We start from the raw sequence: 55,787 nt of genomic DNA on the forward strand, positions 1-55,787 counted from the left end.
CGGCATGCACTGCCGACTGCTGGGCCGTCCCGGCCGGATTACAGCGCTGCAGCGCTTCCTCGACCACATCCAGAAGCACGACAACGTGTGGGTGTGCCGCCGTATTGATTTGGCTCGTCACTGGGCCGAGCGTTTCCCTTGCAATGAAGCAGTCTCGGCCTGACTGTACGATCCGAGAACCCCAGGCGATTGAGGAAGGCGAGCTGGGCACTCGATTTTCGAGGCATCATCGCAGCCAGTTCCAACTCGTGCGGCCCTGCATCCCTGCCCTGTGGGCAGGGCTAGCCTCTGCGGAGGCGTGCCAAGTGCGCCAAGTGCTGTCCCTGCTTTACCGTTGATCGGTCCATGCTGACCAAACGTGCTGGGTGTTATCACCATCCCTTGCGAGGAATCGAACGAACCCGATCAGCCTCGATACGCACCAAGCAATGCGAATGCATCTGCTTACAGCCCGCATCCAGAGCGCGTGCGCTCGGGAATTGATAGCTGCCTTTGATTCCCGAAGCCAGTCGCGGGATACTTCAGGCTTCGAAAACTCACCGAGAACAACAACTATGCAAGGCCATCCCGAAGTCGTCGACTACCTCAAGGACCTGCTTCGCGGCGAGCTCGCGGCGCGCGACCAGTATTTCGCCCACTCGCGCATCTATGAAGACCAGGGGTTCGCCAAGCTCTTCACGCGCCTGGACCACGAGATGCAGGAAGAAACCCAGCACGCCGACGCACTGCTGCGCCGCATTCTGATGCTGGGCGGCCGCCCCGACATGCGCCCCAAGGAATTCACGCCCGGTGAGACCGTTCCCGAGATGTTGCGCAAGGACCTGGATACCGAATACGAAGTCCGTGCCGGCCTGCAGCAAGGCGTGGCGCTGTGCGAGCAGCACCGCGACTATGTGAGCCGCGACATCCTGCTGGCCCAGTTGCACGATACCGAGGAAGACCACGCCTACTGGCTGGAAAAGCAGCTGGGACTGATCGACAAGGTCGGACTGCAGAACTATCTGCAAAGCCAGACCTGAGCCCCTGCAACGCAGCGCGGAGAAATACCGAGGCCGTCCTTGAAAGACGGCCTTTTTCATGGACTCGAGACGAGTTCAGAAACCATAGTCATCACCAGTGGCGGCAGAGCGGCCTTGTGCCGGATTGTCGATCTTGCAAGGCTCGCCCGACCCCATCTTCTGGAATGGGGCTCCACCAGAATTCACGCCCTTGTAGCATCCCATTGACTCGTTGAGAAACGACAAGTCAGCGCCCCCGGGCAACTCGGTCATCACCGGATGTCATCCGGGACTGCCGCTCTTCGTCTCCAACCAGGCACAAGCTGCAGCTGCCAGCAGGACATGGCAATGCCGATGCACATGTCGAACAGGCCCCTGAACCCGGGCCTGCCCTGCACGCCGCATCCTCAGCGCATCGCCGCTGCAGGCGCGACCTGCACCTTCATGCTGCGCACAATGGCCGCCAGCACCACGCCATAGGCGGGAACAAACAGCAGCAGACTCACACCCAGCTTGATGACATAGTCGACCATGGCGATTTCCACCCAGTTGGCCGCCATGAAGGCATCGGAGCTATGCCAGAAGGCGATCGAGAAAAAGGCTGCCGTGTCCAGCACCTGGCCGAACACTGACGCAGCCGCCGGAGCCAGCCACCAGGAATGGCTTTTCTGGCGGATGCGGTCGAAGACCTGAATATCCAGCAACTGGCCCAGCACATAGGCGGCAAAACTGGCCAGTGCAATGCGGAACACAAAGCCGTTGAAGCTTTGCAGTGCTTCCCAGCCATTGAAGCGGCCCTCGTGGAACAGCACGCCCACCACATAGGACACCACGAGCGCGGGCAGCATGGCACGCATGATGACGCGTCGCGCCGCGGTCTTGCCGATCAGGCGCACGGTCAGATCGGTGGCCAGAAAGATGAACGGAAAGCTGAAGGCGCCCCAGGTGCTGTGAAAGCCCAGCAGCGTGATGGGCAGTTGCACCAGGTAGTTGCTGGCGATGACCAGGGCGATATGGAACGCCACGAGAACGGAGAGGTAAAACGGCACGCGCGACGCTTGCGTCTGCACGGCATGAGCGGATGTCATGACAGTCCTTTTTGGTCGATGGGGGCGAGGGAACCCATGGTTGCGAAGAGTGCGCCAGCGCGGCGCAACCGTGAATTTTAAGCGGTACGGAATTATCTCTGCCTCCCCCGGCCCGCTTATCCGCCCCGGCGCATGGCGGATATAACAAAAAGCATAGCTTATAGCGCCTTCCAACCCATGTTGTCAGCAGTGAATCAGCCTGCTTTCAATGAATGACAGGCGCTAGCCGCTATCCCTTTTTTGCATCACTCAAAGCGCGAGCTGAGCCTCCTGCCTGGCCGCATGGCGCGTGGCACGCAGCCCTGCCCACTGCAGATCGGCCAGGACCAGCACCACGACGGCCTGTGCCGCCACCCAGGCCAGACCCCAGGCACTGAGCGCCAGCCCGGAGCCAAACACCAGGACCGCGCAGCCCAGCGCCCAGCCCAGATTGCCAACCGCCACGAGACCGATCAGCGTGCGCGGCAGGGGCTCGCGACGCGCCATCCAGGCTGCGGCCGATGCATAGGCCAGCAAGAAAAGACCTGTTGCCGTCAGCAGGAAAGGCGGCAGACCCGTCAGATCGGCCAGCGGCCGCTGCAGGGCCAGTTGCAGCGCGCCCGTGGCGGCGCAGGAGGCCGCATCGGCCCACATCACAAGACGCAGAAACCGGGGAGAAGCAAAAATGGACATGGAAAACTCCTGTTCTATGACGAAGGTCTTGCGGCCGGCCCTGTGCCGGCTGCTGAGGCCCATGATTGCCATCCGCTCGCACAGCGTCGATAACCTCGCAGGTCATGGCCTGCTGCCCGGCCTGCCACTACGATGCGGGCATGAACTCCAGCACCGCCCCCTCTTCTTTTCATGCCGCTCATATGCCGCCCGGCGCACGCGCGCCGTTCGGCGAGCACCTGCGCCACTGGCGCCAGCATCGCCGGCTGAGCCAGCAGGGGCTGGCGCTGGAGGCCGAGATCTCGACGCGTCACCTGAGCTATGTGGAAACAGGCCGCGCCCAGCCCAGCCGCGAGATGGTGTTGCGGCTGGCCGAGCGCCTGTCGGTGCCGCTGCGCGAGCGCAATGCATTGCTGGTGGCTGCGGGCTTTGCCCCCATGTACCAGGCCCGTCCCCTGGACCACCCCGATCTGGCCGCCGCGCGCCAAGCCGTGGAGCTGGTACTCAAGGGCCACGAGCCCAGCCCGGCCCTGGCCGTGGATAGACACTGGAACCTGGTGGCGGCCAATGCCATCGTGCCGCTGCTGCTGGACGGTGTGGCGCCCTGGCTGCTGGAGCCCCCCGTGAATGTGCTGCGCCTGAGCCTGCACCCCGAGGGACTGGGCCCACGCCTGGCCAACTCCGCGCAGTGGCGTGCCCATTTGCTGCACCGCCTGCAGCAGCAGATCGCCGCCACGGCAGACAACGAGCTGCAGGCGCTTCATGACGAAATCGCAGCCTACCCGTTCGCCGAAGACAAGGACTCCCCGCCGCCCAGCCCCATCGCCGTGCCCTTTGAATTGCACACCGATCTGGGCACACTGAGCTTCATCAGCACCATCACCATCTTCGGCACGCCCGTGGACGTGACGCTGCAGGAGCTGGCCGTCGAATCCTTCTTCCCGGCAGATGCCGAGACCCAGGCGGCGCTGCAGCGGCTGCGCCAAGCTTCAGCATCCTGAAGCTTACAGAGCCCTGCCAGCGTAGATGGCCCCCTTGACCACTTCCACGAACTCCTCAATCTGTTCGAAGTTCCGCAGAGATAGGCATCAGCTTCGCTATGGCATGCACACCCATTCTCACTGACCTGCCACACACGGCGAACGATGCCGGTCTCACAACTACCACCCCATAGCGGTATTGACCGCCTGCTCGGTACCAAGCAAGTGCTGCTCCATCAATGCGACTAGAGCGTCTGCATCGCGGCGCAATGCCGCATCGAGCAAGGCCTGGTGCTCGGCCTGGACATTGCGCGCAACCAACGGCCCATGTAGTCGTATCTTGCGATAGCGCTCCGAGTGATCGACCAGTTGGTTCCAGAACTGCAGCAGCCATTCGGAGCCGCAGGCGCCCACCAGCGCCTCATGAAAGCGCCGGTGCTGCGACTCCCACTCGGAAGACATCGCTGCGGAGCCGCCGAGATCAGGCAGCGGCACATGCGCCAGCATGTGGAGCGACGCTATCACCTCGGCCTCCCATCGGGCATCGCCACGTCGAATGGACTCGACCAGGCACAGGCGCTCGATGTCGCGGCGGGTCTTCATCAGGTCGGCGAACTCCTGCGATGAAATCCCCCGCACCCGGGCACCGCGGTTTGACTCCGCCAACACCAGCCCTTCAGTACCCAGACGCACGAGCGCCTCGCGGATAGGCGTCAGCCCCAGGCCAAACCGCTCATCTAGGTCTGCAGCCCTCAGGCGCTGCCCAGGTGCCAACTCCCCGCGAAGAATCTCCGTTCTCAGGCGCTGGTAGGCGCGCTCCGTCCTTGAGCCGGCGTCGCTTTTTTCATCTGCTACTGCATTTTCCTGCATAGATGTACGAGAGCTTGTCCTTATATTAGATTTCATTAAACACCTTAAATTTCATGAAATTAAAAATATTTCATGAAATATGAATCTCCATTATCCAGCCCCACCCAAGACACAGCAGAACAAGATGTTCCCACTGCTGTCGCATGTATTCGTGGCGTCGCTCACCGCCGGCCTGGCCTTGATTCCCAGCGCGCCCAGTATGGCTCAAAGCAGCTCCACGGTTTACGGAGTCGTCGATCTCGGCTTTGTCCGCGAGAGCGGCGGCCCGAATGGCACCAGCGCCAGCAGGCTGACCAGCGGCGTCGCCTCGGGCTCCCGGCTGGGTTTCAGAGGCAATGAAGACCTGGGAGGCGGGCTGTCGGCGTTCTACGCGCTTGAAATGGGCCTGCTCGCCGATACAGGCGGCTTGGCCCAGGGCGGCCTGGCATTCGGCCGCCAAGCCACAGTCGGCATCCATGGCAACTTCGGCTCCATCACGCTGGGTCGCCAGTACACGCCCGTGGCGTTGATCCAGACCGAGACCGACCCATTCGTCACGGGTCTGGCGGGCGACTCCGCCAACCTCATCAGCGCAGGCGGCGCGGGCGGCAACAACCGCATGGACAATACGCTGCGCTATACCTACAAGGCAGCCAACGGCCTGATGGCCGACGCGGTCTACGGGTTTGGCGAAGTCGCCGGCGACTCCGGCGCCAAGCGGCAGTACGGAGGCGCCCTAGGCTATGTGGCAGGCCCTGCCTATGCCAAGCTGGGCTACCACAGCGTCAACGATGCGACCGGCAAGGCCAGCCGGCTGACCTTTCTCGGCGCGACCTATGACTTCGGATTCGCCATGGCCCACTTCAACTATGTGGTGAACAAGGGCTCGGCCGTCTTCGGCATCGTGAACCAGGATTCACGCGACATGCTGCTCGGCATCAGCGTGCCCTATGGGCCGGGCAAATTCATGGCCTCGTACATCCGCAAGGACGACCGCACGACCGCCAATTTCGACGCCAGCCAATGGGCCGTCGGCTACATGTACTTTCTGTCGAAGCGCACCACGCTCTACACCTCGATCGCACGGATAGACAACAACGCCCCCGCAACGTCAAAAACAGGCTTCTACCGCGTGGGCAACGCCACGGAGCAGGGCCTGGGCTCCCGCGCCTTCAACTTCGGAATCCGGCACGCCTTCTAGGCCAGCTTCGTACCCCGGCATTGCAATCACCATAGGAATACCCACCATGAACCACCATCGCCGGCGCGCCTTCATCGCGGCCGCATGCACCACGGCCCTCGGCCTTCTGTCTGGCACCGCGCCATCACACGCGGCCGACCGCTACCCGCACAAGCCCATCACCCTGGTGGTGGCCTATCCCGCTGGCGGCGACACCGACGTGCTGGCCCGCCTGATCGGAGAAAAGCTGGGTGCCCGACTTGGCCAGCCGGTGATTGTAGAGAACCGCACCGGCGCGGCTGGCACCATCGGCACCGCCTATGTCTCGAAGGCAGTCCCCGACGGCTATACCCTGCTGCTGGCGCCGAACACCATCACGATCACGCCCCACGTGCTCAAGGGCGTGGCGGGCGCCCAGGTGGACCCGGTGCGCGACCTCACCGCCATCTCGCAGTTGGGCAGCCAGTCGCTGTTCGTCGTGGCCACGGCAGCTTCGGGCGTCTCCTCCGTGAAGGAGCTGCTTGCCAGCGTGAAGACCGGCAAGATCACCTCGTATGCCAGCCCCGGCAACGGCTCGCCCATGCACATCCTGGGCGAGCTGTTCGACAAGGCCACCGGCGTGAAGATCACCCAGGTTCCCTACCGCGGCAGCGTGCCCGCCGTGGCAGACCTCGTGGGCGGCCAACTGCCCATGATGTACACCACCCTGGGGCCAGTGGCCCAGTACATCAAGGCCGGCAAGCTGGTGCCGCTTGCGGTCGCGGACGCGAAGCGTTCACCCTTCCTGCCCCAGGTGCCCACGCTTGCCGAGCTGGGCTATGCGGGCGCCGAGGTCGGCGCCTGGCAGGCACTGATGGGCCCCAAGGGCATGCCACCGGATCTGGTCAGGCTGCTCAACCAGCACTGCGATGCGATCCTCAAGATGCCCGATGTGAGAGCGCGCATGGAGACGATTGCCCTGGCGCCCGTTGGCGGCGATGCAGCCGTGCTGGGCCAGGTGGTGCAGAACGACTACCGGCGCTACCGGCAGATCGTCAAGGAGTTCGGCATCCAGGCCAACTGAGGAACACCATGACAACACTTGTTACCGGCGCCGGCGTGATCGGCTGCCACACGGCCCGTCTGCTGGCGCAGCGCGGAGAATCCGTGCTCCTGGCCGACGTGGCTCCGGCCCTCGCGGCCATCGCCACCATCGTCGACGATCCCCGGGTCCGCATCGAAGTCGCCGACGTCACGGATTTCGCCCGGCTGACCCGGCTTGTCGAAAGCCACGGCGTACGCCGTATCGTCCACACTGCGGCCCTGCTGTCCACCGCCATCCGCCAGGACCCGGTCAAGGGCGTGGAAGTCAATGTCATGGGCACGGCCCACCTGCTCGAAATCGCCCGGCAGCACCGGCTGGAGAGGGTCGTCATCGCCAGCTCCACGACCGTCGGCTACCCCGTGTTCGGCGACTTCGAAGGCGACAGCCTGCCAGAGGACTTCAGCCTGAAATCGATCCGCCATCGCCCGGGCTCCATCTACGCGGCCACCAAGGTGGCGGCGGAACATCTGGCGCTGCTGTACCGCGACCTGTATGGCGTCGACACCATATCGCTGCGTTATGCCGCAGTGATCAGTGCCTGGAGCGGCCCCGGCACATCGGTGCCGGCGCGCGTGCTCTCATCGCTGGCCGGGCCCGCCGCCCGGGGCGAGGTCTCCGTCATCGACGACCCCTACCTCGTCTGGCAGGGAGGGGAGGAATTCATCGACGCGCGCGACTGCGCGCATGCCAACGTCGCGGCCCTGGATGCCGAAGATCCGGCGCAGGGCATCTACCACATCGGCCTGGGCCGGCTGCACGGCTTCGAGGACTTCGTGGCCGGCGTGCACCGCTGCCACCCCGCCCTGCGGGTGGACATGCGGGTCGCGCCGCAAGGCGGCTTTGCCGGCTTTACACACGTGCGCCGTGCCGCGTCGGATATATCCGCTGCGGCGCGCGAGCTGGCATGGCAACCCATCCATGCGCTCGCCGACTCCATCGAGCACTTCGCCCCCTTCTGTATCGCCAATGAAAATTGAATCCATGCAGGCTCAACACCTTGCGGGCAACGGCCGTCCGACCGATGCACAGTGGCTGCTGGCAGACCCCGATCACCAGATGCCATTGCCCTTTCCCCAGGCCGAGGCCTATGCGCGCCAGGTCATGGCCCTGGCCCGGGAACTGCCGACCGACGGACTCGACGTGCGCCTTGGCGTCCCCTACGGCCGGCATCCGCTGCACCGCTACGACGTTTTCGGTCCGAAAAATGCCCAGGACGCACCAGTTCTGGTCTTCTGGCATGGCGGTGGCTGGACCAACGGCTACCGCGGCTACGTCAGCTTCATGGCGCCGCTGGTGGCGGAGCTGGGCTGCATCCTGATCGCCCCCTCCTACCGGCTTGCGCCACGGGACAGGCTGCCTGCGGCCTACGAAGACGGGCTTGCCGCGCTGCGCCATGTGTTCGACAACGCACCGTCCTTCGGCGGCTGCGTCCATCGCCTCCACCTCGCTGGGCACTCCGCCGGCGGCCATCTTGCGGCCCTGGTCGCCCTGCGGCATGCCGACATCCGGCAGGCAGGCATCCCGGCTGGCGCCATCCGTGCCTGCCTGCCCATCAGCGGCATCATGGACCTGCACTATCCGGCCCCAGAGGAAGGCAGCCTGGAGCAGCGTGTCTACACCATGGTGCTGAGCGAGCCCGGCGACGATGTGGTCATGAGCCCGGTCCACTGGAGCATGGGCAGCACCGTTCCCATGCACCTGAGCTACGGCGAGCGGGACAGCGAGCGTGTGCAGCGCACCAACCAGGAGCTTGCGCACAGGCTGTCGCAGGTCGGCGCTCCGTGCTCGCTCTCCATCGAAGCGGGACAGGACCACTTTTCCACCCATACCGCCTTGAGCGCACCCCAGGCCTCCTGGTACCAGCGCCTGGCAAGCATCCTGGAGGCATCCGCACCATGAAGCACATAGTCGATATCGGCCTGCCTTCCATCGGCCAGCCCTTCTCCTGGGCAGTGAAAGCCGGTGGCCTGCTGTTCACCACGCACGGCCCGGTGCGCAGCGACGGCACGCTCGACACCGGCCCCATCGAGCAGCAGGCCCGCCTGACGCTGGAAAACGTCCGCCGGGCCGTCGCGGCGGCCGGGGGCAGGATGAGCGATGTGGCCCAGGTGCTGATCTACATGACGGATGAGCGAGACATGCCTGCCATCGACCGCGTCTACCGCGAGTTCTTCGAAGCACCCTACCCCAACCGCTCCAGCGTCGCCGTGCGAGGCCTGGTTGCGCCAGGCATGCGCGTGGAAATGGTGGTCTATGCGGCCATCGCCCCCTGAGCCCGCCAACGCCTGGCGCAAGCGCCGCGACAACACCCTCCACCAGGAAACACCGCCATGCCATTTGCAAGCAACGCCTCCTCAACCACTGCCAGAACAGACCAGCGACTGACATCCCTGGCCGCCGCGCTGGCGCCGCTATCCGATGCGTCGCTGCTGGCCATCGAAGATGCCATACCGGCATACGCCGGCACCGACTGGCGTGGCAAGCGCGGCGCCGCTCCGCTTGCCGTACTGCGCCCGCGCACGCCGGAACACCTTGCGGCAGCCATGCGGGCCACGCATGCGCTGGGGCTGCCGATCGCCGTGCAAGGCGGAATGACCGGCCTCGTGGATGGAGCATTGGCCCGGCCCGGAGAGATCATCCTGTCGCTGGACCGGCTGAACGCCATCGAGGACATCGATGTGGCCAGCCAGACCATGACTGTCCAGGCCGGCGTGAAGCTGCAGGAGGCCCAGGAAGCCGCGGCCGCACGCGGCCTGCTGCTTCCCATCGATATAGGCAGCAAGGGCTCCTGCCATGTGGGAGGCATCGCCGCAACGAATGCCGGGGGCAACCGGGTCCTGCGCTACGGCATGGCACGCCAATCCATCATCGGCCTGGAAGCCGTGCTTGCGGATGGGCAGGTCATCAGCCACCTTGGCAAGGCACTCAAGGACAACGCCGGATACGACCTCAAGCACCTGTTCATCGGCAGCGAGGGAACGCTGGGCGTCATCACGCGGCTGGTGTTCGCGCTGCAGCCTCAGCCGATCTCGCGCCAGACCGCCATCGTCAGCGTGCAGAACTTCGACCAGATGGTCGACCTGCTGACCCACTGCAGAAAGCGGCTGGGCGCGCGCCTGACAAGTTTCGAAGCGATGTGGCGCGACTTCTACGACATGGTGACGACGGAACTGCGCGTGGGAGGAACACCATTTGCTGAGCCTGGCGGCAATCTGGTGCTCATCGAAGCCATGGGCCAGGATGCCGAGACGGACGAACCGTTGTTCGTCGAGGTACTGGGTGAGTTTCTTGAGCTCGCCGCCGGCTCGGACGCGGTGATCGCCCGCTCCGAACAAGACGCCCGGCGCCTGTGGAGCATCCGGGAGTCATCCGGCGAAGCCGCGGCCGCAGCAGCGCCATTCGCCGGCTTCGACATCAGCCTGCCCATCACCGCGATGCCTGCGTGGCTCGAAGACGTCCACTCGCAACTGCGCGCGCACGGCCTGCACCGCACGCAGACCTATGGGCATCTCGGCGATGGAAACCTGCACCTGGTCGCCGGCTATCCCGCGGACCAGCCGCAGATGAAACAGAAGATCGAAGACCTGGTGCATCGATCCGCAGGGCGGCTGGGCGGCTCCGTCTCGGGAGAACACGGTATCGGCATCTCGAAGAAGCCATACCTGGCCATCAGCCGGAGCCCCCAGGAAATCGAGCTGATGCGCGCACTCAAGCGCGCCCTTGACCCCGCCGGGCGGCTGAACGCTGGCCGCATCTTCGATCTGGAATGAATTCACCGCACACAGAGGAACCCGACCATGACACCTGCCCGCAACACCTGCATGCGACGTGCCGCCTGCGCGCTTCTTGCAAGCGCACTTGCCGCCACCCTTGCCCTGTCCAGCCCCATCGCGCTCGCGCGCGAAGGCAACAGGACGAAGCCCATCAAACTGCTCGTCGGATTCTCGCCGGGCGGCGGCACCGATGTCGTGGCCCGCTATCTGGCCGACAAGCTCAGGGAAGAACTGCACCGGTCCGTGATCGTGGAAAACCGGCCAGGCGCAGGCGGCCAGGTGGCCGCGCAGGCGCTCAAGGCCGCGCCCAAGGATGGAAGCACCCTTTTCTTCACCAATGACCACACCATCTCCATCATTCCCCTGGTGATGAAGCAGCCGGGCTTCAATACATCCAGGGACTTCACGCCGGTGGCTGGCGTAGCCATCTATGTCTCCGCGCTCTTTACTGGCGCCGGCACGCCCGTCAAAAGCTACGCCGAGTACATTCGCTGGGTTCACGACAAGCAAGCAGGCAAAGGCAGCGTGGGCATCCCTGCGCCAGCTTCTCTGCCTGAATTCATGACCATCGCCATCGGCGCCAGGAACACCCTTGACCTGACCCCTGTACCCTACAAGGGGGCGGCGCCCATGCTCGGCGACATCATGGGCAACCAGATTCTGGCCGGCATCTCGTCGCTCAACGATGTGCTGGAATCGCAGAAGGCAGGCAAGATCAACGTTCTGGCGGTGTCCGGCAGGCAACGGCATGCCGGCGTACCCGACACCCCTACCTTCTCGGAACTGGGAGTCCCCGGCTTCGAGGAAAGCCCGTTCTACGCAATCTATGCGCCGCAGGGCATGCCCCCCGATGAAGCTGCGGCATTCTCGCAAGCCATGCAGAAGGTGCTTGCCAGGCCCGAGGTACGCGAGCGGATGGTGAGCCTCGGCCTGATCCCCCAGTACCTGAATCCCGAGCAAATGCGGCAGCGCGAGCAGACCTACGCACAGACCTGGGGCAAGCTCATCAAGGACAGCGGGTATCAGCCTCAATAGCGGCCACGCCTCACATCCCATCGCCTGAGTAAGAAGCGCCCATGAACCCTAGCCAAGCATCTGGCTCCGCCAAGGAAACCGCCTTCGTCACCGGAGCCGCTTCGGGCATCGGCCTGGCCGAAGACGGCTTTCGCGTCGCACTTCTCGACCAGAACCCGGACGCGATCTGGAAAGCTGCCGCATCGCTACAAGGCGAAGGCTGGGATGCCATCGCCCATGCTGCGGACATCCAGGACCGCCCGGCCATCGCGGCTTCGCTTTCCGCTGAGGCACGGATCGACGTCATGGTGTGCGCCGCGGGCATCGCCCCCATGCACTCCTTCCTGGGCATCACCAAAGAAGACCTTCACACCGCGGTCAATGTCAGCCCGCTCGGTACCTTCATCTGCTGCGAGGAAGCCACACGGCGCATAAAGTCCAACGAGCGTCTCACCGCTCGCAAGAAAGAAGCCCGCAGGACTTGCATCCTGCGGGCTTCTTAGCAAGACCCTTGAAGGCCTTGATTTCTGGTGCCTAGCCTAGACGCTTAGATCTTGGCGGCCACTTCAGCGTACTCGGCGATTTCGTTGAAGTTCATGTAGCGGTAGACGGAGGCCTTGTCGGCATCGATCACGCCCATTTCCTTCAGGTACTCTTCCTTGGAAGGCAGGTAGCCCAGACGCGAAGCGATGGCTGCCAGTTCGGCCGAGCCTAGATACACGTTGGTGTTCTTGCCCAGACGGTTGGGGAAGTTACGAGTGGAAGTCGAAATGACAGTCGCACCTTCACGCACTTGAGCCTGGTTACCCATGCACAGCGAGCAGCCGGGCATTTCTGTACGGGCACCGGCAGTGCCGAAGGCAGAGTAGTGACCTTCCTTGATCAGCTCGTCCTGATCCATCTTGGTGGGAGGAGCCACCCACAGCTTGACGGGGATGTCGCGCTGGCCGCCCAGCAGCTTGGCTGCAGCGCGGAAGTGACCGATGTTGGTCATGCAGGAACCGATGAAGGCTTCGTCGATCTTGGCGCCGGCCACGTCAGACAGGGTCTTGGCATCATCAGGATCGTTCGGGCAGCAAACGATGGGTTCCTTGATGTCGGACATGTCGATTTCGATGACGTGAGCGTACTCAGCGTTCTTGTCGGCTTCCAGCAGGTCTGGCTTGGCCAGCCAGGCTTCGACCTTTTCGATACGGCGCTGCAGAGTCTTGGCGTCGGCGTAACCGTCAGCGATCATGTTCTTCATCAGAACGATGTTCGATGTCAGGTATTCCTTGATCGGTTCGGGGTTGAGCTTGATCGTGCAACCGGCGGCAGAGCGCTCGGCAGAAGCGTCGGACAGCTCAAACGCTTGTTCAACCTTCAGATCTGGCAGACCTTCGATTTCCAGGATGCGACCCGAGAATTCGTTGATCTTGCCGGCCTTGGCCACGGTCAGCAGACCTTGCTTGATGGCGTACAAGGGAATCGCGTGCACCAGATCGCGCAGAGTCACGCCAGGCTGCATTTCGCCCTTGAAGCGCACCAGCACGGATTCGGGCATGTCCAGAGGCATCACGCCGGTAGCGGCGCCGAAGGCCACCAGACCGGAGCCTGCGGGGAAGGAGATGCCGATGGGGAAACGGGTGTGCGAGTCGCCACCGGTACCCACGGTGTCGGGCAGCAGCAGGCGGTTGAGCCAGCTGTGGATCACGCCGTCACCAGGACGCAGGGCCACGCCGCCACGGTTGCTGATGAAATTGGGCAGTTCGCGATGGGTCTTCACGTCCACGGGCTTGGGATAAGCCGCTGTGTGGCAGAAGGACTGCATCACCATATCGGCGGAGAAGCCCAGGCAGGCCAGATCCTTGAGTTCGTCGCGGGTCATGGGGCCGGTGGTGTCCTGCGAACCCACGGTGGTCATGCGAGGCTCGCAGTAGGTACCGGGGCGCACGCCCTGACCTTCGGGCAGACCGCAGGCGCGGCCGACCATCTTCTGGGCCAGTGTGAAGCCGGCCGTGGAAGCGGCAGGAGCCTGGGGCAGACGGAATTCGGTGGATGCGGGCAGACCCAGGGCTTCGCGAGCCTTGGCGGTCAGCGAACGGCCGATGATCAGGTTGATACGGCCACCGGCTTGCACTTCGTCCAGCAGCACGTCGGACTTGAGCTGGAAGTCAGCCACGGTTTCGCCGTTCTTGACGATCTTGCCAGCGTAGGGCAGCACGTCGATCACGTCGCCCATTTCCAGCTTGGAAACATCGACTTCGATGGGCAGAGCGCCGGAGTCTTCTTGCGTGTTGAAGAAGATGGGAGCGATCTTGCCGCCCAGAGTCACGCCACCAAAGCGCTTGTTGGGAACAAAGGGAATATCCACGCCCGTGCCCCAGATGATGGAGTTGGTGGCGGACTTGCGCGAAGAACCGGTACCGACCACGTCACCCACGTAGGCAACCAGATGGCCCTTCTTCTTCAGGTCTTCGATGAACTGCATGGGGCCGCGCTTGCCGTCTTCTTCGGGCTTGAACGCCGCGTCGGGACGCGTGTTCTTGAGCATGGCCAGGTAGTGCAGAGGAATATCGGGACGGCTCCAGGCGTCGGGAGCGGGCGACAGGTCATCGGTATTGGTCTCGCCGGGCACCTTGAAGACGGTGACGGTGATCTTTTCCTCGACCTTGGGACGCGAAGTGAACCACTCGGCATCGGCCCAGCTTTGCATCACTTCCTTGGCCTTGGCATTGCCGGCCTTGGCCTTGTCGGCCACGTCGTTGAAGAAGTCGAACATCAGCAATGTCTTCTTCAGCGCGTCGGCAGCCACGCCAGCCACTTCGGCATCGTCCAGCAGCTCGATCAGAGGGTGAACGTTGTAGCCACCCACCATGGTGCCCAGCAGCTCGGTGGCCTTGGCCTTGGAGATGAGACCCACCTTCAGGTCGCCGTGAGCCACGGCAGCCAGGAAGGAAGCCTTGACCTTGGCTGCATCATCCACACCGGGCGGCACGCGATGGGTCAGCAGATCCATCAGGAATGCATCTTCACCAGCGGGTGGGTTCTTGATCAGCTCGATCAGGTCTGCGACCTGCTTGGCATCCAGAGGCAGCGGGGGGATGCCCAGTGCGGCTCGTTCTGCCACATGGTCACGGTAGGCTTTCAACATGGGTTCTCTCCAATGGTTTTTTGAAAAAGGCTGCGCGTGGAGCGCGAATTACAGGACTGGCGCATGTGCGATACGCCAGTCCTCAGCCTCGCCAGACTTATTTGCTGTCCAGCAGGCTGGGAGGTGGGTTCTTGCGGATGGCTTCGGCCACTTGCTGCTGCTCGGGGCTCATGCACTCATCCGCCAGACGCTGGCCGGCCTTCTGGTTCATCAGCATGGACTTGTTGGCGATCTGCAGCCACACTGCACCGGCAGCCTTGTCTTCCAGGCGCACGGTGCCGGTGGAAGTCTTGACGGGAGACATGTGGTACTTGAAGCCACGGCCGTCCACGATGAAGTAACCGGGGTTGGCGGTGTCGGCATTCACATTCACATAGGCACCGAGCTCGCAGGCAATGCGGCCCTTGTGCACGCGCTCGGCCACGGCCAGCTCTTCCGTGCCCAGTGCGGCGGAAGCCGGGCCAGCGGCCACGGCGGCGGCAGCACCCGCGCCACCTGCAGCTACGGCAGCAGCAGCCTTGCCCTTCTTGGAAGTAGTGGTGGCCTTCTTGGCGGCGGGAGCCTTCTTGGCGGCGGCCGCCTTGGCCTTGGGAGCGGTTTCTGCCACGGCAGAGTGGCTGATTGCGACCAGGGGAGCGGCAATCATCAAAGTGGCGATCAGGGTCTTCATAGGAATTAGCTCCTGCAGACTTGTTATGAGTTCAACGGATTGAGGCCGGGGCAAACCAGGGTTGAACTTCAACCGGCAAGACCTGCCCCGTCTGGTGAGCGCGCTCCAGCAACTGCCAAAAATAGCGGTAGCTCGCGCGGTCGTGTAGTACACCACCAAAACTGATGGGCGCCCAATTCTGCACCGCTGCAGAGGTAAGTATTTGTGCCGCCTGTAGAACTTCGTCCTCTGCTGGCGCAAATGCACGCAGAATCGGGCGAATCTGGTCAGGATGGATGCTCCACATGCGTGTGTAGCCAAGCTCACGCGAGGCTTTTTGCGCGCAAGCCTGCAAAGCTTCAGGATTCTTGAATTCCGTGACCACGCAATGCGAGGGCACCTTGCCGTGGGCATGGCAGGCTGCCGCGATCTCGAGCTTGGCACGAACGACCAAGGGATGCTCGAACTGACCCTGCGCCGTCATGGCGGAGGCCGGGATGGCGCCACCGTGAGCCGAGACAAAATCCATCAGCCCGAAGGAGATGCTTTGCACAGCCGGGTGCGCGGCAATGTCGAAGGCCTGCTGCACGGCAGCAGGAGACTCAATCAAGACATGTAGCGGCACACGCTTGTCTGTCGCGCGCTGCAGGGCTGCTTCGGCCTTGATGACGTCATCCACCGACTCCACCTTGGGAATCATGATGTGGCAGAGCTTGTCCGCCGCGCCGCCGGCAATGATGTCCATGTCTGCCTGGAAATGAGCATGCTCCACCGCATGCACCCGGGCCGCCACGCGCGCGCCTTGAGCCGCTCCATTCGCCAGCTCGACCACCAGGCGAGCGTGCTCGGCCTCCTGGCCGACAGGAGCGCCATCCTCGCAGTCCAGCGTCACGTCGAACACACAGGTGCCGAACTCCTGCATCATCTCTGCCTGCAACTGCAGGCTTTTGCGCATGCGCGCTTCCACGCCGCTGTAGTGATCGCAGACGGGCAGACGCTGAGCGCCACCCTGAGCATCGAGCAGCACGGTGGCGGGATGAACCAGTTCTTTCGTCATGACTTGCGCTGAGCCACCATGAAAAGTCGGGGAAAAGCCAGCAGACGCTTGCCGTCGGCTCGCTCCGGATACGCCGCATCGATGCGGCTTTGATACTCGGTCAGATACTCGGCTTGCAGCTCCCGGGGCAAACCTTCCACGAAAGGCTTGAGGCCCGTGCTGCTGAGCCACTGCACAATCGCTGCGGCCGAGTCCATGGGATGCTGGTAGACGGTGTGCCACACATCCACGCTCGCAGCCTCATTGGCGGGAGCCGCCGGCTGGGGCGCTGCCAGCAGGTCGTAATACACCCCTATGGGCAAAATTTCGGTACGCACCTTGCTCGCGTCCCCGATGTGCGCCACAAACCGGGGCAGTTGGGCGACTTCGCGCATGTTTCGGTGCGAGGGTTCCTGACGGTTGTCAGGCATCTGCACGGCCAGCACGCCACCGGGCGCCAGCAACGAAAACAGACGGGGAATCAGGCTCTCATGCTCGCCCACCCACTGGATGGAGGCATTCGCATAAATCAAATCAGGTGCTGACTCACCTTCAGCAGGTGCCCAGGAGGCAATATCACCGGCCTCGAACCTGGCCTGCGGCAACTGCCTACGCGCAGTCTCCAGCATGGCTTCGGAATTGTCGACACCGAGCACATCGGCGCCGGGAAAACGTTCCACCAGAAGTTCGGTGGAGTTGCCCGGCCCGCAGCCCAGATCCACGATGCGGAGGCTGCGAGCGGGTGAATGCAAGCTGGAAGGTACTCTTGCCAGCAGTTCTGCCGCAGGGCGCGTGCGCTCATTGGCAAAGCGCAGATACAGCGCAGGGTTCCAGTCTTGCATAGGTTTTGCGCTGATTACAGCAGGTGCTTGACGCCGTCCTGCTCGCCTTGCAGCTCAGCCAGAGTCTTGTTGATGCACTCTTGCGAGAAGGCGTCGATTTCCAGACCTTCGACGATCTTGTATTCGCCGTCAGCTGTGGTGGTCACGGGGAAACCGAACACGATACCGGCGGGGATGCCGTACTCGCCGTTGGAAGGCACGCCCATGGTGACCCATTCGCCGTTGGAGCCCAGGGCCCAGTCACGCATGTGATCGATGGCAGCGTTGGCAGCCGAAGCAGCCGACGACAGACCGCGAGCAGCGATGATGGCGGCGCCGCGCTTGCCCACGGTGGGCAGGAACACGTTGGCATTCCATTCCTGGTCGTTGATGGCTTCCTTCACGGACTTGCCGTCCACGGTGGCGAAGCGGTAGTCGGCGTACATGGTGGGCGAGTGGTTGCCCCACACGGTCAGCTTCTTGATGTCGCCGACCTTGAAGCCGCCCTTGGCAGCCAGCTGGGAAGCAGCGCGGTTGTGGTCCAGGCGCAGCATGGCGGTGAAGTTCTTGGCGGGCAGATCGGGAGCCGACTTCATGGCGATGTAAGCATTGGTGTTGGCGGGGTTGCCGACCACCAGAACCTTGACATTGCGCGAAGCCACGGCGTTCAGAGCCTTGCCCTGGGCGGTGAAGATCTGGGCGTTGGCAGCCAGCAGGTCAGCACGTTCCATGCCGGGGCCACGAGGACGGGCACCCACCAGCAGAGCGTAGTCGGTGTCCTTGAAGGCGGTCATGGGGTCGGCGTGGGCCTCGATGCCGGCCAGCAGGGGGAAGGCGCAGTCTTCCAGCTCCATGATCACGCCCTTCAGAGCGTTTTGAGCCTTTTCGTCGGGGATTTCCAGCAGTTGCAGAATAACGGGCTGATCTTTACCCAGCATTTCGCCGGAGGCGATGCGGAACAACAGGGCGTAACCGATTTGGCCAGCTGCGCCGGTAACGGCGACACGGACGGGCTTCTTGCTCATGGTGAAACTCCAAGATTGGAAAAAAGTGAGATGTTATGGGCGCCAGGTTGCACCAGCGTAACCACCAGTAGCGCAAGCTCCGCAAACATGCGGCAAGTGTACTGCCGAAATCAAAGCCCGGTCAATTTGTCTTATGTCTTATATAAGATATGATCTTCACTTAGCGACCAGAGTCAAATCGACTGTTTTTTGTGCATCGCATCGCGGAGGCGATACCTTCAAAACCAACTATGCCCAGCCCCCACAACACAGCCCCGGACAACAACGCCAGCCATAGCGGTGGTGCCGGCGTCTCCACCCCAGCCTTCAGCCCTCTGTACCAGCAGATCAAGGGCCTGATCCTGCAAAGTCTGGAAGCTGGCGAATGGCGCCCCGGAGAACTGATCCCCAGTGAAATGGAGCTGGCAGCACGCTTCAAGGTCAGCCAGGGCACGGTGCGCAAGGCAATCGATGAGCTGGCTGCCGAAAATCTGGTCATGCGCCGCCAGGGCAAAGGCACGTTTGTAGCCACTCACGCCGCCCAACAGGTGCAGTACCGTTTTCTGAATCTGCGCCCCGATGCTGGCGACCTGCAGGGCGAAGGCCGCGCAGAGCGCCACATCCTCGAGTGCCGCCGCCTGCGCGCGCCCGCCGAAGTGGCCCGCGCCCTGGCCCTGCGCACCGGCGACGCCGTGATGCATGTGCGCCGCACCCTGTCCTTTGCTGCAATCCCGACTATTTTGGAGGACATCTGGCTGCCTGGCAACGCCTTCAAGGGGCTGACGGCCGAACAGATGTCCAACTACCAGGGCCCCACTTACGCAATGTTCGAGCTCGACTATGGCGTGCGCATGGTGCGGGCCGACGAGAAAATTCGCGCCGTTCTGCCGGATGCCGAGCAAGCCCAGTTGCTGAACATTCCCAGCACCACGCCGCTGCTCAGCGTGGAGCGAACTGCTTACACATACAACGATGTTCCCATGGAGTTACGACGCGGCCTGTACCGCACCGACACCCATCATTACCGCAATGCATTGAACTGAATCCCCCCGTAAAAGCGTTGATTGCAACAGAGCCCAATCATCTGCTATGCAAATTCGGCTAACGGATTCTGCTGCATTGCAATAGAATTTTGTGTCGCTTCGCACTAGCGATTACAACGCAGTTACATCCACGAAAGTACCCTGCCATGACAGAGCAAAAAGCAAAACAGCGGCCAGAGTTCCGCAATATCAACTTCTTCTCGGACCTACCGACCTATCGCCTGCCCCTGGCAGGCATTGTGTCCATCTTGCACCGCGTCAGCGGCCTGCTGATGGCGATCCTGCTGCCGTTCATCATCTGGATGTTCGACAACTCGATCTCGTCGGAAATTTCGTTTGATTCCTTCACGTCGGTATTCGCAGGTCCCTTTGGCTGGTTTGCCAAGCTCGTCTGCCTGGCACTGATCTGGGCCTATCTGCACCACTTCTGCGCAGGTGTCCGCCACCTGGTGATGGACGTAAACCACCACGCCGTGAACAAGCAGACCGGCAAGTCCACCGCCGCCGTCGTTCTGTGCATCAGCGTTGCCCTGACCGTGGTGCTTGGCGCCAAGCTGTTCGGCCTGTACTGATCAGCGCCCAGTCAATAACACCTCACGATAAGGAAACAACCATGTCCGTGAATTACGGCTCCAAGCGCACCGTTGTCGGTGCGCACTATGGCACCCGCGACTTTCTGGCTCAACGCTCTACCGCCGTCCTGATGGCGCTGTACACCGTTGTGCTGCTGGTGCGCTTTCTGACGGTCGGCGGCCCCGTGGGCTACGAGCAGTGGGCCGGCATTTTTGCTCCCCAGTGGATGAAGTTTCTGACCCTGGCCCTCTTCGTGGCTCTGGGCTGGCATGCCTGGATCGGCGTGCGTGACATCTGGATGGACTACGTCAAGCCCGTGGGCCTGCGCCTTGCACTGCAAGTGGTCACCATTGTCTGGCTGGTCGGCTGCATCGGCTGGGGCATCCAGGTTCTGTGGCGTCTCTGATTGAGACACAGTCTCCACGATTGAAGGTTAAGAATGAGCTACTCCAAAGCAAATATCACCAAGCGCAAGTTTGACGTCGTGATCGTCGGTGCCGGCGGCTCCGGCCTGCGCGCTGCGCTGGAACTGTCGCGCGCCGGTCTGTCCGTCGCCTCGCTGTCCAAGGTTTTCCCCACTCGCTCGCACACTGTGGCCGCTCAGGGCGGCGTGTCCGCTTCGCTGGGCAATATGAGCGAAGACAACTGGCACTATCACTTCTACGACACCATCAAGGGCTCCGACTGGCTGGGCGACCAGGACGCCATCGAGTTCATGTGCCGTGAAGCGCCGAACGTCGTGATCGAGCTCGAGCACTTCGGCATGCCTTTCGACCGCAATGCCGACGGCACCATCTACCAGCGCCCCTTCGGCGGCCACACAGCCAACTACGGCGAAAAACCCGTGCAACGCGCCTGCGCTGCCGCTGACCGTACCGGTCACGCCATGCTGCACACGCTGTACCAGCAGAACGTCAAGTCCAAGACCAACTTCTTCGTGGAGTGGATGGCGCTGGACCTGATCCGCAACACCCAGGGCGATGTGGTCGGCGTGACCGCACTGGAACTGGAAACCGGCGATCTGTACGAGCTGCACGCCAAGGCCGTGCTGCTGGCCACCGGCGGCGCCGGTCGCATCTTCCAGGCTTCGACCAACGCCTTCATCAACACCGGTGACGGCCTGGGCATGGCTGCTCGCGCCGGCATCCCGCTGCAGGACATGGAGTTCTGGCAGTTCCACCCCACCGGCGTGGCCGGTGCCGGCGTGCTGCTGACCGAAGGCTGCCGCGGCGAAGGCGCTATTCTTTTGAATAGCGAAGGCGAGCGCTTCATGGAGCGTTACGCTCCCACGCTGAAGGATCTGGCACCGCGTGACTTCGTGTCGCGTTCGATGGACCAGGAAATCAAGGAAGGTCGCGGCTGCGGTCCCAACAAGGACTACATCCTGATGAAGCTGGACCACCTGGGTGCCGAAACCATCCGCAAGCGTCTGCCTTCCGTGGAAGAAATCGGCCACAACTTCGCCAACGTGGACATCACCAAGGAACCCATTCCCGTGGTTCCCACCATCCACTACCAGATGGGCGGCATCCCGACCAACATCAACGGTCAGGTCGTGGTCTGGGACGGTCAGCAGAACAATGTGGTCAACGGTCTCTACGCCGTGGGCGAATGCTCGTGCGTGTCCGTGCACGGCGCCAACCGCCTGGGCACCAACTCGCTGCTGGATCTGCTGGTCTTCGGCAAGTCTGCCGGCAAGCACATCGTGGAATTCGTCAACGGCTTCGGCGCTCACCACGAAGTGCCCGCCGATGGCGCCGACCGCACCCTGGCCCGCCTCAACCAGCTGCAGGACTCCAAGGACGGCACGTACGCCCAGGACGTCGCTGGCGAGATCCGTCAATCCATGCAGACTCATGCTGGTGTGTTCCGCACGCAAAAGAGCATGGACGAAGGCGTCGCCAAGATCAACGCGATCCGCGACAAGGTCGGCTCCGTGACCCTGAAGGACAAGTCCATGGTGTGGAACACCGCTCGCATGGAAGCCCTGGAAGTGGACAACCTGATCGAAGTGGCACAAGCCACCATGACCTCGGCCGCAGCCCGCAAGGAATGCCGTGGTGCACACACCGTGTACGACTACGAGCACCCTGCCGACCACGCCGAATTCCCCCTGGGCCGCAACGACAAGGAATGGCTCAAGCACACCCTGTGGGACAGCGCGACCAACAGCCTGACCTACAAGCCTGTGAACCTCAAGCCCCTGACCGTTGCCAGCGTTCCTCCCAAGGTCCGCACGTTCTAATTCAGCAGCCCACGAGAGAAGATCAAAATGAAGCGCACATTCAAAATCTACCGCTACGATCCGGATAAAGACGCCAAGCCCTACATGCAAACAGTGCAAGTGGAGCTGGACGGTCACGAGCGCATGCTGCTGGACGCCCTGGTCAAGCTCAAGGCCATGGACCCCTCCATTGCCTTCCGTCGCTCCTGCCGTGAAGGCGTGTGCGGCTCCGACGCCATGAACATCAACGGCAAGAACGGCCTGGCCTGCCTGACGAACATGAACACCCTCAAGGGCGACATCGTTCTCAAGCCCCTGCCCGGCCTGCCCGTCATCCGCGATCTGATCGTGGACATGACCCAGTTCTTCAAGCAGTACCACTCGATCAAGCCCTACCTGCAAAGCGATGTCTACGCATCGCCCAGCAAGGAGCGCCTGCAGTCGCCCGAAGAGCGCGAAGAGCTCAACGGCCTGTACGAGTGCATTCTGTGCGCCAGCTGCTCCACCAGCTGCCCCTCGTTCTGGTGGAACCCCGACAAGTTCGTGGGCCCGGCCGGTCTGCTGCAGGCTTACCGCTTCATCGCGGACAGCCGCGACACGGCCACGGGCGAGCGCCTTGACAATCTGGAAGATCCTTACCGCCTCTTCCGCTGCCACACCATCATGAACTGCGTGGACGTGTGCCCCAAGCACCTGAACCCCACCGCAGCCATTGGCAAGATCAAGGAGCTGATGGTTCGTCGAACCGTCTGATGCTGATGACGAATACTCTGCTCGACGAACGTGAGCGCGACCTGCTGAGGTGGCGCAGCCGCCGTGGTCTGGTTGAGAACGATCTGTTCATCGAGCAGTTCTTCGCCACCTACGGAAGCCAGCTCACGCGGAGACACGCGACTGGCCTGTCTGCCTTGATGGATCTGGCAGACAACGACCTGATGGATCTTTTCTTGCGTCGCAAGGAACCTGAAGGACAACTCGATACCCAAGAAGTCAGGGAAGTGCTGGAGATGGTGCGCAAGCGCCAGCCCGGTAACTGTCCCCAGTAGGCTAGGCAAACTAGAGAAGGAAGTTTGGAAATGAAACTCGCTGACAACAAAGCAACGCTGTCTTTCAGCAATGGCGCTCCCAGTGTGGAAATGCCGGTGTACCAGGGCAATATTGGCCCGGATGTGATCGACATCCGCAAGCTCTATGCCCAGACTGGCATGTTCACGTATGACCCGGGCTTCCTCTCTACCGCCGCCTGCCAATCCGCCATCACCTACATCGATGGCGACAAGGGTGAGCTGCTGTACCGCGGCTACCCCATCGAACAACTGGCCAAGAACTGCAACTTCCTGGAAACCTGCTACCTGCTGCTGTACGGGGAACTGCCCAACGAGAAGGAAAAGGCCAACTTCGAAGAGCTGGTGACCAAGCACACCATGGTCAACGAGCAGATGCAGTTCTTCCTGCGCGGCTTCCGTCGTGACGCTCACCCCATGGCCGTGCTGACCGGCCTGGTGGGCGGCATGTCGGCCTTCTACCACGACAGCACCGACATCACCAACCCAGAGCACCGCAACATCGCTGCGATCCGCCTGATCGCCAAGATGCCTACGCTGGTCGCCATGGCATACAAGTACGGTATGGGCCAGCCCTACATGTACCCCAAGAACGACCTGTCGTATGCCGGCAACTTCATGCGCATGATGTTCGGCAACCCCTGCGAAGAGTACAAGGTCAACCCCGTGGTTGAGCGCGCTCTGGACCGCATCTTCATCCTGCACGCCGACCACGAGCAAAATGCCTCGACCTCCACCGTGCGTCTGTGCGGTTCTTCGGGCACCAACCCCTTCGCGGCCATCTCCGCTGGCGTGGCCTGTCTGTGGGGCCCTGCCCACGGCGGCGCCAACGAAGCCTGCCTGAACATGCTGGAAGGCATCCAGGCCAATGGCGGCATCGAAAAGGTCGGCGAGTTCATGGAACAGGTCAAGGACAAGACCAGCGGCGTGAAGCTGATGGGCTTTGGCCACCGCGTCTACAAGAACTACGACCCCCGCGCCAAGCTGATGCAGGAAACCTGCAACGAAATCCTGGCCGAACTGGGTCTGGAAAACGATCCCCTGTTCGCCCTGGCCAAGAAGCTGGAAAAGATTGCCCTGGAAGACGACTACTTCGTCCAGCGCAAGCTCTACCCCAACGTGGACTTCTACTCCGGCATCGTGCAGCGCGCCATCGGCATCCCCGTCAACCTGTTCACCGGCATCTTCGCTCTGGCCCGTACCGTGGGCTGGATCGCTCAGCTCAACGAACAAATGGCCGACCCCGAGTACAAGATCGGCCGTCCCCGCCAGTTGTTCACCGGCTCCGTGTCGCGCGACGTCAAGCCTATCGCTCAGCGTTGATCGGCACACCCAGGCCCGGATTTCCGGGTCTCAGGGTGGCAAAAAGCCCGCAGACTGCAAAGTCCGCGGGCTTTTTTACGTGCCCCCCGATCTCAGCTTTGGTAAAACCATAGCTGGTTATGCAAGACACAGGTCGATTTCAAGTGTGAATCATCTCAGTATCCATTGATACAAAGCGCTAGCCGCTATAGAAATTTATGAATCGGTCCATGTCAGAAATGCGGAGCGAACCCGGAATCGGCTCTTCTATACTGGTCTTCATGCACGCAAAACGACAACGCAATCTGGAGCTGGCCCATGCCGTGCTCGACTGGAACCAGCGCCACCTGAGTCGTCACACCACGCTGAGCCGCGAGCAGGTCGCCGAATGCTTTGCCGAGCAATTCGTGGTCGAGCCCAACGGCCGCCACTATGCGGCGGACCTCGAGAGCTATCGCGAATTTCTCGAAGGCATGAAGCAGGACATGGAAGGCATTCGCTACGACATCCGGCACACCACGGCCGACGAGGACTCCGTGGTCTTTTCCATGGATGTCTGCATCACCAAGGCAGATGGCGGCGCCCAGCACTTTGTCGCCATGCTGCTCATGCGTTTTGACGAGCACGAAAAAGTCAGCCTGTGGCACGAGGTCTATCTGCCACGCCCCCAGGCTGGCGCGCAATAAGACCGCACCGCAGACCACTCCCGTCAGGGCACGAGCAAAATCGGTTGCTGGGCGCCATGCGCCTCCAGTTGCCGGTGGGCCTGCGCGGCATCGGCCAGCGCAAACTCCTGCGGCTCGCCCATGCGGAAATGCTTTTTGCGCAGCGCCTCGAACAGGCGCGCGGCCATGGCATCGCGCTCTCTGGGCTTTTTGACGAAATGAAACACCATGGGCCGGCACACGCTGTTCGACTTGGCGGCCAGACGCGCAATCTCCAGCGGCGGCACCGGACCGGAAGACTGTCCGTACATCACCAGCTGGCCGCCGATGCCCAGACTGGCCAGCGAACCATCAAAGCTGTCCTTGCCCACGCCGTCATAAGCCACATCCACGCCTTCGCCGCCGGTCAACTGCTGTACACGCGCGGCCACATCCTGGGCGCCCGCGCCGCGATAGCGGATCACCTCCACACAACCGGCCTGATCGGCCTTTTTCGCCGTGGCATCACTGCCCGCCGTGCCGATCACCATGGCCCCCAACTGCGTGGCCCACTGGCTCAGAATCTGCCCCATGCCGCCACCGGCGGCCTGCACCAGAATCCGCGATCCCTGGCTTACCCGAGCCACCCGGTGCAGCAGCACATCGGCCGTCAGCCCGCGCAGCAGGCTGGATGCGACCAGCGCATCGCTGAGGTCATCGGGCACGGCAATCAGCTCGTCGCCCGCAATCACGCGCTCGGCGGCGTAGATGGCATAGGCGCCAGAGACATAGCAGACCCGGTCGCCGGGCCTGAAGCGAGTCACGCCTTCTCCCACTTCTGCCACCACCCCCACGGCTTCGATGCCGGGCGTGCCCGGCAGCGCCAGCGTCTTGTAAAGCCCGGAGCGCACATAGATATCGTGAAAGTTCACGCCAATGCGCGTGTGTCGCACGCGCACCTGTCCAGCCGTCAGCGGCAGCGAAGCGACCGAGGCGATCTGCAGAACCTCGGGGCCTCCGTATTCCGTCATGACAATGGCTTGATGCGTGATCTGACTCATGGCTGATGCTCCTTGCGGGTTGTAATCCTGCGAATGTAGCCTGGGCCGCGCTTGTCCCTGCGCCTCGCTGCGACGCGGCAATTCCCGCACAATGCGCCTCCTGCACACCGCTATTGATTCTTCTATGTCTTTTGCCCCCCTAGGCCTGCGCGCCGAGCTTCTGGATGCCACACTCGATCTGGGTCTGCGCGACGCGACGCCGATTCAGACCGAGGCCATCCCCGCCGTGCTGGCCGGACGCGATCTCTGGGCCTGCGCGCCCACGGGCTCGGGCAAGACCATGGCCTATCTGCTGCCCCTGCTGCAGGCCTGGCTGGCGCAAAAGCGCGGCCACACCGGCTTTGTGCGGCCGCTGGCCACCTTGATTCTGGTGCCCACGCGCGAGCTGGCCCTGCAGGTTCATGAAAGCCTGAGCGACATCACGCGCCAACTGCGTGAGCAACCACGCAGCCGCGTGGTCTATGGCGGTGTCTCCATCAACCCGCAGATGATGCAGCTGCGTGGCAGCGCCGACTTTCTGGTCGCCACGCCGGGCCGCCTGCTGGATCTGGTGGAGCACAATGCCGTGCGCCTGAACGCAGTGCAGCATCTGGTTCTGGACGAGGCGGATCGCCTGCTGGACCAGGGCTTTGCCGAAGAACTCAACCGCGTGCTGGCCCTGCTGCCCGCCAAACGCCAAACCATGCTGTTCTCGGCCACCTTCCCGCAGAACGTGGAGGCGCTGGCCACCCGCCTGCTGCACGACCCCGTTCGGGTGCAGGTCGATGCCGACCAGGCCGCCGAGCATTCGACCAGCCCCGAGAACATCAGCCAGCGCGCCATTGCCGTGGACGGCACCCGCCGCACCCAGCTGCTGCGCCAGCTCGTCAAGCAAGGCGAGAACCAGCCCGAATGGGAACGAGCCCTGGTCTTTGTCGCCAAGCGCCACACCGCCGAAATGCTGGCCGACAAGCTCTACAAGGCTGGCATCTACGCCACCACCTTCCACGGCGATATGAGCCAGGGTGCGCGCAAGGACGTGCTCGACCAGTTCAAGGCCAAGCGCTGGCAACTGCTCATCACCACCGACCTGGCCGCGCGCGGTATCGATATCGCACAGCTGCCCACGGTCATCAACTACGACCTGCCCCGCTCGCCCGCCGACTATATTCATAGAATTGGCCGCACGGGTCGTGCAGGGCATGCTGGTTGCGCCATCACTTTTGTAAGCCCCGCCGACACCGCACACTGGAAGCTGATCTGCAAGCGCAATCAGCTGGAGATCGATCTGGAGCAAATCCAGGGCTTCGAGCCTACCGAAGCCCTACCGCCACCGCCGGTCGCGCAAGACGGCAACGGCGGCATCAAGGGCCGCAGACCCAGCAAGAAGGACAAGCTGCGCGCCGCAGCTGCAGCCGCAAAGCAGCAGCCAGGCGATTAAGCTACCGCGCAAGGCCGAGGACTCCCTCGCCTCAGCTCATCAAAAAGGCCGCCCTTGCGGCCTTTTTTGCGTCTGACAGAGACCGCCTTCAACCTGGCCGGACGCAGCCGCTCCCTCTTCCTGCCGCTTTTTCGACAGCGAAATCTCCAAATTTCCATAAACCCAATTGAAATTCAATCACCAATAGATAAGAACTATTCTTACATCCACCACACCGATAGTCATAGACATTAGGAAACATGGTTTACATGAATTTTTTAAATAAAAATTGGTAAGCCAGGTCCCTTGGCAGCACTGCGAACGCGAGCCAAGGATGTCACTGACCTGTCTGCATGCGCCTGTGAAGCGATGCAGGGGGGAACGGCAATGAAATCGTTGAAAACACTGGCAGGGTTGACCATCGTCATTGCCTGCTCCGCAGTCCAGGCCGACGAAGCCAATCAGTCTGCCGAGACCACTCAGCCCGTCGAGGTCAATCAGTCTGCCCAGGTCAGCCAGGCTGCGGGCGCATGGCATATCAATCTGCACACGGTCAGCCACCATTTCAGCGAACGGAAACGTGGCAAAACATGGAACGAGGAAAACCTGGGCCTGGGTATCAGACGAGAGTTTTCCAGCAATTTCTCCGTGCAGGCCGGCTTCTATCGCAACAGCATCGACCGCTGGAGCACCTACGCCATAGGCGAGTACACGCCGCTGACTTTTGGCAATCTGCACTCTGGCGTTTATGCCGGCTTGCGCACCAACTACACACGCCCCGTCATGGCAGCCGCCGGAGCCCTGGTGCGCTGGCAGGGTGAGCGCTACAGCGTTACGGTCCGCGCTGCACCAAAGACCTGCGGCCAATGCTCGGCTTTCATTGCGCTCGAGTTCGGCTGGAAACTGTGATCAATTTGTAAAACGGGTACGGAACCGCAGTGCATACATTGCCAATCAGCGTTGGCAGCACCAGAGAGCACGCTAAAGTGCCAGCTCACTGTGCTTTTTGATGCCCCATGCACGCAGACTCGAATTCCGCCCTCATCACCCGCCAGCTCGAAAAAAGCCGCCAGGCGCTGCTGGACCTCTCCACACGCAACCGGTTGCTGAGCCTGCCTCAGGCCGCCACGGCACGCGTGCTGCATTTTGCGGATGAACGCACGGACGAGGTCTATCGCCTGCTGGCGGGCGAAAGCAAAGCCATGAGCTTTGCGCCGGCAAAGGCCGAGGAGGAGCAAGCGGCCGCAGACCCTGCAGAGGCCCAGGAGACACAGACCACCCTCACCCTGCCCCAGCCCGAAGAAAGCGTCGACGAGCAGCTCGATGCGCGCGGTGTGGCCCAGCGCCATCGTGACCTGAAATTGCAGACGCGCCTGTCCAGCGAGAAGCTGCAGCGCCGGCTGCTGGACATGTATTCCGATGCCCGCACCTTCATCGAGGAACAGGGCGTCAACATCTTGTTTCTGGCGCTGGGTCAGCTGCAATGGTTCGACCGCAATGCTCCCGACAAGCCGCGTTTTGCGCCACTGATTCTGCTGCCCGTGGCACTGGAGCGCAAAAGCGCGGCCGAACGCTTCACCCTGTCCTGGTTGCAGGAAGATGCGGCGGAGAACCTGTCGCTGGCGGCCAAGCTCAAGGCCGACTTTGGCCTGGAGCTGCCCGAATTCAATGCCGGCGACGACTTCGACCCCCGCGCCTATCTGGCCGCGGTCGCCGCCATGGCTGCGGCCCAGCCCGGCTGGCAGGTGTTGCCCGACGCCATGACGCTGGGCTTCTTCAGCTTTGCCAAGTTCCTGATGTACCGCGATCTGGACACTGCGACCTGGCCGCCAGAAAAGCGGCTGGACCAGCAGGCGCTGATTGCTGCCGCGCTGCAGGACGGCTTCGAGGCACGCGAACATCTGTTCCCCGAAGACGCCAATGTGGACCAACTGATCCCCGTCGACAGCCAGCGCCATGTGGTCGATGCGGACAGCTCGCAGTCACTGGCCATCGAAGCCGTGCGCCGCGGCGAGAACCTGGTCATTCAAGGCCCGCCGGGCACGGGCAAGTCCCAGACCATCACCAACGTGATTGCAGCGGCGATTGCCGACGGCAAGAAAGTGCTGTTCATCTCAGAGAAGATGGCCGCGCTTGAGGTGGTCAACCGCCGCCTCAAATCCGTGGGCCTTGGGCCTGCCTGTCTGGAACTGCACAGCCACCATGCCAACAAGCGCAAGGTGCTGGAGGAACTCAAGGCCACGCGCGATCTGGGCAAGCCGCGTGTGGAGCACCGCGAGCAAATCATCCATGAGCTGAGCAACGTGCAGCAGCAGCTCAACGCGCACAGCCAGACCATGCATCAGGCGCTGGCGCCCTGCACACTCACGCCCTACCAGATCCTGGGGCGGCTGGCGCGGCTGGATACGGTGCAGATCGCGCATCTGCCCGATCTGCTGCAAGGCGCACAGAACTGGTCACCCGAGGACTTTCATTCACGCCAGCAGATTGTCGAAGCACTGCGCCAGGCGGCATCCAAGGTGAGCCCGGTGGCCGGGCACCCGTGGCGCGGCGTATGCCATCCGGCGCTGCTCAAGCTGGATGCGCAACGCTTCGCCCAGCAACTGCCGACGCTGCAAGCAATGCTGGCCCGGTTGCAGCAGGATGCTGAGCTGCTGGCGCAATCCCTGAGCGCGCCGGCGGCACAGACTCTGCAGTCTCTGCATGAGCAGATCACGCTGGCGCAGCAGCTCGCCAGTGCCCCGTCCATAGACCGGCAGGCCGTCGCCAACAGCATCTGGGATCAGGGCCTGGGCCAGCTGCACAAGCTGGTCGAATGCGGCGCCCAGTTCAGCCGGCAAGCGCAGAGCCTGCGCGGCAGCTTTGCCGAATCCGCCTGGACGGCGGACTGGAATGCCCCACGCCAGAGCATCGCAGCACATGGCGACTCGCTGTTTCGCATTTTCAACAGCGGCTACCGCGCGGCGATTGCCAACCTCAAGGGCCAGTTGAAAACGACATTGCCGAGTTCACGGGCAGAGCGTCTGAACCTGCTCGACAGCCTGATCGAAGCCCAGCAACTGCGCCAGAACCTGGGCCAGCAGCAGATCCTGGGGGCAGATGCCTTTGGCAGCCTGTGGCAGGGCGAGCAAAGCGACTGGGCGCAACTGCAGGCCGTGCTGGGCTGGATGGCCGGCCCCGACGGACAGGGCCGCAGTGCCGCCTTTCGCCAGCTGTATGCCCAGCTGCCATCGCCCGCACATTGCGCGGACCTGGCCGTCCGGGCCAGTGCATCGCTGCAGGCATTCGAGGATGCTGCGCAAAGCTTGCTGGACGGCTACCGGCTCGAGACACAGGAAGCCTTTGGCGCCGCCGATCTGGCCCGCATCCCGCTGGCCGACTTTGGCGAGCGCCTTGCACAATGGGTCGCCGAGCCCAACGCCTTGCTGGACTGGACCTCGTACCACGCCACCCGTGAGCAGGCGCGTGCGGCCGGCATGGCCGTCCTGGTGCAGCAGCTCGAGAATGAATCCATTGCACAAGGAGCCCTGCCCGCCATCCTCGAACGCGCTTATTACGAAGCGCTGCTGCGTCAGGCCACTCAGGCTCACCCCGAGCTGGTCGCTTTCAACGGCGATCAGCACAGCCAGAAGGTGCGCCAGTTCCAGGCGCTGGATCTGGAGCGCATCGAACTCGCGCGCGCCCAGTCGGCACTCTCGCATTACGAGCAGGTGCCACGCAGCGCATCCGGCATGGGCCCGCTTGGCGTGCTCAATGGCGAGATTGCGCGCAAGCGCGGCCATATGCCGCTGCGCAAGCTGTTCAAGCTCGCAGGCGAAGCCGTCCAGGCTATCAAGCCCGTGTTCATGATGAGCCCGCTGTCCGTGGCCCAGTTTCTGGAACCTGGTGCGGTCGAGTTCGATCTGCTGGTGATTGACGAAGCCAGCCAGATCGAGCCCGTGGATGCGCTGGGCGCCATCGCCCGCTGCAAGCAGCTGGTGGTGGTGGGCGACGACCGCCAGCTGCCGCCCACGCGCTTTTTCTCGCGCATGACCAGCGAGCAGGACGAGTTCGACGACGAGGACGAAGACCAGCTCATCGCCGGAGCTGCCGATGTGGAGAGCATTCTGAGCCTGTGCCTGGCCAAGGGCATGCCCCAGCTCATGCTACGCTGGCATTACCGCAGCCGCCACCAGTCGCTGATTGCGGTGTCCAACCAGCAGTTCTACAACAGCAGCCTTTACGTCGTGCCCAGCCCCTACACGGCCCGCTCGGGCATGGGGCTGCGCTTTCACCATCTGCCCGAAGGCCGCTTTGACAGCGGCGCCAGCCGCATCAACCGCATCGAGGCCCAGACCATTGCACGCGCCATCATGCAGCACGCACAGCAGTCGCCGCAGCTCAGCCTGGGCGTGGCCGCTTTCTCGCTGCAGCAAAAAGTCGCCATCCAGGACGAGCTGGAACTGCTGCGTCGCCAGCAGCCCGAGGCAGAGTCCTTTTTTGTCGCCCATCCCAACGAACCCTTCTTCATCAAGAACCTGGAAAACGTGCAGGGCGACGAGCGCGATGTGATCTTCATCTCGGTGGCCTATGCGCGCAACGCGCAGGGCTATCTGCCCATGCGCTTCGGCCCTGTGAGTGCCGATGGAGGCGAGCGCCGGCTGAACGTGCTGATCTCGCGTGCCAAGCAGCGCTGCGAGGTGTTTTCATCCATCACCGCCGACGACATCGATCTGGAACGCGGCAAAGGCAAGGGCGTGGCCGCGCTCAAGGTATTCCTGCAATACGCGGCCACCGGTCAGTTGGCCCTGGCCGGCATCAGCGGACGCGATCTGGAGTCGCCGCTCGAAGAAGATGTGTACGAAGCGCTGACGGCCCAGGGTCTGCAGGTGCAGACTCAGATCGGCATTGCGGGCTTCTTCATCGATCTGGCCGTGGTCGATCCAGAACAGCCGGGGCGCTATCTGCTGGGCATTGAGTGCGACGGCATGAGCTATCACCACAGCCGCTCTGCACGCGACCGTGACCGCCTGCGCCAGTCGGTGCTGGAGAGCCAGGGCTGGACGCTGCTGCGCATCTGGGGCTGCGACTGGTTCCGCCAGCCGCGTGCCCAGACCGAGCGTGTCCTGGCCGCCGTCGAAGCTGCCAGGCAGCGCAAGCAGGCCGAACCAGTTCAGCCGCTAATGCCCACCCATCAGTCACAGACAGCCACAGAAGTCATAGAACGCGCAGCACGGTCCGATGCCGAAAGCGCCGAGACGGAATCGGCCGCAGGCCCTGACGACAGCCTCTATCAGGAAGCCCGCTTTGCCGTTCCCGCCGGAGAACTGCACAACCAATCCACCGCAAAGCTGGCCCAGCTGATGCACCAGGCAGTGGAGCTGGAAGGACCGATTCATTTCGACGAACTGGTCACCCGCATGCGTACGCTTTGGGGCCTGCAACGCGCCGGCAGCCGCGTGCGCGATGCGCTGGAGCAGGCACGCCAATCGCTGCTGGCCGATGAGGCACTGGCCGCAGAAGGGGAGTTTCTCGACCTGCCGGGACGAGCGGTGCGGGTACGCAATCGCGCAGAGGTCGGCTCGGCCAATCTGCGCCGCATCGATTGCCTGCCGCCAGCCGAGATCCGTGCAGCGATTGCCCTGGCCCTCAGGAGCAGCCTGGGCGGCCAGCGCGAGGAACTGCCCGCTGCTGTGGCCCGGCTGCTGGGCCTGAGCGCTGTCACCGCGCCGGTACGCGAGCTGGTGCTGACGCAGCTCGATGCGCTGCATGGCAGCGGCGCCGTGGCATTCAACGGGACGCTGTATCGACTGCCGACCTGAGTCCTGAGTCAGTGGTCGTTGCTGACTTTACGGTCCTCGCTCTTGGCCTCCTCCATGGCCTCGGGCTCCAGTTCCTCCGCCGAACGATTCAGGTGAACAAACACCCCCCAGCCGACCATGAGCATGCCGACGGCAATGACCAAGGCGGCGGAATACAGCAACTTCTCGGGCTGCTCCTGGGCCTTGAAGGTGGCAACCAATCCCTCGACGGCCAGGGCGACCACCAGCACCACCATAAAGCGTGAGAGAAAGCGACGCACTCTTGTCGGGCCGCTGATATGGGCGTCGCGCACCACCTCTTCTTCAATCACGGTCTGGGAAATCTGCAGAGCCACCACGCCTGAGGCCAGAATGCCCAGCGCCTCCACCACATGCAGCGTGGCCTCCGGCTCCAGGCCGGCAGCAATCACGGCCCAGGCCTTGGTGACGGCCATCCAGATCAGGCACAACGCCGCCAGGCCGAACAGCAGGGCAATCAGCGAATGAGTCAGGGTGTAGAGCCAGTGAACAAACTTCATGAGCAACTCCAAGACCGTGTTGACGATCCATCGCCGTCCATGCTTGCAGACTTGACCTGGCCGCTTCGTAGGACAGTCAAGAAAACTGCTGGCTCAATGCAAAGAGCGCCCTGTTTGCCCTGAGCACTCCCCAAATCTGCCTACCATTGGCATATGCCTCGCCAGAACACCAGTCCCGCAGAGTTTCCGCCCGCCATTCTTTTGCAGATAACGCAGCTGGCCCAGCACATAGTGGCCCTGCGCAAAAGTCGGGGCGAAACACAGACGCAGTGGGCAGAGCGGCTGGGTATTTCCCAGCCCACCATGGCACGCATAGAGCGCGGCGACCCGGCCGTGGCCATGGCGACCTATGTGTCCTGCCTGTGGCAGCTCAATCCCGAGCTGGACCTGACCCGGTTGCTCGCACCCAAGGCTCCAGCACTGGCACCCGCATCCCGCTCGGATGCACCCTGCCTAGACAGGAAAAGAACTGCGGCGCCAAAGAGGGCCAAGTCCGCCGCCGAACCTGCCGCCGAGACCGCGAACCACGATGAGCAACAGGCGCAGATCGAGCGCAATTTTGCTGCAGCCAAGGCCGCTCTCGATTTCTTCAAGAGCCCTCTGTTCTGATCGGCTGACCGAAAACCGGCGGCTTCCGACAGGATGCCGCAAGCCCATCAGTCTCCGAACCGCTCCCGGTAAGCCACAGGTGTGATACCCAGCTTGCGCACGAACAGATGTCGCAGTGCCTGTTCCGAGCCCAACCCGACCTTGGCGGCCACGGTCTTGAGGGGCACAGAGCCCAGATTCTCCAGCAGCTGCTTGGCCCGCTCCAGGCGAGCGTTTTCCACAAAGCTGCTGGGACTGCAGCCGGTCTCCTGCTGAAAGACGCGGCGAAAATTGCGCTCGCTCATCGCTGCCTTGCCCGCCAGCAGCGCCAGCGGCATGGGCTGGTCCAGGTGCTCCAGCACCCACTGCTGAGCAGCCTGCACTGCGCTGTGCTGCGTGGCCTGTGCGGCCAGGGATACGCTGAACTGAGACTGGCCGCCGGGACGTTTGAGATACATGACCAGGTCGCGCGCCACCTGCAGTGCCAGCGCATGGCCGAAATCATGCTCCACCACCGCCAGCGCCAGATCAATGCCGGCAGTGACACCGGCCGAAGTCCAGAGCTGACGCATGCCGTCGCTGTCCTTGATTTCGTCGCACACATAGATCGCATCGGCATCCACCTGCACCCGCGGATAACGCTGGGCAAGCGCCCCGGCCACACTCCAGTGCGTGGCCGCGCGGCGATCATTGAGCAAACCGGCTGCTGCCAGAAAAAAACTGCCGCTGCACAGCGCGATCATGCGCCCGACCCCGGGAGCCACTCGCGCCACCCAGTCCACCAGCTCTGGCGAAGCCGCCAGCACCTGCTCGATATGGCGCGCGCCCACCAGCAGCACCGTGCACCCCGTGCCCTCGGCCTCGACCTGCGCCAGGGTATGGCTGGCCTGCAAGCCCATCAAGGTGTCCGAGGGCACCAGACCGGCCTGTGACGCCACCACCCGCACCACATATCCGTCAGGCAGGCCTTTGTGCCGCAAATGCACATTGGCATAGTCAAACACGGACATGGGGCCTATGGCCTCCAGCGCCTTGAAGCCGGGGTAGACAACCAGATCGACGCGGTGGGCGCCAGCGTGATGGTGTTCCATACAAAAATCAGAGCAGTTCAAGCATATACAACCAGCGCTGCAGGCACTTGCAGCGCACGAGCCTCGACTATACGCAAGCCCTCTCGGCAGCTAGTGCAGGCAGTCGCATCCACTGCTAAAGTCCGGGGCTTCTGCCCTTTTTCCACCCATGATTCCCGGACCTCTTTTTACCCTGCCCATGCTGTTGCTGCTGCTCGCCCCCCTGGTGGCAGCCGGCCTGAGCCTGTGGCTGCTGCTGCGCGGGCTGTTCTGGTGGCTGCGCCATAGGCACACGCCCGCCTCCGAGCGCCCGCCGTTCTGGCACTGGCCCGTCGTGGTGGTGGCGATATTGGCCCTGGCCGGCGATCTCTGGGGCCTGGTGCTGGCGCGCAAGCTGGTACAGATTGAAGAGGCCGTGACACTGCGGGCCCACTATCGCGAAAGCCGACAGCGCTTTGTGCTGCCCGAGGACTTCCGCTATGGCGAGCAGCTATTCCCCAAAGGCACCTTGATCAACCGCTACGACGCCTTTGACAACGGCGAGCGCCAGCGACCGCTTGGCCTGCGAGGACTGAGTGCGGCGCGCTTTACGCAACCGGTGCAAATCGCAGGTGCCTGGGTCAGCGCCATCGACAACGGCGCATTGGAGCTTGCCCGCGACCAGCGCCTCGGTCCGGTGTTCCACTTCGATCCCGACGTCAACCCGGGTTATGGCGCCTGGGTGGTCGACCCGAAGCGCTCCTATCTGGAATGCCGCAAGGGCGATATCGCCAGCCTGCATGTGCCCTTGATCGACTATGACATTCAGGCCGAGTTTCTGGTCGGCGCCCCCGACGGCCCCGAGGCGCGCTACCGTCCCAGTCAATGGGGCTTCATCGATTGCCAGGAGGGCAAGCCCGCCATTGAGGTGCAGCCGGCCTATGACGGCCCGGCACCACCAGGCGCACACCTGCCGGTGTGGGGGACGCTGATACCGAATGAGGATTGAGCTGGAGACGCTAGGCGCACCAATACTCTGTGCTGCCCGCGATGATCCGACTCGGATGTAACGACCAGATCCTCCCCGATCAATGCTGCGACGCATGCAGCCCGAACCGCCAGCAAGAACGCGGTCAAGTTGCTGATGATGTTCAAGAGCCCTGCAGCGGCAGGATGGATGCTGGCCATGCCGTCCCTATGATGGCGGCCTCAGCCGGAGTGCAAAGCGGCCGATCAGGATTCATGGCATCGCCAGCCGACGGAAGACGATCCCGCGAACCGTGTGACATTCGGCCAAAGAGCCGCCATCTGCGGCCACGAATTTCCATCAGGCGACGGGATCGCCTACATTCACACTTCACAACCGGTGCGCCCAGTCAGGCCTTGGCCCTGCCCCGGGCAGCCACCGCATCCTCAGCCTTCCAAGAAAGACCTGCCCATGAAATCCCGCGCCGCCGTAGCCTTCAAAGCCGGAGAACCCCTGCAAATCGTCGAAATCGACGTCGCGCCGCCCAAGGCCGGCGAGGTGCTGGTCAAGATCACCCATACCGGCGTCTGTCACACCGACGCCTTCACCCTGAGCGGTGACGACCCCGAAGGCATCTTCCCCGCCGTGCTGGGTCACGAAGGCGCGGGCATCGTGGTGGAAGTGGGCGAAGGCGTGACCAGCGTCCAGCCCGGCGATCATGTGATTCCGCTGTACACCGCCGAATGCGGCGAATGCCTGTTCTGCAAGAGCGGCAAGACCAATCTGTGCGTGGCCGTGCGCGCCACCCAGGGCAAGGGCGTGATGCCCGACGGCACGACGCGCTTCAGCTACAAGGGCGAGCCCATCTATCACTACATGGGCTGCTCGACCTTCAGCGAATACACCGTGGTTGCCGCCGTCTCGCTGGCCAAGGTCAACCCCGATGCCAACCCCGAGCAGGTCTGCCTCTTGGGCTGCGGCGTGACCACTGGTCTGGGCGCAGTCAAGAACACTGCCAAGGTGCAGGAAGGCGACACCGTGGCCGTGTTCGGCCTGGGCGGCATCGGCCTGGCCGTGATCCAGGGCGCCAAGCTGGCCAAGGCCGGCCGCATCATCGCCGTCGACACCAACCCCGGCAAGTTCGACCTGGCCAGAACCTTTGGCGCCACCGACTGCGTGAACCCCAAGGACTTCGACAAGCCCATCCAGCAAGTGATCGTCGAGATGACGGGCTGGGGCGTGGACCACAGCTTTGAATGCATCGGCAATGTGGACGTGATGCGCGCTGCGCTGGAATGCGCCCACCGCGGCTGGGGCCAGTCGGTCATCATCGGCGTGGCCGGTGCCGGTCAGGAGATCAAGACCCGCCCCTTCCAGCTGGTGACCGGCCGCAAGTGGCTGGGTACGGCCTTTGGCGGCGTCAAGGGCCGCAGCGAGCTGCCTGGCATGGTGGAAGACGCCATGGCCGGCAAGATTCAGCTCGAACCCTTCGTCACCCACACCATGGGCCTGGCCAAGATCAACGAAGCCTTCGACCTGATGCACGAAGGCAAGTCGATCCGCTCGGTGGTGAACTACGCTGACGCTTCGTAACCCCCTGAGGCGCTTCGCCTGGGCGGCCCCGCGCCTTCCCCCTTTCTCGCTTCGCGGAAGGGGGACGACACCCTCGGTGCGCAGCGGCGCTTCCTCGGTGTCTCATCAATGGGCCGCGCTAGTTTTGAAGAACCACCCAGCGCTTTTAATTTCATAGCTGCTTGCGCATGCTTTGATTCATATTTATATATAAAACAGCTGCAAACGCTTGATTGACGAGCGCAAGCAGCTTTTCTTTTAGGAGTGACTGCCATGGAACTCAAAAACGCCCACGCCTGCTTTGGCGGCGCCCAGCGCTATTACGAACACCATAGTTCCGAGATCGGTCTCGCCATGAAGTTCTCGGTCTATCTGCCACCCAAGGCCGTGATGGGCGAGAAGGTGCCGGCCTTGCTCTATCTGGCGGGTCTGACCTGTACCGAGGAAACCTTCATGATCAAGGCCGGCGCCCAGCGCATGGCCTCCGAACTCAATATCGCCCTGATCTGCCCCGATACCAGCCCGCGCGGCGCGGGTCTGGCGGGCGAGGCCGACAGCTGGGACTTTGGCGTGGGCGCCGGTTTTTACCTGGATGCGACCACCCGGCCCTGGGCGCTGCACTGGCGCATGGAAAGCTACATCCTCAATGACCTGCTGCCCCTGGTCGGCAGCAAGCTGCCCGTGGACCTGCAGCGTCTGGGCATCTTCGGCCACAGCATGGGCGGCCACGGCGCGCTGACCCTGGCGCTGCGCCACCCCGGCCGGTTCAAGTCGGTCTCGGCCTTTGCACCGATTGCCAACCCGCTCAACTGCCCCTGGGGCCACAAGGCTTTCAGCGGCTATCTGGGCGAAGACAAGGCCGAATGGGCCAGGCATGACGCCAGCGAGCTGATGGGCGCGCAAGCCTCTGCCCCCTATCCCGCAGGCATCCTCATCGACCAGGGTCTGGCCGACAAGTTCCTGATCGAAAAGCAATTGCTGCCCGAAGCCTTCGAAGCCGCCTGCGCCAAGGCCGACCAGCCGCTCACGCTGCGCCGGCATGCGGGCTACGACCATGGCTACTATTTCATCCAGAGCTTTGTCGACGACCATCTGCGCCACCATGCGCAGCAACTGGGCGCCTGATTCTTCGGGCCTGGTCCGGCACCCAAGGGGGCTGGCCGTAGCTGTCACACCTCAAGCAATGCAGTGGTCCGCCTGGCCCCGATTCGCCACGACCGCCCGGTGCCCGCCCTGCATCTTGGCGCTGTACAAGGCTTGATCGGCGCGGCGCATGATGTCCTCCAGGCTGCTGTCAGTCGGCATGAAATGCGCAATCCCGACACTTAATGCGGGCACGGAGCTTCCCGTGGCATACCGCTGCAGCGCCTGCTGTCCGGCCTCCAGCAGCTCCCGCGCCAAGCCTGAAACCTGGGCAATATGGCGATCGCAGCACAGAATGGCAAACTCGTCTCCGCCCAGGCGACAGAACACATCCTCGGGAGCCAGCAACCAGCGCACGGCAGCAGCCAGATCGCGCAGCGCCTGGTCACCTGCAGGATGTCCCAGACCATCATTGATGGCTTTGAAGTGGTCTACATCAAAGCTCATGAGCCAAGCTGGCCGCCCCTGCAGCCTATGGGCCGTATAGGCTTGAGCCAGCTCGCGCATGAAGCCCCGGCGATTGCATAGACCCGTCAACTCATCATTCAAGGCCTGCTCCTGCAACTGCTGCTGCATGCGCTTGCTGGCCGTGATGTTGCTGGCCACCCAGACCACGGCTCTCTCGCCCCAGAACAGCTCTCCCAAGGCACTGACGCGACCTTCAAACCAGATCGCCTCGGCAGGTCCTTCCAGGGGCAGACCCAGCACATCGTGGGCACTCAGCTCATACTCCACGACCTGCATCTTCTGGCTGCTCAGAGCCTCCTGAATCTGCTGTATGAACCACTGAGCCTTGACGGGAGCCAGCACATCGACGATGGATTGGCCGACCAGGGACGTTCCGTCATGGTAGTAGCGTTGGTCCTTGCCGCCCAGAACTGCCGCGTAACGCCCCGACTCCGTCAGGATGAAGGTCGGATCCGGCAAGCCGTTGCAAATGTTTTCGTACTGGCTGGCTGTGAAGAATGTGGTGTCTGACATGAGCACAAGCGAAGCGGGAACGACAAATTCTCGCAGAATCATTCTTTTACCTGCCACCGGCGCAGCTGGGTGTATCCACAAGCAAGAAAACCGCCTGACGGCGGTTTCTCCTTGATGCGGTCCGGCGCCGGATCAGTCCTCGGACCGATCCGCTCTTCTCGCTCGCCGCTGCTCACGCTCATCGGCACGCTGGGTCTGTACATACAGCTGCTCCACCTGTTCGCGCGCCCAGGGCGTCTTGCGCAGAAATTTCAGGCTCGAAGAGATGCTGGGATCCAGATTGAAGCAGCGCACGGGCACCCGGCGTCCCAGCTCGCGCCAGCCGTAGTAATCAACCAGATCGGTAACGATGCGCTCAAGCGTCAGCCCATGCAGCGGGTTGCGCGGTTGTTCTTGGGAAGTCATTCGCGCATTGTCGGGGAATCGCCCGGCAGAGACAGCCCCGGGGACAAGATCCGCTCTGCCCGGCCTGTCCGGGACAGCCTGTCCGGGCCTGCTTGTTCAGCCGGGCGCCACGCCAATGACATGGGTTTGGCTTTCCTGTGCGCCAGCAAGAGATCACACTTTTGGCAACCGGCCTGAGCGAAGACAGGTTCGCTTCAACGGCCATGACGAGGCGCGAAGGAGCAAAGAATGTCCAAGCAACAGCAAGTCCCCCAGACCAGGGGGGTGGCCGTGCAAATGCTGGCCACGCTCGACCTGGGCCCCGAGATCGAAGGCATGTCGGGGCGCCAGCTTCGCATGCGCCTGGTGACCATGGCGCCGGGTGGCGTGTTCGGCCCGCTTCACGACCACAGGGACCGACCCGGCATGGTCTACATCCTCGAAGGTTGCATCACCGACCACAGAGATGGCGTGGCCACCGACTACGGCCCGGGCGTGGGCTGGCCCGAAGACAGGAACACCACGCACTGGCTTGAAAACCGTTGCGCCGTGACGGCAGTGGAAATATCGGTGGACATCATCAGGCTGCAGCAGGCTTCAAACTAGGCGCTCTCGCGCCAAGCATCTTCATGCAAGCCTCTGCCTCTGCCGCAGCTCAGGTGGCGCGTGACGCCTGGACCTCGTAGAGCCGCAGATCCCGCTGCCCGATTCCCAGAGTCGGCCAGGCGGCGCGCCAGGCCTGGATATGCGCGGAGGCGAAATGTGCATCCAGCGCTGCCTGATCCGCCCACAGCTCCTTCACATGGATCAGCCCCGGCACCAGTACATCCTCGGCATAGCTGTACTCGAGACAGCCGGGCTCGGCGCGGGATGCATCGACCATGGCACGCATGGCGGGCCGGGCAAGGGCCAGGTTCTCGGATGGCAAGCGCACCGTACCCACAATCAACAGCATGTCTTCTCCTCCTCAGCACAGGCAAGCATCGTAGCAAGCAGCGCCCGCTCTCTCTGCCCCGGACGCAAAAAAGGGAGGGCCATGCCCTCCCTGAAACACCTTCCTGGTGTTGATGCTGATCAGCAGTCCTTAGGTCACGGGCTCTCAGGCTCGCATGAAAGACTCGAAATAGGCGCTCAGTGCAGCGTGGTCGCCCAGAGGCAGAACCTGGGCCACATACTGGTCGGGACGCACCACCACCAGAGCGCCCTGCTCGCGGTCGATGCCGCGCAGCTCGAAGATGTCCTGACCGGCATTCTTCAGATCGGGGCTGAACACTTTTTCATAGTCGATCATTCCCAGCTGGCCCTTGGACGGCAGCAACAGGGCCGGCAATGTCTCCAGCGCCACCTCGGTATAGGCCTGCGGGAAGATGGCACGCAGATCGAAGATGCTGTCGATATCCTGGCCGGCCGGCGTGAAGCGGCGCAGCGGCGATGCCGCATCGCTCTCCAGGAAGCGGCACAGCGCCAGCAGGCCGGATTCGGGCTGCGCCAGGTCGTTCTGCCCTGCAAACGCATACAGGCGCCAGCGGCCATCGGCCTTGCCGCAGTGACCCAGCTGCACGGGCTTGGCATCGGAGACGCGCACCACCGGCGCGGAATGGAAGCGCATGCCCACGGTGAAGCCGCTGGCCAGTGCCTGATGCGTGGCCTGCCCGGTCAGCAGCGAGGGCGCATAGTGCGTGCCCACGCCGGCCGTGAAGCGGCCGTGCTGCTCGAAGTACTTCTGGAATTCCTTGGGGTCCACACCGCCCTGACCGCCTTCCTTGGCCGGGTCGCTGAACATCTTGGCCCATTCGCGGTCAAAGTCGATCAGTTGCTGGGCCACGACCTGGCGCTCGGACGAATAGGTGTGCAGCAGCTCGGGCGCACATTGCTTGCGCAGCACAGCGGCCAGCTTCCAGCCCAGGTTGAAGCTGTCCTGCATGGAGAAATTCATGCCCTGGCCGGCCTTGGGACTGTGGGTGTGGCAGGCATCGCCGGCGATGAAGACGTGCGGCAGGGGCGAGTCCGGTGTGGCTACGGCATCGGTCACATCGTCATATTTGGCGCAGATGCGCTGGCCGATCTCGTACACCGACCACCAGGGCACATTCTTGACGTCAAGCTTGTAGGGATGGAGCACGCGCTGGGCAGTTGCTATCAGTTGCTCCACCGTGATGTTGCGGCTGGCAACGCGCTCGTCGGCATCGAGCTTGTCCATCTCCACATAAAAGCGCACCAGATGACCGCCTTCGCGCGGGATGATGAGCACATTGCCCTGCTCGGACTGAATGGCCACCTTGTAACGCACATCGGGGAAGTCCGTCACGGCCAGCACATCCATCACGCCCCAGGCCTGGTTGGCCGAGTCGCCGACCAGCTGGCGGCCGATGGCCCGGCGCACATTGCTGCGCGCGCCGTCGCAGCCCACCACATAGCGGGCCTGCACGGTTTCGATCTGACCGGCATGGGCCGCGTCGCAGCGCTCCAGCGTCACGGTGACCGGATAGTCGGCAGCGCCGTGGTCGACCTTCACATCCAGCACGCGGCGTGCGTAGTGCGGCTCCAGGCGGCTGGGCGAGTTGCGCATGCGCTCCAGATAGTGGTCATGCACGCGCGCCTGGTTCAGGATGACGTGAGGAAACTCGGACAGACCGTCTTCCGTATCCTGCACGCGGCCATGGCGGGCGATCCGGCCAGGCTGGGCAGGATCGGGCTTCCAGAAGGTGACATCGTTGATCCAGCAGGCCTCCTTGAGGATGGAGTCGGCAAACTCGAAGGCCTCGAACATTTCCATGGTGCGGCAGGCAATGCCGTCGGCCTGGCCCAGCTCCATCGGGCCTTCCTTTTGTTCCACGATGCAGGTGCGGATATCGGGGAAGGCCGCCAGCTGCGCGGCCAGCGTCAAGCCGGCAGGGCCGCAGCCCACGATCAGCACATCGACCTGCGAGGGCACGGTCTCGGTATGGGCAGGGGCCAGCGGCGAAGCTGGAGCGATCAAGGGGTTGCCAGGACGAAAACCGTTCAAATGAAACTGCATGGAGGCCTCAAGTTCTTCAAGTGCGCAGACGCCAGTGTCTGCCCAATCAGTCCGCACACAAATAGTATGTATGCATACCAAATGCATGCATCGTATTATTCGAAACTTGAAATGCCAACCCCACCTAGGGAAAACCATGATTAACTCTGCACTGCCAAACGTTGCCTCAGACAGCGCCAGCAGCCACCCCATCTTTCCACGCCTGGAGGTGGAAACCTTTCCCGGCCACGGCATACGCCGCCTGCAACAGGTGGCAGTGGCCGTGTTCAGCCAGGCCACCGAAGCCTGGGGCGTGACGCCGCTGCAATTTGCCGTGCTACAAAAACTGGTGCATCTGCCGGGCATAGACCAGCGCACGCTGAGCATGGAAGTGGGCTTTGACAAATCCACCATCGGCGGCGTGATCGACCGCCTGGAAGCACGCGGTCTGCTGTTGCGCCAGCACACGGCCAAGGATCGCCGCGTGCGTCTGCTGTCCCTGACGCCCGAGGGCCAGGCCCTGCTGGCGGATGCCGGCCCCTCCGTGCTGCAAGCCCAGCAGCAGATGCTGGACCCGCTGAGCGAGACCGAACGCGAACTCTTCACACAACTGATGCGCAAGGTCATAGAGCACCACGAGCAGCTCGATCCCGAGGCGCAGACACCCGCAGGCTGAGCCCAAACCGCAGAAAAAAGCCCCGGGCCGTCAGGCCTGGGGCTTGGCTTTTCAGGGCCGGGCTTGCGACCGGGTCTGCAAGCTCCAGAACCGAGTCCTAGAACGGCATTTTTCCGGCACGCATCTCGGCCGCGATCTGCACCAGCACGGCCGGCAGATCGGCCACGCTGCGCACCACGTAATGGGCACCGGCCTTTTTGAGCTTGGCTTCGGCCACGGCGACACGGGCCTCGACCTCTTGCTCGGGCGCCCTGGCAAACTCCTCCACGCTATAGCCGACCTCGTTGCCCGACAGGCTCAGGCCCACGGTCCACATGCCTGCGCGCAGACCCTCCTCGATGCCGGGCACGGTGTCGTCCACCTTGACGCAGGCACGCACATCGCCAATGCCCAGCGCCAGCACATTGGCCAGTGCCATGAAGGGACCGGGGCGACCGCCGGCTTCGAGCTCGTCGCCGGCCACCACATAGTCGGGCTTGAGGCCTGCGCCTTCGGCCTGAGGCAGCAACTGGTTGAGCACTTCGCGCGGGTAACCCGAGCAGGAGCCGACCTTGAGACCATGGTCGCGCAACCATTGCAGCGTCTGCACAGCGCCTGCTATGGGGGCCGAGAACTCGCCCACCTTGGCAATCTGCAGCGGCATGAAGCGCGCGTAGATGGCATCCACATCCTCGTTGGTCGGCGTCCGGCCAAAAGCGCTCTGCCATTGCCCGGCAATGCTTTCATCCTGTAGCAACTGGTGGATATGGTCCCATTTGGACAGGCCCATGGGCCCGCGCGCCTGGGCCAGGCCGATGCTGATGCCGAAGCTGGCAAAGGCTTCGACAAAGATTTGCGTGGGTGCGAGCGAACCAAAATCCACCAGCGTGCCGGCCCAGTCGAAGATGACGGCTTGCAGCGGTGACAGGTCGGCAGAGGGCTGGGGCAGGACCAGGGTTTCGGCTTGAGCGATGGAGTTCATGATTTTTTCAGTGGTGACTTCAACAGAATGGAAAGCACAAAGGCGTCGACCTTGCGCGACTCAGCTCAGAGAGCGAATAAAGTTGCGACCGCGCGGGCCGTTGGCGGCTTTTTGCACCATGGCGCTCCAGGCGTCTGGCTGCACGCCATAGTGGGCAGGATCGGTGGCAACGCCCAGCCCTTGCAGAACGCAGCGCAGACGCTCGACGGCCGCTACAGGCGTGCTGGCGTCGAAGATGGAGAGCAAGGCCGCATCGGCCACCGCATCCGCGCCCAGCGCCATCTCCAGCACCAGGGGCAGGCTGAACGAGCAGGCCAGGCCATGCGGCACGCCATGCTGCAGCGTGATGTCGTAGGACAGCGAATGTGCGAGCGCAGTCTTGGTGTTGGAAAAAGCCAGGCCGGCCATCAGCGCCGCCTCGGCCATCTCGCTGCGCAGCTGTGGGTTATCCAGATCCTGCATCAGCGCGGGCAACGTGGCCAGGGTGCGGCGCGCCGACTGCACGGACAGCGCCATGGAGACCGGGTTGCGGTTCACATTCCAGATGGATTCCAGCGCATGCGACAACGCATCCAGCCCCGAGGCCAGCGTGGCACCGGCCGGCAGGCTGGTCATCAGCTCGGCATCGATGACCGCGGCCTCGGGCCAGGTGCAGGACTGGTGCAGCGAATACTTCTGGCCGGCGGCCTGATCCCAGATCGTGGCCCAGGGCGTGACTTCGCTGCCCGTGCCAGCAGTGGTGGGGATGGCGATCAGGGCCTTGTGCCCTCCCGCCCCCAACTGGCCACCCTGCTTGAGCAGCGCCAGCAGATCGGCAAAACGGCCGCCGGGCGTATGACAGATCAAGGCCTTGGCCGAGTCGATGGCGCTGCCGCCCCCCAGGGCCACGATCACGGGCACCTCGGCATGGTCACGCTGCACCTGCTCGTACAGCGGCGCCAGCCACTGCACATCGGGATTGGGGGCAATGCTGTCGATCACGCCGCGAAGCTGCGCTCCCAGCAGCTGGCGCATGCGCTGCACCAGGCCCAGGCTTTCAGCCTCGGGGAAAGTGACCAGCAGGCAGCTGCGCCCGGCCAGCAGGGCCGGCAGTTGATCGAGACTGTTGCGACCCACGCTGATATGCACGGGGTTGTGATAGGTCCACACGAGAAAGCCTTTTGACGTTTTTTGAGCAAAATCAGCCCTTGACGCTTATGTACCAAGCGCTGATAGCTCATGTTTTTGATGGTTCAAGCACTGCGGCGCACACCGGCACCGCAGCGGAATCAGTGGCGAGTGCCTTGCTGTATGCGGCTGCGCAGCCAGTTCGATGCCATGTCGGCTGCAATCACCATCACCGTGATGACGATGATGCAGGTCGCGGTCTCCTGGTAGCGGAACAGCTTGAGGCTGCTGACCAGCTCGAAGCCCAGACCGCCCGCGCCCACCATGCCCAGCACGGTGGCCGAACGCAGATTGACTTCGAAGCGGTAGAGCACCACGGCAATCCAGGCGGTGATGACCTGGGGCACCACGCCGAAGGCGATGATCTGCAGCTGGCTGGCACCGGCGCTGCGCAAGGCCTGCAGCGGGCCGTCGTCGATTTCCTCGATGGCTTCGGCAAAGAACTTGGCCAGCATGCCCATGCCGTGCAGGGCCAGGGCCAGCACGCCGGGGAAGGGCCCCAGGCCCACGGCCGAGACAAATATCAGCGCCAGAATCAGCTCGTTGATGCTGCGGATCACATTGAGAAACTGGCGCGTGATGCGACGCAGCCAGTGCCAGCCGTGCAGATTGCCGGCCGCGACAAAGGACAGCGGCAGCGCCAGAATCACGCTGAGCAAAGTACCCCAGATGGCGATCTGTATCGTCTCCAGCGCCGGTGCCCACAGGCGCGGCAGCATGCTCCAGTCGGGCGGCACCGAGCGCGAGAGAAAGTCACCAATCTGCGGCATGCCGCCCGCCAGCTCGCTCCAGCTCATCTGCGCGCCCGCAGCACTCCAGTGCAGCACCCAGCCGATGGCCAAGGCCATTGCGGCATAGCCCAGCCAGCCGCCAGTGCTTTCGGGGCGCCCCGCCGTCCATTGCCAACGATCGGTCTGTTTCAAGCTCTGGCTGTTCATTGCAGACCTCCTGCGGCAGTGGCTGGCGACATCGCCCCGGGCAGCCAGTTGCCGACTGCGGTGCTGCTGAGATGCAGCGCAGCGCCCTGCTCTGGGGTATATCCGGCGGGCTGAGGCTCGCCGCTGTAGATGGCGTTGAGCGCAGCCTCGTCCAACATCGCCGGTACGCCGTCAAACACCATGCGCCCTTGCGACAGGCCGACGATGCGATCGCCAAACTCCCGGGCGTAATCAACCTGGTGCAGATTGCAGACCACGGCAATGCCGAGCTCGCGTGTGGCATCGCGCAAATACTGCAGCACGCTGCGCGCGGTCTTGGGGTCCAGGCTGGCCACGGGCTCGTCGGCCAGAATCAGCTTCGGCTGCTGCGCCAGGGCACGGGCAATGCCCACGCGCTGCATCTGCCCGCCCGAGAGCGCCTCGGTGCGCTCATCGGCCTTGTGGGCCAGGCCCACGCGCTGCAGGCATGCATCGGCCAGTGCGATATCGCTTTGCCTGAACAGCTGCAGCACCGAGGCCAGCGTGCCGACCTGACCCAGCCGCCCCGTGAGCACGTTCTTGCGCACCGACAGGCGCTGCACCAGGTTGTGGTGCTGGAAGACCATGGCCACATGGCGGGCCAGCTCGCGGCGCGAGTGCCTGCGCATCAGATCGATGCCGCCCACCTGCAGCTGGCCGCTGTCGGGCTGGTTCAGCCCGTTCATGCAGCGCAGCAAGGTGGACTTGCCGGCACCCGACAGGCCCAGCATGACCACGAACTCGCCGGCCTTCACATCCATGTCTATGCCATGCAGCACATGGTTGCTGCCATAGCTTTTGCGCAGATTGCGGATGCTGATCATTTCATCTTCCCGAGGTCCAGATTCAGCGCCTTGGCGGTCTGGCGCACCACGTCATAGGCCTGATCGTTGGTGGGCGCAAAACCATTGAGCTCGCCACGGTCGCCCCAGGGCAGGCCCTTGATCTCGGCCAGTGCCGCAGCCACCTTCTTCTTGGTGGCTTCGTCGAGGTTCTTGCGCCAGGCCATGGGCGACTCAGGGATGTCCTTGGAGCGCCAGATAACCTGGAAATCCTCGGCCTTCACATGGCCCTTGGCCACTGCCGTCTGGAAGATGGGATCGGCCACGGCCGCCGCATCCACCTTGCCGTTGGCCACAGCCATGATGCTGGCGTCGTGCGAGCCCGAGAAAATTACGCGGGAGAAATACTTGTCGGTATCGATGCCCTCGCCCTTGAGGCCGGCCTTGGGAAACAGATGACCCGATGCCGAGCTGGGATCGACAAAGGCAAAGGTCTTGCCCTGCAACTGGGGCACGGTGCCCAGGCCCTTGTCCTTTTTGCTGATGATGATGCTGTTGTACGAGCTCTTGCCCGACTTCTTGGCCACGGGAATGGCGAATGCCTCTGCATTCGCCAACTGGCTGGCCAGCACATAGGAGAAGGGGCCGAAATAGGCCACGTCGATCTTGCCCGAGCGCATGGCCTCGATCACGCCGTTGTAGTCATTGGCCACAAAGGGCTTGATCTTCAGGCCGGTCTTGGCGGCCAGCTGGTCCATCACCTGCTGGCTGGCGCGCATCATGGCCTGGGCGTCTTCGGAAGGGATCAGGCCCACGCGCAACTCGGTGGGTTGCTGCGCCATGACGCCGGTGGTGGCGGCCAGGGTCAGGCTGGCGACTGCGGCTTTGAGCCATGTTTTGCGGGTCATCGTCACGGAATTCATCCTTTGCATGTGCGTGTGAAGTGCAGCTTTTCCGGGCTGCCGTCGCACCGTCATTGCAGTGCGTTGACGCAAATATTAGGGACGACATATGACTGTCATGTGAAGGTTTCAGAATCAGTTTTGACAGCTTCCATAGATCAAACCTTGAGATGAAACCTGCATGAGCACCGCCCGCTACCGAGCCTTTATCGCCGTGGCCCAGCAAGGCAGCCTGAGCGCCGCCGCCCGCGCTTTGGGCCTGAGCCAGCCCACGGTTTCCAGCCAGATCGCCACGCTGGAGCGGCAAAGCCAGATCGAGCTCTTCCATCGCCAGGGCTATCGCATGACGCTCACCGGCGCCGGCCACAAGCTCATGACGCTGGCACAGAAGCTGCTCGCGCTGGAGGCCGAAACCGAGTTCTTTCTGCGCGACTCGGGCCAGCTCAACCAGGGCGAGCTCAAGATCGGCGCCGTGGGGCCGTTTCATGTGATCGAGATGGTGGCGGCCTACAGCGCCCGCCACCCCGGCATGAAGCTGTCGATTCGCATGGGCAACTCGCAGCAGGTGCTGCACGATCTGGAGAACTACACCACCGATGTGGCGGTGCTGGCCGGTCTCTATGACAGGCCCGAGCTGCTGGCGCGCGAATATGCGCGCCACGCCATCATCCTGTTTGCCCATGTCGATCACCCGCTGGCAAGGCGCGAACAGGTCGAGCTGGGCGAGCTGCACGGCCTGCCGCTCTTGCTTCGTGAGCAAGGCTCGACCACGCGCACCGCTATCGAGAAAGCACTGCAGGCAGCCGGTGTGAAGCCCCGCACCCAGCTGGAGATCGGCAGCCGCGAAGCCATACGCGAGGCCGTTGCGCGCGGCCTGGGCATCGGCGCCGTGTCCGAAGCCGAATTCATTGCCGACCCGCGCTTTCGGCCGGTGCGCATTGCCGGCGACCCGGCCAGCACCACCACCTATGTCTATTGCATGAGGGAGCGCAGCGAAAGTCTGCTGGTGCGCTCCTTCCTCAAGGCCATTGAAGGCAGTACGGCCCCTGATCTGCCCGTACTGCGGACCGCTCCAAAACCCTTGGTCGCTCCAACGGCCAAGAAGCTGGCGTAATTCGTCAAACCCTCTGCCCCCCTTGCGCCGAGAATTTTTTGACAGTACTGCCCGGGCGCCTCGGTCAGGACTCTCGCCGGGACGGTGCGGCGGCCAGGTACGGCGGTGTGCGGAACCAGCTGCCGGGCAGTCAAAAAACAGAGGAGACAATGATGAAACAAACCATGCTCTGGAAGGCCGTTGCTCTGGCAACCGGCATGAGCCTGAGTGCAGCGGCCATGGCGCAGCAAGCGCCCTGGCCCGTCAAGCCCATACGCCTGGTGGTGGGCGGCCCGGCCGGCGGCAATGCCGACTCGCTGGCCCGCCTGTTGGCCGACGGCATGCAAAAACAGCTGGGAAAGCCGGTGATTGTCGAATCCAAGCCCGGCGCGGCCGGCGTGCTGGCCGTCAACGACCTGCTCGCCAACGGCAAGGATGCCCACACCTTCTTGCTGATCCAGGGCGGCATAGTCAGCGAGACGCCGCTGGCCTACAAAGTCAGCTATCAGCCCTTCAAGGATCTGAAACCCCTGGCCCAGCTCAGCCGCAACGGTCTGGTGCTGATTGCCAACAAGGACTTCCCGGCCAGTAATCTGCAGCAACTCGGCGACTACGGCAAAAAGCAGGCCGACGGACTGGACTTTGCCTCGTATGCCACGGGCATGCGCGGCCATACCTCGGGCATGCTGCTGGGGCAGTTGCTCAATATCAAGATGAAGCACCTGGGCTACAAGGGCTCCCCTCCGGCGCTCAGTGACCTGATGGGCGGCCATGTGCCGCTGATGATGGACGGGCTCACCACGGCCCTGCCGCTGATCAAGGCCGGCAAGGTCAAGCCGCTGGCCGTGAACTACCCTACGCGCATGGTGCAGTTGCCCGATGTGCCCACCTTCAAGGAACTGGGCTACCCGCAACTTTCCGAGGTAAGCTGGTTCGGCGTCTGGTCGCGCCCGGATATCCCTGCCGATGTGCAGGCCAGGGTCAGAGAGATCGCGCTGCAGTATTTCAAGCAGCCCCAGGTCGAGGCCAGGCTCAGGGACATGGGCATGGAGTCGGGCACCGACGCGACCCCGGAAGCGCTGATGAACGAACTGCAGAAGGCCTATCAGCGCCAGCAGGCCTTGCTCAAGTCCATTGATTACCAAGCTCAGTAAACAGTTCAGGCGCCCAAAAGGCCGGAGTCATGCCAGATTCCGGCCTTTTGCAACCGGGCAGCTGCAGCTCGCTGCCTCGACCCGTTCCGAGTCGACACGCAACGAAATGAGACGAAACATCAGAAAAGACTTTGCTGCGGCGACAGCAAGGAATGATGGTACTGATCGCAGTCCAGTTGCACGCGCTCACGGTTCAGCCCAAGCTTGCGGCAGGCCAGTGCAAAGCGTTGCGCCAGCATATCGGCCCAGGCGCCTGTTCCCTTCATGCGCTGGCCAAACCTGCTGTTGTAGACCTTGCCGTCGGCTCTGCCCGCTTCGCTGATCCCATGCAGATCCCGCACCCGCTCCATCACGCGTTGGGCGCGCTCGGGATAGTGCAGCGTCAGCCATTCATTGAACAGCGGAGCCACTTCCCACGGCAGACGCAGCACTGCATAAAAAGCCTGTCTTGCACCGGCCTCGCTGGCTGCGGCCAGCACCTGCTCCATATCGTCGTTCAGGAACGGAATCTGCGGCGCCAGGCTGACGCCTACGGGTATGCCTGCCTCGCTCAGGGTCCGAATCATGCGCAGCCGCCGATGCGGTGCGGCGGCGCGTGGTTCCAGCTGCCGGGCCAGCTCGGGCTGCAAGGTGGTCAGCGTCACATAAACGGCCACCAGATGCTGCTGTGCCAGCGGCACCAGCAAATCAAGGTCGCGTTCGATGCCGCTGCCCTTGGTGACGATGGAAAACGGATGCCTGGCCTGCGCCAGGACCTCTATCACGCGGCGCGTCAACCCGACTTCGCGCTCCACAGGCTGGTAGCAGTCCGTGACCGAGCCGAGCATGATGGGGGCCGCCACATGGCTGGACCGGGATAACTCGGCGCGCAGCACCTCGGGCAGGTTCTGCTTGGCAATCAGCCGGGTTTCGAAATCCAGACCCGGCGAATAGCCCAGATAGCCATGCGTGGGCCGGGCATAGCAATAAATGCATCCGTGCTCGCATCCTCTATAGGGATTGAGCCCCAGATGAAAAGGCAGATCCGGCGATTCGTGGCGGCTCAGGGCTGATTTGGCCCGCTCCCACTCCAGATGGGTGCACCAGGTCTTGACTTCCTCACCCTCTTCGCTTCCTTCATCCTGTTCGGACTTGCCCCAGCCGTCATCGAAACCCTGGCGCAGCTCCCGTGCAAACCGGTGCGTGATCTGGCTGGCAGCCCCTCGCCCCTTGATGAGCCGCACCGGCACATCGGTCCGAATGGATTCCAGTCCAGAGGATGAGGAAAGTTTCTTCATAAAACAACTGTACATAAATACAGTTATTCATTGCAAGAAATGGGCACTGACCATGGCTGCATCCCGGTCAATACGGTGAGGGTTGATTGAGTCAGATCTGGATGAAAAATGACTGCGCTCATTGCTCTACAGGCTTAGCACGCTCCATTAACTAGAGCAAGTTCAAAGTCAATCCGCACTCAGTGAGTGCGAGATGGCTTGGCAGTTTGCGATTCAGCGCCGACAATCCCTTCAATGCACCAAGTTGGTGCCTTTCACTGAATGCCTTGGCCCGGACAACACCGTTGCCCGGGCTTTTGTCCGTTTGCGCAACGCCAAAGCGCCAACCACACCATCTCGCAAGGGAGTTACTACATGGAGCGCAAGCCCAATATCACTCTGTCCTCCTTGGACCTGGATCGCATTGAATCGCTGCTGGAAAAGAACAACAGCCAGTTCCCCGGCCGTGATGCACTGGAGGCGGAGCTGGACCGCGCGGATGTACTCGACCCCGCAGAAATACCCGCCAACGTGGTGACGATGAACTCCACCGTGCGCTTCACCATTCTCGAGATCGCCAAGACCAATACGCTGACACTGGTCTACCCCAAGGATATGGATGGCAGCGCCGACAAGGTCTCCATCTTTGCGCCAGTAGGCATCGCCCTGCTGGGCCTGTCAGTGGGTGATGAGTTCAAGATGCCCAGCCCTACCGGTCAGGTAACCGTGCGCGTGGATGCCATCGAGTTCCAGCCCGAAAGCGCGGGCGAGCTCCATCGCTGAACCGGCTCACCCAACAAAAAAGCAGCTCACCGAAGCTGCTTTTTTTGTTGCCTGGATCAGACTCAGCGCAAGCCGGCCAGCATGGTGGTCAGCAGACCCGCGCCGATCAAGCCTGCCTGCCAGCGCAGGGCCTGACTCCATGACGAAACATGGCGCTCCACCAGTTGATACAGCGCGTAGCCGGCAGTCAGTGAAAGCACAAAGGCAAACGGGATGCCCACCACGGCGGCTGTGACCGAACCATGCCAGAAATGGTTGACCACTGCGTTGACCAGCAGGCAGATGGAAAAGTGAATCAGGAATACCGAGTAGGAAATCTCTCCCAGGCGACGCAGCGGCGCAAAACCCTGCCAGCGGGCAATGACCTCGGTACGCATGCAAACGATCAGCAGCATCGCGGTCACGCCGGCGAGAAAAATGCGGTCGCGCCACTCATAGACCAGCGCGCCGATGATCAGAGCAGCAATCAGCATGCCCCAGCTCCAGGCCGTCAGGCGCTTGTCTGCTGCCACCGCCCAGAAGGCCATCATGCCGATGCCATAGGCACCCATGAAATAAATCGCCCAGACATCCAGGTCTGCATCAAGATTGAAGCTCAGCAACGAAGCTGCCGTCCCCACAACCACCAGCCCCTGCATGCCAGTCACAGCCCAGGGCCACCAGCGCTTCATGGCCGTAGCACCCAAGCGCTTCAGCGCCCATTGTTGCAGCCAGCGCACTCCGGCCAGCAACAGCACGGTCGCGGCGAACAGCTGAAAGTCTATGGACACATACCAGACACCAGCCGACAGTGACTCCTCGCCCACAATGCCCTGCAGCAGCAGAGCATGGGCCATGAGCTGCCATAGATCGGGGTCGGCGGACACGGACTCGTGATCGAACCAGGGACGAATCGCCGCAGACACCACAATCGTCACCACCAGTGCCACGGCATAAGGTACGACCAGACGCACAAAGCGCTTGCCGATCTTGGACCAGGGTGAATCAAACCGCGCCAGACCCATGGGAGCCAGGCTGGCTGCAGCCAGAAAACCGCCGATCACCAGAAAGATCTGCACGGCCATACGGGCGTACTCATAGAGCCAGTCCAGCAGGTCGGGCATGACAGGGTGAGCCACATCGGACATGGGGCCGTAGAAAGCCAGGTGATGCCAGACGATGGCAGCACAAGCCAGCCCCTTGGCACAGTCGATCAGGGCACTGCGGGAATGAGAGGAAATAGAACTTTGAACCATCAGATCACGGCCGCCCGCAGCCCATGGGCTGCCCGGCGGCAGGGTGAGTTTGCCCGGCAACAGGCAACGTAAAAAAGCCGACTTAAAACAGGATGGCGATTTTGCGCCGATTCCCAACAATTTGCTGACAGCGTTGCAAGTTTTACGAAACATATCTGCGCGAGCTTCATGCGCCAAGCATGAACAAAACCAGAGCGATTGCACTCCGGCTTGATTTCCCTGCCCCACTGAGAACCCCGGGCAAAGGCACAATGGAGGCCATGACGCAAGCCAAACCACTGTCGGAGCTGAGCCGACAATTTGTTTCGCATTTCGGCGAGATGGGCAGCCGCTGGGGCATCAATCGCACCGTGGGACAGATCTATGCCCTGCTGTTCATTTCGCCCGAGCCGCTGAACGCAGACCAGATTGCCGACACGCTGGAATTCTCGCGCTCCAATGTGAGCATGGGGCTCAAGGAGCTGCAGGCTTGGCGGCTGGTTCAGCTGCGTCACCAGCCCGGCGACCGGCGCGAATACTTCCAGGCACCCGAGGATGTCTGGGAAATCTTCAAGCGACTGGCCGAAGAGCGCCGCCGCCGCGAGATCGAGCCCACGCAGTCCATGCTGCGTGCCGCCATGATGGAGGAAGCCAGCACCGACGAAGAACGTTACGCCCAGCAGCGCATGCGCGATATGCACGAGCTCATCGACAAACTGATGAGCTGGTTTGACGATGTTCAGCGTCTGTCGCCAGAGACCGCCATGCAGCTCATGGGCATGGGCTCCGCCGTGACGCGACTGCTGGACCTGAAAGACAAGATTACCGGGCGAGGCAAGTCAGGCTCGGAAGCCTGACGCCGACAACTCAGGTGCTGGCCCTGGGCACCAGCCTGAAGCCCAGATCCACGCTGGCCTCTCTGACGGTGTCCCCTGCCAGCAACTGCAGCAGCATGCTGGCAGCTTTTCTGCCCACTTCATCCCTGGGTGTATGGATAGTGGTCAGAGGCGGCACCATCTGATCACTGCCAGGAAGGTCGTTGAACCCGGCGATCGCCACCTGCTGCGGCACCTTGACCCCCATGCGATTGGCCTCCAGCAATGCGCCTTGTGCAATGTCATCATTGCAGAAAAAGATGGCATCCACCGTAGTCTGCGCCTTGAGAAGTGTCTCAAACTGCCTTGCACCCAGCGCCAGCGATGAACGCTCGGGATTGAGAATCTCCAGGCTCTGGTCATACAGGCCGGCCTGTTTGAGCACCTGCCGATAACC

General features: G+C 62.8%; 54 protein-coding genes and 1 pseudogene (1 of these 55 running past the window's edge). 32 read left to right on the forward strand and 23 right to left on the reverse strand.

Going from position 1 to position 55,787, the window contains the following annotated elements:
* Together AAIL66_RS07960 and bfr are read left to right on the forward strand one after the other, a co-directional pair.
* Positions 1–163: pseudogene (locus AAIL66_RS07960) on the forward strand (allantoinase); the annotation flags it as partial.
* Between the two features lie 391 nt (positions 164–554).
* A complete protein-coding gene (gene bfr, locus AAIL66_RS07965; protein WP_034376513.1) occupies positions 555–1,019 on the forward strand; it encodes a bacterioferritin in 465 nt (154 codons plus the stop codon).
* 386 nt (positions 1,020–1,405) lie between these two features.
* Here the strand turns inward: bfr and AAIL66_RS07970 are convergent, their stop codons facing one another.
* Positions 1,406–2,086, reverse strand: a complete 681-nt coding sequence (locus tag AAIL66_RS07970) for a 7-cyano-7-deazaguanine/7-aminomethyl-7-deazaguanine transporter (RefSeq protein ID WP_034380684.1) — start codon at positions 2,084–2,086, stop codon at positions 1,406–1,408.
* Positions 2,087–2,335: 249 nt separating this feature from the next.
* Entirely contained in the window at positions 2,336–2,758 is a 423-nt protein-coding gene (locus AAIL66_RS07975) for a hypothetical protein (RefSeq protein ID WP_034392310.1), read from the reverse strand.
* Positions 2,759–2,898: 140 nt separating this feature from the next.
* Here AAIL66_RS07975 and AAIL66_RS07980 point away from each other — a divergent pair, with 140 nt between their 5' ends.
* Positions 2,899–3,738, forward strand: a complete 840-nt coding sequence (locus AAIL66_RS07980; protein ID WP_343496426.1) for a helix-turn-helix transcriptional regulator — start codon at positions 2,899–2,901, stop codon at positions 3,736–3,738.
* 159 nt (positions 3,739–3,897) lie between these two features.
* Here the strand turns inward: AAIL66_RS07980 and AAIL66_RS07985 are convergent, their stop codons facing one another.
* The gene (locus AAIL66_RS07985) at positions 3,898–4,320 is read right to left on the reverse strand and encodes an FCD domain-containing protein (protein WP_012839244.1); all 423 of its coding nucleotides are present in this window, start codon (positions 4,318–4,320) and stop codon (positions 3,898–3,900) included.
* A 391-nt stretch (positions 4,321–4,711) separates the two neighbouring features.
* On the opposite strand from AAIL66_RS07985, the gene AAIL66_RS07990 reads away from it, so the two are divergent.
* The 8 genes from AAIL66_RS07990 to AAIL66_RS08025 are packed head-to-tail and all read left to right on the forward strand — an operon-like array spanning position 4,712 to position 12,120.
* Entirely contained in the window at positions 4,712–5,767 is a 1,056-nt protein-coding gene (locus tag AAIL66_RS07990) for a porin (protein WP_343496427.1), read from the forward strand.
* Between the two features lie 46 nt (positions 5,768–5,813).
* Positions 5,814–6,809: a tripartite tricarboxylate transporter substrate binding protein gene (locus tag AAIL66_RS07995; RefSeq protein ID WP_034407098.1), complete on the forward strand. Its 996-nt coding sequence runs from the start codon at positions 5,814–5,816 to the stop codon at positions 6,807–6,809.
* Between the two features lie 8 nt (positions 6,810–6,817).
* Complete coding sequence (locus AAIL66_RS08000; protein ID WP_343496428.1) at positions 6,818–7,807, forward strand: NAD(P)-dependent oxidoreductase; 990 nt, start codon at positions 6,818–6,820, stop codon at positions 7,805–7,807.
* Between the two features lie 4 nt (positions 7,808–7,811).
* Positions 7,812–8,729: an alpha/beta hydrolase fold domain-containing protein gene (locus AAIL66_RS08005; protein WP_343496429.1), complete on the forward strand. Its 918-nt coding sequence runs from the start codon at positions 7,812–7,814 to the stop codon at positions 8,727–8,729.
* Positions 8,726–9,103, forward strand: a complete 378-nt coding sequence (locus tag AAIL66_RS08010; RefSeq protein ID WP_012839249.1) for a RidA family protein — start codon at positions 8,726–8,728, stop codon at positions 9,101–9,103. Before AAIL66_RS08005 ends, AAIL66_RS08010 begins: the two co-directional genes overlap by 4 nt.
* A 57-nt stretch (positions 9,104–9,160) precedes the next feature.
* Positions 9,161–10,600: an FAD-binding oxidoreductase gene (locus AAIL66_RS08015; RefSeq protein WP_343496430.1), complete on the forward strand. Its 1,440-nt coding sequence runs from the start codon at positions 9,161–9,163 to the stop codon at positions 10,598–10,600.
* A gap of 27 nt (positions 10,601–10,627) precedes the next feature.
* Positions 10,628–11,638, forward strand: a complete 1,011-nt coding sequence (locus tag AAIL66_RS08020; protein ID WP_343496431.1) for a Bug family tripartite tricarboxylate transporter substrate binding protein — start codon at positions 10,628–10,630, stop codon at positions 11,636–11,638.
* A gap of 41 nt (positions 11,639–11,679) precedes the next feature.
* Entirely contained in the window at positions 11,680–12,120 is a 441-nt protein-coding gene (locus AAIL66_RS08025; protein WP_343496432.1) for an SDR family NAD(P)-dependent oxidoreductase, read from the forward strand.
* 44 nt (positions 12,121–12,164) lie between these two features.
* Here the strand turns inward: AAIL66_RS08025 and acnB are convergent, their stop codons facing one another.
* The 5 genes from acnB to AAIL66_RS08050 form a co-directional block, all read right to left on the reverse strand.
* Positions 12,165–14,750 (reverse strand): bifunctional aconitate hydratase 2/2-methylisocitrate dehydratase, encoded by a 2,586-nt coding sequence (gene acnB / locus AAIL66_RS08030; RefSeq protein WP_003063559.1) that lies wholly within the window; start codon positions 14,748–14,750, stop codon positions 12,165–12,167.
* A 97-nt stretch (positions 14,751–14,847) separates the two neighbouring features.
* Positions 14,848–15,420 (reverse strand): hypothetical protein, encoded by a 573-nt coding sequence (locus AAIL66_RS08035; RefSeq protein ID WP_034356841.1) that lies wholly within the window; start codon positions 15,418–15,420, stop codon positions 14,848–14,850.
* Positions 15,421–15,451: 31 nt separating this feature from the next.
* Positions 15,452–16,456, reverse strand: coding sequence for an aldolase/citrate lyase family protein (locus AAIL66_RS08040; RefSeq protein WP_034356844.1), 1,005 nt, complete (start codon positions 16,454–16,456; stop codon positions 15,452–15,454).
* Complete coding sequence (gene tam / locus AAIL66_RS08045; protein ID WP_343496433.1) at positions 16,453–17,277, reverse strand: trans-aconitate 2-methyltransferase; 825 nt, start codon at positions 17,275–17,277, stop codon at positions 16,453–16,455. The genes AAIL66_RS08040 and tam overlap by 4 nt, the downstream gene beginning before the upstream one ends.
* Positions 17,278–17,291: 14 nt before the next feature.
* Positions 17,292–18,281 (reverse strand): malate dehydrogenase, encoded by a 990-nt coding sequence (locus tag AAIL66_RS08050; RefSeq protein ID WP_003063568.1) that lies wholly within the window; start codon positions 18,279–18,281, stop codon positions 17,292–17,294.
* Between the two features lie 230 nt (positions 18,282–18,511).
* Between AAIL66_RS08050 and AAIL66_RS08055 the strand changes: the two genes are divergently transcribed.
* The 8 genes from AAIL66_RS08055 to AAIL66_RS08090 all read left to right on the forward strand — a co-directional run bounded on the left by AAIL66_RS08055 (position 18,512) and on the right by AAIL66_RS08090 (position 25,152).
* Positions 18,512–19,303 carry a GntR family transcriptional regulator gene (locus AAIL66_RS08055; RefSeq protein WP_012839254.1) on the forward strand — a complete coding sequence of 264 codons (792 nt, stop codon included), beginning with the start codon at positions 18,512–18,514 and terminating at the stop codon, positions 19,301–19,303.
* 146 nt (positions 19,304–19,449) lie between these two features.
* Positions 19,450–19,875, forward strand: a complete 426-nt coding sequence (gene sdhC / locus AAIL66_RS08060; protein ID WP_003063573.1) for a succinate dehydrogenase, cytochrome b556 subunit — start codon at positions 19,450–19,452, stop codon at positions 19,873–19,875.
* Positions 19,876–19,916: 41 nt separating this feature from the next.
* Complete coding sequence (sdhD, locus tag AAIL66_RS08065) at positions 19,917–20,282, forward strand: succinate dehydrogenase, hydrophobic membrane anchor protein (RefSeq protein WP_003063575.1); 366 nt, start codon at positions 19,917–19,919, stop codon at positions 20,280–20,282.
* Between the two features lie 33 nt (positions 20,283–20,315).
* Positions 20,316–22,121 (forward strand): succinate dehydrogenase flavoprotein subunit, encoded by a 1,806-nt coding sequence (gene sdhA / locus AAIL66_RS08070; protein WP_034356849.1) that lies wholly within the window; start codon positions 20,316–20,318, stop codon positions 22,119–22,121.
* Positions 22,122–22,148: 27 nt separating this feature from the next.
* Positions 22,149–22,853, forward strand: coding sequence for a succinate dehydrogenase iron-sulfur subunit (locus AAIL66_RS08075; RefSeq protein ID WP_003053210.1), 705 nt, complete (start codon positions 22,149–22,151; stop codon positions 22,851–22,853).
* On the forward strand, positions 22,853–23,146 hold the full coding sequence (locus tag AAIL66_RS08080) for a succinate dehydrogenase assembly factor 2 (protein WP_003053208.1): 294 nt from the start codon (positions 22,853–22,855) through the stop codon (positions 23,144–23,146). The genes AAIL66_RS08075 and AAIL66_RS08080 overlap by 1 nt, the downstream gene beginning before the upstream one ends.
* A gap of 30 nt (positions 23,147–23,176) precedes the next feature.
* The gene (locus AAIL66_RS08085; RefSeq protein ID WP_003063579.1) at positions 23,177–24,487 is read left to right on the forward strand and encodes a citrate synthase; all 1,311 of its coding nucleotides are present in this window, start codon (positions 23,177–23,179) and stop codon (positions 24,485–24,487) included.
* A gap of 260 nt (positions 24,488–24,747) precedes the next feature.
* Positions 24,748–25,152 carry a nuclear transport factor 2 family protein gene (locus tag AAIL66_RS08090; RefSeq protein ID WP_238585735.1) on the forward strand — a complete coding sequence of 135 codons (405 nt, stop codon included), beginning with the start codon at positions 24,748–24,750 and terminating at the stop codon, positions 25,150–25,152.
* A gap of 23 nt (positions 25,153–25,175) precedes the next feature.
* Here the strand turns inward: AAIL66_RS08090 and AAIL66_RS08095 are convergent, their stop codons facing one another.
* Positions 25,176–26,171: a quinone oxidoreductase gene (locus AAIL66_RS08095; RefSeq protein ID WP_034392262.1), complete on the reverse strand. Its 996-nt coding sequence runs from the start codon at positions 26,169–26,171 to the stop codon at positions 25,176–25,178.
* Positions 26,172–26,295: 124 nt separating this feature from the next.
* Here AAIL66_RS08095 and AAIL66_RS08100 point away from each other — a divergent pair, with 124 nt between their 5' ends.
* From AAIL66_RS08100 to AAIL66_RS08110, 3 genes are all read left to right on the forward strand, one after another.
* Positions 26,296–27,591 carry a DEAD/DEAH box helicase gene (locus AAIL66_RS08100; protein ID WP_034356857.1) on the forward strand — a complete coding sequence of 432 codons (1,296 nt, stop codon included), beginning with the start codon at positions 26,296–26,298 and terminating at the stop codon, positions 27,589–27,591.
* A gap of 366 nt (positions 27,592–27,957) precedes the next feature.
* A complete protein-coding gene (locus AAIL66_RS08105) occupies positions 27,958–28,479 on the forward strand; it encodes a hypothetical protein (RefSeq protein ID WP_034356860.1) in 522 nt (173 codons plus the stop codon).
* 107 nt (positions 28,480–28,586) lie between these two features.
* Complete coding sequence (locus tag AAIL66_RS08110) at positions 28,587–33,371, forward strand: DUF3320 domain-containing protein (RefSeq protein ID WP_343496434.1); 4,785 nt, start codon at positions 28,587–28,589, stop codon at positions 33,369–33,371.
* 8 nt (positions 33,372–33,379) lie between these two features.
* Here the strand turns inward: AAIL66_RS08110 and AAIL66_RS08115 are convergent, their stop codons facing one another.
* Positions 33,380–33,889, reverse strand: coding sequence for a hypothetical protein (locus AAIL66_RS08115; RefSeq protein ID WP_003063591.1), 510 nt, complete (start codon positions 33,887–33,889; stop codon positions 33,380–33,382).
* Between the two features lie 153 nt (positions 33,890–34,042).
* Between AAIL66_RS08115 and AAIL66_RS08120 the strand changes: the two genes are divergently transcribed.
* Positions 34,043–34,498, forward strand: coding sequence for a helix-turn-helix transcriptional regulator (locus tag AAIL66_RS08120; protein WP_343496435.1), 456 nt, complete (start codon positions 34,043–34,045; stop codon positions 34,496–34,498).
* Positions 34,499–34,545: 47 nt separating this feature from the next.
* On the opposite strand, the gene AAIL66_RS08125 is transcribed toward AAIL66_RS08120, so the two are convergent.
* Positions 34,546–35,568, reverse strand: coding sequence for a helix-turn-helix domain-containing protein (locus AAIL66_RS08125; protein WP_003063594.1), 1,023 nt, complete (start codon positions 35,566–35,568; stop codon positions 34,546–34,548).
* A gap of 148 nt (positions 35,569–35,716) precedes the next feature.
* Between AAIL66_RS08125 and AAIL66_RS08130 the strand changes: the two genes are divergently transcribed.
* The 3 genes from AAIL66_RS08130 to fghA all read left to right on the forward strand — a co-directional run bounded on the left by AAIL66_RS08130 (position 35,717) and on the right by fghA (position 39,190).
* Positions 35,717–36,535: a hypothetical protein gene (locus AAIL66_RS08130; protein WP_224648538.1), complete on the forward strand. Its 819-nt coding sequence runs from the start codon at positions 35,717–35,719 to the stop codon at positions 36,533–36,535.
* A gap of 429 nt (positions 36,536–36,964) precedes the next feature.
* Complete coding sequence (locus tag AAIL66_RS08135; RefSeq protein WP_279089714.1) at positions 36,965–38,086, forward strand: S-(hydroxymethyl)glutathione dehydrogenase/class III alcohol dehydrogenase; 1,122 nt, start codon at positions 36,965–36,967, stop codon at positions 38,084–38,086.
* A gap of 252 nt (positions 38,087–38,338) precedes the next feature.
* The gene (gene fghA, locus AAIL66_RS08140) at positions 38,339–39,190 is read left to right on the forward strand and encodes an S-formylglutathione hydrolase (RefSeq protein WP_034356871.1); all 852 of its coding nucleotides are present in this window, start codon (positions 38,339–38,341) and stop codon (positions 39,188–39,190) included.
* Between the two features lie 51 nt (positions 39,191–39,241).
* Here fghA and AAIL66_RS08145 read toward each other — a convergent pair whose 3' ends face one another.
* Positions 39,242–40,189 carry a sensor domain-containing diguanylate cyclase gene (locus AAIL66_RS08145; RefSeq protein ID WP_241781243.1) on the reverse strand — a complete coding sequence of 316 codons (948 nt, stop codon included), beginning with the start codon at positions 40,187–40,189 and terminating at the stop codon, positions 39,242–39,244.
* A 132-nt stretch (positions 40,190–40,321) separates the two neighbouring features.
* A complete protein-coding gene (locus AAIL66_RS08150) occupies positions 40,322–40,594 on the reverse strand; it encodes a VF530 family protein (protein ID WP_343496436.1) in 273 nt (90 codons plus the stop codon).
* 228 nt (positions 40,595–40,822) lie between these two features.
* On the opposite strand from AAIL66_RS08150, the gene AAIL66_RS08155 reads away from it, so the two are divergent.
* Complete coding sequence (locus tag AAIL66_RS08155) at positions 40,823–41,179, forward strand: cupin domain-containing protein (RefSeq protein ID WP_034356876.1); 357 nt, start codon at positions 40,823–40,825, stop codon at positions 41,177–41,179.
* A gap of 49 nt (positions 41,180–41,228) precedes the next feature.
* Here the strand turns inward: AAIL66_RS08155 and AAIL66_RS08160 are convergent, their stop codons facing one another.
* A complete protein-coding gene (locus tag AAIL66_RS08160; protein WP_343496437.1) occupies positions 41,229–41,528 on the reverse strand; it encodes a putative quinol monooxygenase in 300 nt (99 codons plus the stop codon).
* 144 nt (positions 41,529–41,672) lie between these two features.
* On the reverse strand, positions 41,673–43,592 hold the full coding sequence (locus AAIL66_RS08165) for an FAD-binding monooxygenase (protein WP_034407122.1): 1,920 nt from the start codon (positions 43,590–43,592) through the stop codon (positions 41,673–41,675).
* 136 nt (positions 43,593–43,728) lie between these two features.
* On the opposite strand from AAIL66_RS08165, the gene AAIL66_RS08170 reads away from it, so the two are divergent.
* Positions 43,729–44,247 (forward strand): MarR family winged helix-turn-helix transcriptional regulator, encoded by a 519-nt coding sequence (locus AAIL66_RS08170; protein ID WP_034407124.1) that lies wholly within the window; start codon positions 43,729–43,731, stop codon positions 44,245–44,247.
* Positions 44,248–44,344: 97 nt separating this feature from the next.
* Here AAIL66_RS08170 and phnX read toward each other — a convergent pair whose 3' ends face one another.
* The 5 genes from phnX to phnD all read right to left on the reverse strand — a co-directional run bounded on the left by phnX (position 44,345) and on the right by phnD (position 49,021).
* Complete coding sequence (phnX, locus tag AAIL66_RS08175; RefSeq protein ID WP_343496438.1) at positions 44,345–45,208, reverse strand: phosphonoacetaldehyde hydrolase; 864 nt, start codon at positions 45,206–45,208, stop codon at positions 44,345–44,347.
* Between the two features lie 60 nt (positions 45,209–45,268).
* Positions 45,269–46,357, reverse strand: coding sequence for an iron-containing alcohol dehydrogenase PsrA (psrA, locus tag AAIL66_RS08180; protein WP_343496439.1), 1,089 nt, complete (start codon positions 46,355–46,357; stop codon positions 45,269–45,271).
* A 119-nt stretch (positions 46,358–46,476) separates the two neighbouring features.
* Entirely contained in the window at positions 46,477–47,313 is an 837-nt protein-coding gene (phnE, locus tag AAIL66_RS08185; protein ID WP_343496440.1) for a phosphonate ABC transporter, permease protein PhnE, read from the reverse strand.
* A complete protein-coding gene (gene phnC / locus AAIL66_RS08190; RefSeq protein ID WP_343496441.1) occupies positions 47,310–48,155 on the reverse strand; it encodes a phosphonate ABC transporter ATP-binding protein in 846 nt (281 codons plus the stop codon). Before phnC ends, phnE begins: the two co-directional genes overlap by 4 nt.
* Positions 48,152–49,021 carry a phosphonate ABC transporter substrate-binding protein gene (gene phnD, locus AAIL66_RS08195; RefSeq protein WP_082085702.1) on the reverse strand — a complete coding sequence of 290 codons (870 nt, stop codon included), beginning with the start codon at positions 49,019–49,021 and terminating at the stop codon, positions 48,152–48,154. The genes phnC and phnD overlap by 4 nt, the downstream gene beginning before the upstream one ends.
* A 175-nt stretch (positions 49,022–49,196) precedes the next feature.
* On the opposite strand from phnD, the gene AAIL66_RS08200 reads away from it, so the two are divergent.
* Positions 49,197–50,129: a LysR substrate-binding domain-containing protein gene (locus AAIL66_RS08200; protein ID WP_034356896.1), complete on the forward strand. Its 933-nt coding sequence runs from the start codon at positions 49,197–49,199 to the stop codon at positions 50,127–50,129.
* Positions 50,130–50,281: 152 nt separating this feature from the next.
* Positions 50,282–51,262 (forward strand): tripartite tricarboxylate transporter substrate binding protein, encoded by a 981-nt coding sequence (locus AAIL66_RS08205; protein ID WP_343496531.1) that lies wholly within the window; start codon positions 50,282–50,284, stop codon positions 51,260–51,262.
* 119 nt (positions 51,263–51,381) lie between these two features.
* On the opposite strand, the gene AAIL66_RS08210 is transcribed toward AAIL66_RS08205, so the two are convergent.
* Positions 51,382–52,539, reverse strand: coding sequence for a PA0069 family radical SAM protein (locus AAIL66_RS08210; RefSeq protein WP_051517687.1), 1,158 nt, complete (start codon positions 52,537–52,539; stop codon positions 51,382–51,384).
* A gap of 354 nt (positions 52,540–52,893) precedes the next feature.
* On the opposite strand from AAIL66_RS08210, the gene rnk reads away from it, so the two are divergent.
* On the forward strand, positions 52,894–53,301 hold the full coding sequence (gene rnk / locus AAIL66_RS08215; protein ID WP_003063629.1) for a nucleoside diphosphate kinase regulator: 408 nt from the start codon (positions 52,894–52,896) through the stop codon (positions 53,299–53,301).
* A 62-nt stretch (positions 53,302–53,363) separates the two neighbouring features.
* On the opposite strand, the gene AAIL66_RS08220 is transcribed toward rnk, so the two are convergent.
* Positions 53,364–54,536, reverse strand: coding sequence for an acyltransferase (locus AAIL66_RS08220; RefSeq protein WP_343496442.1), 1,173 nt, complete (start codon positions 54,534–54,536; stop codon positions 53,364–53,366).
* 251 nt (positions 54,537–54,787) lie between these two features.
* Here AAIL66_RS08220 and AAIL66_RS08225 point away from each other — a divergent pair, with 251 nt between their 5' ends.
* A complete protein-coding gene (locus AAIL66_RS08225; protein ID WP_003053080.1) occupies positions 54,788–55,372 on the forward strand; it encodes a GbsR/MarR family transcriptional regulator in 585 nt (194 codons plus the stop codon).
* A gap of 10 nt (positions 55,373–55,382) precedes the next feature.
* Here AAIL66_RS08225 and AAIL66_RS08230 read toward each other — a convergent pair whose 3' ends face one another.
* Positions 55,383–55,787 carry the 3' portion of a LacI family DNA-binding transcriptional regulator gene (locus AAIL66_RS08230; RefSeq protein ID WP_034356900.1) on the reverse strand. The gene runs 669 nt beyond the window's last position, so the window shows 405 of its 1,074 coding nt (coding positions 670–1,074); its start codon lies off the right edge, out of view; it ends in the stop codon at positions 55,383–55,385.

This window comes from Comamonas sp. F1-6, from assembly GCF_039581415.1.
Lineage (GTDB): Bacteria > Pseudomonadota > Gammaproteobacteria > Burkholderiales > Burkholderiaceae_C > Comamonas > Comamonas thiooxydans.

Excerpts from the sequence above, each read along its gene's own strand:
- AAIL66_RS08090 (WP_238585735.1), top strand. The coding sequence starts at position 24,748 with ATGCACGCAAAACGACAACGCAATCTGGAGCTGGCCCATGCCGTGCTC.
- AAIL66_RS08035 (WP_034356841.1), bottom strand. The coding sequence starts at position 15,420 with ATGAAGACCCTGATCGCCACTTTGATGATTGCCGCTCCCCTGGTCGCA.
- AAIL66_RS08095 (WP_034392262.1), bottom strand. The coding sequence starts at position 26,171 with ATGAGTCAGATCACGCATCAAGCCATTGTCATGACGGAATACGGAGGC.
- fghA (WP_034356871.1), top strand. The coding sequence starts at position 38,339 with ATGGAACTCAAAAACGCCCACGCCTGCTTTGGCGGCGCCCAGCGCTAT.
- AAIL66_RS07975 (WP_034392310.1), bottom strand. The coding sequence starts at position 2,758 with ATGTCCATTTTTGCTTCTCCCCGGTTTCTGCGTCTTGTGATGTGGGCC.
- AAIL66_RS08120 (WP_343496435.1), top strand. The coding sequence starts at position 34,043 with ATGCCTCGCCAGAACACCAGTCCCGCAGAGTTTCCGCCCGCCATTCTT.
- AAIL66_RS08165 (WP_034407122.1), bottom strand. The coding sequence starts at position 43,592 with ATGCAGTTTCATTTGAACGGTTTTCGTCCTGGCAACCCCTTGATCGCT.
- AAIL66_RS08205 (WP_343496531.1), top strand. The coding sequence starts at position 50,282 with ATGAAACAAACCATGCTCTGGAAGGCCGTTGCTCTGGCAACCGGCATG.
- AAIL66_RS08170 (WP_034407124.1), top strand. The coding sequence starts at position 43,729 with ATGATTAACTCTGCACTGCCAAACGTTGCCTCAGACAGCGCCAGCAGC.
- AAIL66_RS08000 (WP_343496428.1), top strand. The coding sequence starts at position 6,818 with ATGACAACACTTGTTACCGGCGCCGGCGTGATCGGCTGCCACACGGCC.
- AAIL66_RS08225 (WP_003053080.1), top strand. The coding sequence starts at position 54,788 with ATGGAGGCCATGACGCAAGCCAAACCACTGTCGGAGCTGAGCCGACAA.
- AAIL66_RS08010 (WP_012839249.1), top strand. The coding sequence starts at position 8,726 with ATGAAGCACATAGTCGATATCGGCCTGCCTTCCATCGGCCAGCCCTTC.
- AAIL66_RS08085 (WP_003063579.1), top strand. The coding sequence starts at position 23,177 with ATGAAACTCGCTGACAACAAAGCAACGCTGTCTTTCAGCAATGGCGCT.
- AAIL66_RS08115 (WP_003063591.1), bottom strand. The coding sequence starts at position 33,889 with ATGAAGTTTGTTCACTGGCTCTACACCCTGACTCATTCGCTGATTGCC.
- AAIL66_RS08040 (WP_034356844.1), bottom strand. The coding sequence starts at position 16,456 with ATGACGAAAGAACTGGTTCATCCCGCCACCGTGCTGCTCGATGCTCAG.
- AAIL66_RS07995 (WP_034407098.1), top strand. The coding sequence starts at position 5,814 with ATGAACCACCATCGCCGGCGCGCCTTCATCGCGGCCGCATGCACCACG.
- AAIL66_RS08025 (WP_343496432.1), top strand. The coding sequence starts at position 11,680 with ATGAACCCTAGCCAAGCATCTGGCTCCGCCAAGGAAACCGCCTTCGTC.
- acnB (WP_003063559.1), bottom strand. The coding sequence starts at position 14,750 with ATGTTGAAAGCCTACCGTGACCATGTGGCAGAACGAGCCGCACTGGGC.
- AAIL66_RS08145 (WP_241781243.1), bottom strand. The coding sequence starts at position 40,189 with ATGTCAGACACCACATTCTTCACAGCCAGCCAGTACGAAAACATTTGC.
- AAIL66_RS07985 (WP_012839244.1), bottom strand. The coding sequence starts at position 4,320 with ATGAAGACCCGCCGCGACATCGAGCGCCTGTGCCTGGTCGAGTCCATT.
- phnX (WP_343496438.1), bottom strand. The coding sequence starts at position 45,208 with ATGAACTCCATCGCTCAAGCCGAAACCCTGGTCCTGCCCCAGCCCTCT.
- AAIL66_RS07990 (WP_343496427.1), top strand. The coding sequence starts at position 4,712 with ATGTTCCCACTGCTGTCGCATGTATTCGTGGCGTCGCTCACCGCCGGC.
- AAIL66_RS08135 (WP_279089714.1), top strand. The coding sequence starts at position 36,965 with ATGAAATCCCGCGCCGCCGTAGCCTTCAAAGCCGGAGAACCCCTGCAA.
- AAIL66_RS08005 (WP_343496429.1), top strand. The coding sequence starts at position 7,812 with ATGCAGGCTCAACACCTTGCGGGCAACGGCCGTCCGACCGATGCACAG.
- AAIL66_RS08075 (WP_003053210.1), top strand. The coding sequence starts at position 22,149 with ATGAAGCGCACATTCAAAATCTACCGCTACGATCCGGATAAAGACGCC.
- AAIL66_RS08200 (WP_034356896.1), top strand. The coding sequence starts at position 49,197 with ATGAGCACCGCCCGCTACCGAGCCTTTATCGCCGTGGCCCAGCAAGGC.
- rnk (WP_003063629.1), top strand. The coding sequence starts at position 52,894 with ATGGAGCGCAAGCCCAATATCACTCTGTCCTCCTTGGACCTGGATCGC.
- AAIL66_RS08105 (WP_034356860.1), top strand. The coding sequence starts at position 27,958 with ATGAAATCGTTGAAAACACTGGCAGGGTTGACCATCGTCATTGCCTGC.
- AAIL66_RS08160 (WP_343496437.1), bottom strand. The coding sequence starts at position 41,528 with ATGCTGTTGATTGTGGGTACGGTGCGCTTGCCATCCGAGAACCTGGCC.
- AAIL66_RS08125 (WP_003063594.1), bottom strand. The coding sequence starts at position 35,568 with ATGGAACACCATCACGCTGGCGCCCACCGCGTCGATCTGGTTGTCTAC.
- phnC (WP_343496441.1), bottom strand. The coding sequence starts at position 48,155 with ATGATCAGCATCCGCAATCTGCGCAAAAGCTATGGCAGCAACCATGTG.
- phnD (WP_082085702.1), bottom strand. The coding sequence starts at position 49,021 with ATGACCCGCAAAACATGGCTCAAAGCCGCAGTCGCCAGCCTGACCCTG.
- phnE (WP_343496440.1), bottom strand. The coding sequence starts at position 47,313 with ATGAACAGCCAGAGCTTGAAACAGACCGATCGTTGGCAATGGACGGCG.
- AAIL66_RS08110 (WP_343496434.1), top strand. The coding sequence starts at position 28,587 with ATGCACGCAGACTCGAATTCCGCCCTCATCACCCGCCAGCTCGAAAAA.
- AAIL66_RS08055 (WP_012839254.1), top strand. The coding sequence starts at position 18,512 with ATGCCCAGCCCCCACAACACAGCCCCGGACAACAACGCCAGCCATAGC.
- AAIL66_RS08080 (WP_003053208.1), top strand. The coding sequence starts at position 22,853 with ATGCTGATGACGAATACTCTGCTCGACGAACGTGAGCGCGACCTGCTG.
- AAIL66_RS08130 (WP_224648538.1), top strand. The coding sequence starts at position 35,717 with ATGATTCCCGGACCTCTTTTTACCCTGCCCATGCTGTTGCTGCTGCTC.
- AAIL66_RS08210 (WP_051517687.1), bottom strand. The coding sequence starts at position 52,539 with ATGAAGAAACTTTCCTCATCCTCTGGACTGGAATCCATTCGGACCGAT.
- AAIL66_RS08155 (WP_034356876.1), top strand. The coding sequence starts at position 40,823 with ATGTCCAAGCAACAGCAAGTCCCCCAGACCAGGGGGGTGGCCGTGCAA.
- tam (WP_343496433.1), bottom strand. The coding sequence starts at position 17,277 with ATGCAAGACTGGAACCCTGCGCTGTATCTGCGCTTTGCCAATGAGCGC.
- AAIL66_RS07970 (WP_034380684.1), bottom strand. The coding sequence starts at position 2,086 with ATGACATCCGCTCATGCCGTGCAGACGCAAGCGTCGCGCGTGCCGTTT.
- sdhD (WP_003063575.1), top strand. The coding sequence starts at position 19,917 with ATGTCCGTGAATTACGGCTCCAAGCGCACCGTTGTCGGTGCGCACTAT.
- AAIL66_RS07980 (WP_343496426.1), top strand. The coding sequence starts at position 2,899 with ATGAACTCCAGCACCGCCCCCTCTTCTTTTCATGCCGCTCATATGCCG.
- sdhC (WP_003063573.1), top strand. The coding sequence starts at position 19,450 with ATGACAGAGCAAAAAGCAAAACAGCGGCCAGAGTTCCGCAATATCAAC.
- AAIL66_RS08150 (WP_343496436.1), bottom strand. The coding sequence starts at position 40,594 with ATGACTTCCCAAGAACAACCGCGCAACCCGCTGCATGGGCTGACGCTT.
- AAIL66_RS08100 (WP_034356857.1), top strand. The coding sequence starts at position 26,296 with ATGTCTTTTGCCCCCCTAGGCCTGCGCGCCGAGCTTCTGGATGCCACA.
- sdhA (WP_034356849.1), top strand. The coding sequence starts at position 20,316 with ATGAGCTACTCCAAAGCAAATATCACCAAGCGCAAGTTTGACGTCGTG.
- AAIL66_RS08015 (WP_343496430.1), top strand. The coding sequence starts at position 9,161 with ATGCCATTTGCAAGCAACGCCTCCTCAACCACTGCCAGAACAGACCAG.
- AAIL66_RS08220 (WP_343496442.1), bottom strand. The coding sequence starts at position 54,536 with ATGGTTCAAAGTTCTATTTCCTCTCATTCCCGCAGTGCCCTGATCGAC.
- AAIL66_RS08020 (WP_343496431.1), top strand. The coding sequence starts at position 10,628 with ATGACACCTGCCCGCAACACCTGCATGCGACGTGCCGCCTGCGCGCTT.
- AAIL66_RS08050 (WP_003063568.1), bottom strand. The coding sequence starts at position 18,281 with ATGAGCAAGAAGCCCGTCCGTGTCGCCGTTACCGGCGCAGCTGGCCAA.
- bfr (WP_034376513.1), top strand. The coding sequence starts at position 555 with ATGCAAGGCCATCCCGAAGTCGTCGACTACCTCAAGGACCTGCTTCGC.